This is a genomic window from Campylobacter sp. BCW_6877, from assembly GCF_001762445.1.
Classification (GTDB): domain Bacteria; phylum Campylobacterota; class Campylobacteria; order Campylobacterales; family Campylobacteraceae; genus Campylobacter_D; species Campylobacter_D jejuni.
Window position 1 is genome coordinate 1 of the sequence record NZ_MJWW01000036.1, and the last position, 57671, is coordinate 57671.

The 57671-nt window shown below is 30.5% G+C and carries 64 protein-coding genes and 4 pseudogenes (1 of these 68 running past the window's edge); 18 read left to right on the forward strand and 50 right to left on the reverse strand.

Annotated features, from left to right (window positions below; all coding sequences use genetic code 11):
- A partial coding sequence (locus AJ936_RS04555; protein WP_214283848.1) for a cache domain-containing protein occupies nt 1-1098 on the reverse strand: 1098 nt, incomplete at its 3' end.
- Between the two features lie 236 nt (nt 1099-1334).
- On the opposite strand from AJ936_RS04555, the gene AJ936_RS04560 reads away from it, so the two are divergent.
- Genes AJ936_RS04560 through AJ936_RS04570 form a run of 3 tightly spaced genes read left to right on the forward strand, consistent with a single transcriptional unit; the run spans nt 1335 to nt 3873 of the window.
- Nucleotides 1335-2210: a metal ABC transporter solute-binding protein, Zn/Mn family gene (locus AJ936_RS04560; protein WP_070274122.1), complete on the forward strand. Its 876-nt coding sequence runs from the start codon at nt 1335-1337 to the stop codon at nt 2208-2210.
- Between the two features lie 12 nt (nt 2211-2222).
- The gene (locus AJ936_RS04565) at nt 2223-3077 is read left to right on the forward strand and encodes an ABC transporter ATP-binding protein (RefSeq protein WP_070261563.1); all 855 of its coding nucleotides are present in this window, start codon (nt 2223-2225) and stop codon (nt 3075-3077) included.
- Nucleotides 3070-3873 (forward strand): metal ABC transporter permease, encoded by an 804-nt coding sequence (locus AJ936_RS04570; RefSeq protein WP_002870414.1) that lies wholly within the window; start codon nt 3070-3072, stop codon nt 3871-3873. The genes AJ936_RS04565 and AJ936_RS04570 overlap by 8 nt, the downstream gene beginning before the upstream one ends.
- Here the strand turns inward: AJ936_RS04570 and AJ936_RS04575 are convergent.
- Nucleotides 3862-4314: pseudogene (locus AJ936_RS04575) on the reverse strand (5-methylcytosine restriction system specificity protein McrC); the annotation flags it as partial. The gene AJ936_RS04570 and the pseudogene AJ936_RS04575 sit on opposite strands and share 12 nt — an antisense overlap.
- Before the next feature lie 78 nt (nt 4315-4392).
- On the opposite strand from AJ936_RS04575, the gene AJ936_RS04580 reads away from it, so the two are divergent.
- Nucleotides 4393-5358, forward strand: coding sequence for a DNA cytosine methyltransferase (locus tag AJ936_RS04580; protein ID WP_002860962.1), 966 nt, complete (start codon nt 4393-4395; stop codon nt 5356-5358).
- On the forward strand, nt 5345-6331 hold the full coding sequence (locus AJ936_RS04585) for a hypothetical protein (protein WP_002860961.1): 987 nt from the start codon (nt 5345-5347) through the stop codon (nt 6329-6331). Before AJ936_RS04580 ends, AJ936_RS04585 begins: the two co-directional genes overlap by 14 nt.
- A gap of 9 nt (nt 6332-6340) precedes the next feature.
- Here the strand turns inward: AJ936_RS04585 and rimP are convergent, their stop codons facing one another.
- From rimP to AJ936_RS04630, 9 genes are all read right to left on the reverse strand, one after another.
- A complete protein-coding gene (gene rimP, locus AJ936_RS04590; RefSeq protein ID WP_002860960.1) occupies nt 6341-6763 on the reverse strand; it encodes a ribosome maturation factor RimP in 423 nt (140 codons plus the stop codon).
- Nucleotides 6753-7115, reverse strand: a complete 363-nt coding sequence (rbfA, locus tag AJ936_RS04595; protein WP_002860959.1) for a 30S ribosome-binding factor RbfA — start codon at nt 7113-7115, stop codon at nt 6753-6755. Before rbfA ends, rimP begins: the two co-directional genes overlap by 11 nt.
- Nucleotides 7112-9724: a translation initiation factor IF-2 gene (gene infB / locus AJ936_RS04600; RefSeq protein WP_002860958.1), complete on the reverse strand. Its 2613-nt coding sequence runs from the start codon at nt 9722-9724 to the stop codon at nt 7112-7114. The genes rbfA and infB overlap by 4 nt, the downstream gene beginning before the upstream one ends.
- On the reverse strand, nt 9711-9968 hold the full coding sequence (locus tag AJ936_RS04605; protein ID WP_002870410.1) for a DUF448 domain-containing protein: 258 nt from the start codon (nt 9966-9968) through the stop codon (nt 9711-9713). The genes infB and AJ936_RS04605 overlap by 14 nt, the downstream gene beginning before the upstream one ends.
- A gap of 24 nt (nt 9969-9992) precedes the next feature.
- Nucleotides 9993-10871: a homoserine kinase gene (gene thrB / locus AJ936_RS04610; protein ID WP_002857455.1), complete on the reverse strand. Its 879-nt coding sequence runs from the start codon at nt 10869-10871 to the stop codon at nt 9993-9995.
- Nucleotides 10872-10879: 8 nt separating this feature from the next.
- Entirely contained in the window at nt 10880-11281 is a 402-nt protein-coding gene (locus AJ936_RS04615; protein WP_002851789.1) for a tRNA (adenosine(37)-N6)-threonylcarbamoyltransferase complex dimerization subunit type 1 TsaB, read from the reverse strand.
- Nucleotides 11282-11319: 38 nt separating this feature from the next.
- Nucleotides 11320-12204, reverse strand: coding sequence for a UDP-3-O-acyl-N-acetylglucosamine deacetylase (gene lpxC, locus AJ936_RS04620; protein ID WP_070274123.1), 885 nt, complete (start codon nt 12202-12204; stop codon nt 11320-11322).
- The gene (locus AJ936_RS04625; RefSeq protein WP_070274124.1) at nt 12204-13577 is read right to left on the reverse strand and encodes a M23 family metallopeptidase; all 1374 of its coding nucleotides are present in this window, start codon (nt 13575-13577) and stop codon (nt 12204-12206) included. The genes lpxC and AJ936_RS04625 overlap by 1 nt, the downstream gene beginning before the upstream one ends.
- 79 nt (nt 13578-13656) lie before the next feature.
- A complete protein-coding gene (locus AJ936_RS04630) occupies nt 13657-14484 on the reverse strand; it encodes a prephenate dehydrogenase (protein WP_002860956.1) in 828 nt (275 codons plus the stop codon).
- A gap of 83 nt (nt 14485-14567) precedes the next feature.
- On the opposite strand from AJ936_RS04630, the gene bamA reads away from it, so the two are divergent.
- From bamA to AJ936_RS04665, 7 genes are read left to right on the forward strand one after another with little or no spacing between them, the layout of a single operon-like run.
- On the forward strand, nt 14568-16787 hold the full coding sequence (gene bamA, locus AJ936_RS04635) for an outer membrane protein assembly factor BamA (protein WP_032603272.1): 2220 nt from the start codon (nt 14568-14570) through the stop codon (nt 16785-16787).
- Complete coding sequence (locus tag AJ936_RS04640; protein ID WP_070274125.1) at nt 16787-17509, forward strand: inositol monophosphatase family protein; 723 nt, start codon at nt 16787-16789, stop codon at nt 17507-17509. The genes bamA and AJ936_RS04640 overlap by 1 nt, the downstream gene beginning before the upstream one ends.
- 8 nt (nt 17510-17517) lie before the next feature.
- Nucleotides 17518-18360, forward strand: coding sequence for an acetyl-CoA carboxylase, carboxyltransferase subunit beta (gene accD, locus AJ936_RS04645; protein ID WP_053872325.1), 843 nt, complete (start codon nt 17518-17520; stop codon nt 18358-18360).
- Nucleotide 18361: 1 nt separating this feature from the next.
- A complete protein-coding gene (locus AJ936_RS04650; protein WP_002870404.1) occupies nt 18362-18811 on the forward strand; it encodes a 23S rRNA (pseudouridine(1915)-N(3))-methyltransferase RlmH in 450 nt (149 codons plus the stop codon).
- A gap of 11 nt (nt 18812-18822) precedes the next feature.
- Complete coding sequence (dksA, locus tag AJ936_RS04655) at nt 18823-19185, forward strand: molecular chaperone DnaK suppressor DksA (RefSeq protein WP_002857406.1); 363 nt, start codon at nt 18823-18825, stop codon at nt 19183-19185.
- Nucleotides 19175-20161, forward strand: coding sequence for a hypothetical protein (locus tag AJ936_RS04660; protein ID WP_002870402.1), 987 nt, complete (start codon nt 19175-19177; stop codon nt 20159-20161). The genes dksA and AJ936_RS04660 overlap by 11 nt, the downstream gene beginning before the upstream one ends.
- Nucleotides 20158-21084 (forward strand): tRNA-dihydrouridine synthase, encoded by a 927-nt coding sequence (locus tag AJ936_RS04665; RefSeq protein ID WP_070243412.1) that lies wholly within the window; start codon nt 20158-20160, stop codon nt 21082-21084. Before AJ936_RS04660 ends, AJ936_RS04665 begins: the two co-directional genes overlap by 4 nt.
- Before the next feature lie 24 nt (nt 21085-21108).
- Here the strand turns inward: AJ936_RS04665 and AJ936_RS10760 are convergent.
- The 36 genes and pseudogenes from AJ936_RS10760 to aspA form a co-directional block, all read right to left on the reverse strand.
- Nucleotides 21109-22313 (reverse strand): annotated as a pseudogene (locus AJ936_RS10760) (Cj0814 family flagellar-dependent secreted protein).
- Nucleotides 22314-22440: 127 nt separating this feature from the next.
- Nucleotides 22441-22848 carry an rRNA maturation RNase YbeY gene (ybeY, locus tag AJ936_RS04675; RefSeq protein ID WP_002871111.1) on the reverse strand — a complete coding sequence of 136 codons (408 nt, stop codon included), beginning with the start codon at nt 22846-22848 and terminating at the stop codon, nt 22441-22443.
- Nucleotides 22845-23459 carry a recombination protein RecO gene (gene recO / locus AJ936_RS04680; RefSeq protein WP_002851895.1) on the reverse strand — a complete coding sequence of 205 codons (615 nt, stop codon included), beginning with the start codon at nt 23457-23459 and terminating at the stop codon, nt 22845-22847. The genes ybeY and recO overlap by 4 nt, the downstream gene beginning before the upstream one ends.
- Nucleotides 23459-23980, reverse strand: coding sequence for an isochorismatase family cysteine hydrolase (locus AJ936_RS04685; protein ID WP_002785057.1), 522 nt, complete (start codon nt 23978-23980; stop codon nt 23459-23461). The genes recO and AJ936_RS04685 overlap by 1 nt, the downstream gene beginning before the upstream one ends.
- Before the next feature lie 4 nt (nt 23981-23984).
- Nucleotides 23985-24740 carry an ATP-binding protein gene (locus AJ936_RS04690; RefSeq protein WP_002871110.1) on the reverse strand — a complete coding sequence of 252 codons (756 nt, stop codon included), beginning with the start codon at nt 24738-24740 and terminating at the stop codon, nt 23985-23987.
- A complete protein-coding gene (pfs, locus tag AJ936_RS04695; RefSeq protein WP_002859787.1) occupies nt 24737-25426 on the reverse strand; it encodes an aminodeoxyfutalosine nucleosidase in 690 nt (229 codons plus the stop codon). Before pfs ends, AJ936_RS04690 begins: the two co-directional genes overlap by 4 nt.
- Nucleotides 25423-26295: an ACP S-malonyltransferase gene (locus AJ936_RS04700; protein WP_250606958.1), complete on the reverse strand. Its 873-nt coding sequence runs from the start codon at nt 26293-26295 to the stop codon at nt 25423-25425. Before AJ936_RS04700 ends, pfs begins: the two co-directional genes overlap by 4 nt.
- Nucleotides 26296-26342: 47 nt before the next feature.
- Nucleotides 26343-26906, reverse strand: a complete 564-nt coding sequence (locus AJ936_RS04705) for a peptidylprolyl isomerase (RefSeq protein ID WP_070274127.1) — start codon at nt 26904-26906, stop codon at nt 26343-26345.
- 14 nt (nt 26907-26920) lie between these two features.
- Nucleotides 26921-27868, reverse strand: a complete 948-nt coding sequence (locus AJ936_RS04710; RefSeq protein ID WP_002860944.1) for a tol-pal system YbgF family protein — start codon at nt 27866-27868, stop codon at nt 26921-26923.
- Between the two features lie 3 nt (nt 27869-27871).
- Nucleotides 27872-28369 (reverse strand): peptidoglycan-associated lipoprotein Pal, encoded by a 498-nt coding sequence (gene pal / locus AJ936_RS04715; RefSeq protein ID WP_070274128.1) that lies wholly within the window; start codon nt 28367-28369, stop codon nt 27872-27874.
- A gap of 76 nt (nt 28370-28445) precedes the next feature.
- A complete protein-coding gene (gene tolB, locus AJ936_RS04720; protein ID WP_002851829.1) occupies nt 28446-29654 on the reverse strand; it encodes a Tol-Pal system protein TolB in 1209 nt (402 codons plus the stop codon).
- 9 nt (nt 29655-29663) lie between these two features.
- Nucleotides 29664-30443, reverse strand: coding sequence for a TonB C-terminal domain-containing protein (locus tag AJ936_RS04725; RefSeq protein ID WP_002876984.1), 780 nt, complete (start codon nt 30441-30443; stop codon nt 29664-29666).
- A 2-nt stretch (nt 30444-30445) separates the two neighbouring features.
- Nucleotides 30446-30835 (reverse strand): ExbD/TolR family protein, encoded by a 390-nt coding sequence (locus tag AJ936_RS04730; protein ID WP_002851908.1) that lies wholly within the window; start codon nt 30833-30835, stop codon nt 30446-30448.
- Between the two features lie 8 nt (nt 30836-30843).
- Nucleotides 30844-31398: a MotA/TolQ/ExbB proton channel family protein gene (locus AJ936_RS04735; protein WP_002899766.1), complete on the reverse strand. Its 555-nt coding sequence runs from the start codon at nt 31396-31398 to the stop codon at nt 30844-30846.
- Entirely contained in the window at nt 31398-31787 is a 390-nt protein-coding gene (gene atpC / locus AJ936_RS04740; RefSeq protein WP_002899764.1) for an ATP synthase F1 subunit epsilon, read from the reverse strand. The genes AJ936_RS04735 and atpC overlap by 1 nt, the downstream gene beginning before the upstream one ends.
- Nucleotides 31788-31790: 3 nt before the next feature.
- Entirely contained in the window at nt 31791-33188 is a 1398-nt protein-coding gene (gene atpD, locus AJ936_RS04745) for a F0F1 ATP synthase subunit beta (RefSeq protein WP_002852005.1), read from the reverse strand.
- Between the two features lie 24 nt (nt 33189-33212).
- Nucleotides 33213-34097: an ATP synthase F1 subunit gamma gene (gene atpG / locus AJ936_RS04750; protein ID WP_002860587.1), complete on the reverse strand. Its 885-nt coding sequence runs from the start codon at nt 34095-34097 to the stop codon at nt 33213-33215.
- An 8-nt stretch (nt 34098-34105) separates the two neighbouring features.
- Nucleotides 34106-35611, reverse strand: coding sequence for a F0F1 ATP synthase subunit alpha (gene atpA, locus AJ936_RS04755; RefSeq protein WP_002881387.1), 1506 nt, complete (start codon nt 35609-35611; stop codon nt 34106-34108).
- A 13-nt stretch (nt 35612-35624) separates the two neighbouring features.
- Complete coding sequence (locus tag AJ936_RS04760) at nt 35625-36146, reverse strand: F0F1 ATP synthase subunit delta (RefSeq protein ID WP_002871100.1); 522 nt, start codon at nt 36144-36146, stop codon at nt 35625-35627.
- Nucleotides 36147-36148: 2 nt separating this feature from the next.
- Nucleotides 36149-36661, reverse strand: a complete 513-nt coding sequence (locus AJ936_RS04765; protein ID WP_002881385.1) for a F0F1 ATP synthase subunit B — start codon at nt 36659-36661, stop codon at nt 36149-36151.
- Between the two features lie 10 nt (nt 36662-36671).
- Entirely contained in the window at nt 36672-37097 is a 426-nt protein-coding gene (locus AJ936_RS04770) for a FoF1 ATP synthase subunit B' (protein ID WP_002873443.1), read from the reverse strand.
- Nucleotides 37098-37157: 60 nt separating this feature from the next.
- Nucleotides 37158-37994, reverse strand: a complete 837-nt coding sequence (locus tag AJ936_RS04775; protein ID WP_070274129.1) for a ParB/RepB/Spo0J family partition protein — start codon at nt 37992-37994, stop codon at nt 37158-37160.
- 5 nt (nt 37995-37999) lie between these two features.
- Complete coding sequence (locus AJ936_RS04780) at nt 38000-38785, reverse strand: ParA family protein (protein ID WP_002851697.1); 786 nt, start codon at nt 38783-38785, stop codon at nt 38000-38002.
- Nucleotides 38782-39435 carry a biotin--[acetyl-CoA-carboxylase] ligase gene (locus AJ936_RS04785; protein ID WP_002860934.1) on the reverse strand — a complete coding sequence of 218 codons (654 nt, stop codon included), beginning with the start codon at nt 39433-39435 and terminating at the stop codon, nt 38782-38784. Before AJ936_RS04785 ends, AJ936_RS04780 begins: the two co-directional genes overlap by 4 nt.
- Nucleotides 39398-40315, reverse strand: coding sequence for a methionyl-tRNA formyltransferase (gene fmt, locus AJ936_RS04790; RefSeq protein ID WP_070274130.1), 918 nt, complete (start codon nt 40313-40315; stop codon nt 39398-39400). The genes AJ936_RS04785 and fmt overlap by 38 nt, the downstream gene beginning before the upstream one ends.
- A 73-nt stretch (nt 40316-40388) precedes the next feature.
- Nucleotides 40389-41144, reverse strand: coding sequence for a glutamate 5-kinase (gene proB / locus AJ936_RS04795; protein ID WP_002871097.1), 756 nt, complete (start codon nt 41142-41144; stop codon nt 40389-40391).
- Nucleotides 41145-41266: 122 nt separating this feature from the next.
- The gene (gene obgE / locus AJ936_RS04800; RefSeq protein ID WP_002860931.1) at nt 41267-42304 is read right to left on the reverse strand and encodes a GTPase ObgE; all 1038 of its coding nucleotides are present in this window, start codon (nt 42302-42304) and stop codon (nt 41267-41269) included.
- 106 nt (nt 42305-42410) lie between these two features.
- On the reverse strand, nt 42411-42665 hold the full coding sequence (gene rpmA, locus AJ936_RS04805) for a 50S ribosomal protein L27 (protein WP_002800974.1): 255 nt from the start codon (nt 42663-42665) through the stop codon (nt 42411-42413).
- 10 nt (nt 42666-42675) lie between these two features.
- Nucleotides 42676-42984 carry a 50S ribosomal protein L21 gene (gene rplU / locus AJ936_RS04810; protein ID WP_002778820.1) on the reverse strand — a complete coding sequence of 103 codons (309 nt, stop codon included), beginning with the start codon at nt 42982-42984 and terminating at the stop codon, nt 42676-42678.
- A 158-nt stretch (nt 42985-43142) separates the two neighbouring features.
- Nucleotides 43143-44345 carry a CsgG/HfaB family protein gene (locus AJ936_RS04815; protein WP_002881377.1) on the reverse strand — a complete coding sequence of 401 codons (1203 nt, stop codon included), beginning with the start codon at nt 44343-44345 and terminating at the stop codon, nt 43143-43145.
- A 9-nt stretch (nt 44346-44354) separates the two neighbouring features.
- The gene (locus AJ936_RS04820; RefSeq protein ID WP_002881375.1) at nt 44355-45692 is read right to left on the reverse strand and encodes a DUF6844 domain-containing protein; all 1338 of its coding nucleotides are present in this window, start codon (nt 45690-45692) and stop codon (nt 44355-44357) included.
- 81 nt (nt 45693-45773) lie between these two features.
- A complete protein-coding gene (gene lpoB, locus AJ936_RS04825) occupies nt 45774-46397 on the reverse strand; it encodes a penicillin-binding protein activator LpoB (RefSeq protein ID WP_002851945.1) in 624 nt (207 codons plus the stop codon).
- A gap of 23 nt (nt 46398-46420) precedes the next feature.
- The gene (locus tag AJ936_RS04830; protein WP_002881373.1) at nt 46421-46789 is read right to left on the reverse strand and encodes a YcfL family protein; all 369 of its coding nucleotides are present in this window, start codon (nt 46787-46789) and stop codon (nt 46421-46423) included.
- A 9-nt stretch (nt 46790-46798) separates the two neighbouring features.
- Nucleotides 46799-48160, reverse strand: a complete 1362-nt coding sequence (locus AJ936_RS04835) for a COG3014 family protein (RefSeq protein WP_070233964.1) — start codon at nt 48158-48160, stop codon at nt 46799-46801.
- Nucleotides 48161-48265: 105 nt separating this feature from the next.
- Nucleotides 48266-49603, reverse strand: coding sequence for an anaerobic C4-dicarboxylate transporter (locus AJ936_RS04840; protein WP_070274131.1), 1338 nt, complete (start codon nt 49601-49603; stop codon nt 48266-48268).
- A 16-nt stretch (nt 49604-49619) separates the two neighbouring features.
- On the reverse strand, nt 49620-51026 hold the full coding sequence (gene aspA / locus AJ936_RS04845; protein ID WP_070274132.1) for an aspartate ammonia-lyase: 1407 nt from the start codon (nt 51024-51026) through the stop codon (nt 49620-49622).
- A gap of 272 nt (nt 51027-51298) precedes the next feature.
- Between aspA and ung the strand changes: the two genes are divergently transcribed.
- On the forward strand, nt 51299-51994 hold the full coding sequence (gene ung / locus AJ936_RS04850; RefSeq protein ID WP_070274133.1) for a uracil-DNA glycosylase: 696 nt from the start codon (nt 51299-51301) through the stop codon (nt 51992-51994).
- Between the two features lie 119 nt (nt 51995-52113).
- A complete protein-coding gene (locus AJ936_RS04855; RefSeq protein ID WP_044779849.1) occupies nt 52114-52809 on the forward strand; it encodes an aspartate/glutamate racemase family protein in 696 nt (231 codons plus the stop codon).
- A 193-nt stretch (nt 52810-53002) separates the two neighbouring features.
- Here the strand turns inward: AJ936_RS04855 and cydB are convergent, their stop codons facing one another.
- Genes cydB through AJ936_RS04875 form a run of 3 tightly spaced genes read right to left on the reverse strand, consistent with a single transcriptional unit; the run spans nt 53003 to nt 55923 of the window.
- The gene (gene cydB, locus AJ936_RS04865; RefSeq protein ID WP_002881266.1) at nt 53003-54127 is read right to left on the reverse strand and encodes a cytochrome d ubiquinol oxidase subunit II; all 1125 of its coding nucleotides are present in this window, start codon (nt 54125-54127) and stop codon (nt 53003-53005) included.
- Nucleotides 54127-55689 (reverse strand): cytochrome ubiquinol oxidase subunit I, encoded by a 1563-nt coding sequence (locus AJ936_RS04870; protein WP_070274134.1) that lies wholly within the window; start codon nt 55687-55689, stop codon nt 54127-54129. The genes cydB and AJ936_RS04870 overlap by 1 nt, the downstream gene beginning before the upstream one ends.
- Nucleotides 55690-55923 carry a DUF4492 domain-containing protein gene (locus AJ936_RS04875; RefSeq protein ID WP_002860921.1) on the reverse strand — a complete coding sequence of 78 codons (234 nt, stop codon included), beginning with the start codon at nt 55921-55923 and terminating at the stop codon, nt 55690-55692.
- Nucleotides 55924-56083: 160 nt separating this feature from the next.
- Between AJ936_RS04875 and AJ936_RS04880 the strand changes: the two genes are divergently transcribed.
- From AJ936_RS04880 to AJ936_RS04895, 4 genes and pseudogenes are all read left to right on the forward strand, one after another.
- Nucleotides 56084-56272 carry a hypothetical protein gene (locus AJ936_RS04880; RefSeq protein WP_002932941.1) on the forward strand — a complete coding sequence of 63 codons (189 nt, stop codon included), beginning with the start codon at nt 56084-56086 and terminating at the stop codon, nt 56270-56272.
- A 16-nt stretch (nt 56273-56288) separates the two neighbouring features.
- A pseudogene (locus tag AJ936_RS10345) lies at nt 56289-56914 on the forward strand (cytolethal distending toxin subunit B family protein); the annotation flags it as partial.
- Nucleotides 56915-56924: 10 nt separating this feature from the next.
- A pseudogene (locus AJ936_RS04890) lies at nt 56925-57490 on the forward strand (cytolethal distending toxin subunit A/C).
- A gap of 171 nt (nt 57491-57661) precedes the next feature.
- On the forward strand, nt 57662-57671 hold the 5' end (the start) of the coding sequence (locus tag AJ936_RS04895; RefSeq protein WP_070210398.1) for an L-lactate permease. It continues 1673 nt past the right edge of the window; 10 of the gene's 1683 nt are visible here — the first part of the coding sequence; its start codon is at nt 57662-57664; its stop codon lies beyond the right edge, outside the window.

Genomic DNA, 57671 nt, shown 5'->3' on the forward strand with positions numbered 1-57671 from the left:
ACCTTTTTTAGTAGCAAGGATGTTTTCGTTGATAGCACTTGAGATTTGTCCAAATTCATCATTACTTTTTACTTCTATAGTAGAAACATTTTTTGTTTTATGATTGATGAAGTCAAAGAATGAAGTTAAACCTGTTTGGATAGCTGCAAGTGGAGAGAGGTATTTTGATACGATGAAATAAAGGAGGATGACGCTAATAATACTTGTAAAAATAACAATCGCAGTTTGTATAAATGCAATTTTATAAACTGGAGCTTCTATTTGTTCTATTGGCTCTCCAACGCAAGCAGTATAAATTCCAGAAACTTTTGCACACACAGCAAATCTTTCACTATTATCTTTTGGTCTAGTATACTCAAAAGGTTCAAAATCTTTCTTGGTTTTTGCAAGATTTGCAATTGCACTAATATCATAACCTTGTTGTAAAAGAGCTTTGTCTGTAGAAACAAATACTTTATTTTCTTCATCAAATACAAAAGTTCTACCTGGTAAATTTTCAAATTCAGCTTGCAAATCTGCTGCAAGAACATCTACGGCCAAAACTCCTATAAATTTACCATCTTTATAAAGTGGAATAGAATATGTAAAGCAAGGTAAATTTGTAGTTACATCAATATAAGATGGGGTAATATAAAGTTTATTTGTTTTAACTGCTTCTATATAATATTCTCTTGTTCTAGCATCATAATTATCAGCTTTTCCATAAGTTCCAAAATCTAAATTTTTAGCATCAGAGTCTGGATCGCTTACAACAAGTTCGCCATTTGGTTGAGCAATATAAACTGCTAAGAATCTTCCAGCATCTCTAAAATTCTTTAAATCTTTTCCAACATAATGCATTAAAGCATCTTGACTATCTAACTGTTCTACAGGATGCTTTAAAATACTTTTAGCCAAACTTTCAAGAGTTAAAGAATTTCTTGCCTTAAAAGACTCCATAGAATTTTTAGCCGTTTTAACATAATTTATTTCAGCATTCACAACTTCATGAAAAATTGCTTGCTTTACAAATATAAATGTTACAACACCTAAAATTATCAAACACACTACTGCGATTAAATTTGCAATCAGTGAAACCTTCAATTTTACGCTTTTCATAATTTAAGCGCTCCTTTCTAATATTATTTTATAGGGATATCTACATAAAGTTTTATAATTATAAATTAAAAAATTTAAATTTTTACTTAAATTTAAAAGTTATAAAAAATTAATTTAATAAATATTAAATTAATTTATATTTATTATTTTTATTTAAAGTAATATCGCTTCGAAAATTCTATGTATTAAGCTTAATATCGTTATAATTTAGAAAAATTTATATCGAAGGAAATATTTTGAAAAAAATTATATTATTTATCTTATCTTTAGGGATATTTTATACTTTCACACAAGCTAAAAACTTCGAACAAGATCAAAATAACAACAGCAATTTAGTTAGTGTCAGTATAGCACCTCAAGCATTTTTTGTTAAAAAAATAGCTGCAAATACTCTAGATGTCAATGTTATTTTGCCCTCAAATAGCAATGAGCATAATTTTGAATTTAAACCAAGCACTATGAAAAAACTTGAAAAAAGTGATATTTATTTCACCATAGGCTTAGAATTTGAAAAAGTTTTTACGGATAAATTTAAACAAAATTTTCCAAAACTTCAAGTTGTAAATATGCAAAAAAACATAGCTTTAATTCAAACTCATGACACTCACGAACACTCTCATGAACATGAGCATTTTGATCCTCATACTTGGTTAGATCCTATTTTAGTCCAAACTATGGCTTTAAATATTTATGACGCCTTGATTCAAAAATATCCACAAAATAAAAATTTATATAAACAAAATTTAGATAAATTTTTAGCAGAATTAGATAGTTTAAATTTACAAATTGCCTCAAAATTAGAAAAATTAAAAAATAGAGAATTTGTAGTTTATCATCCTTCTTGGACATACTTTGCAAAACGCTATCATCTTACGCAAATTCCTGTAGAAATTTTAGGCAAAGAACCAAAAAGCAAAGATTTGCAAAAACTTATCACTCTAATGAAAGATAAAAATTTAAAAGTCATTTTTGTTCAAAATGGTTTCCCTGAAAATGCAGCAAAAACACTTGCTAAAGAATGTGATGCAAAAATTTACAAAATAGATCATTTATCTTATGATTGGGAAAATGAGCTTTTAAAAACTGCTGATGCTTTTTCTCATAATTTATAATCAGGCTTTTTGATGCTTTTTTTTGAAATTTCTAATCTAAACTACGCTTATGATAATGAAATCATCTTAAAAAACATCAATCTTAGCTACGACAATAAAGATTTTCTCTCTATCATAGGTCCAAATGGTGCAGGAAAATCAACACTCGTAAAACTTATCTTAGGACTTTTAAAATCCAAAAATAAAATCCATTTCAAAGCTCTTCAAAGAAAAGAAATAGGCTATGTTCCTCAACACACTCTAGCCAATCCTAATTTTTGTCCAAGAGTACTTGAAATCGTTCTTATGGGACTTGTAAGTAAAAAAATTTTTGGTTTTTATGGGAAAAAAGATAAAGAAAAAGCTATGCAAGCTTTAAGAAGCGTAGGAATGGAAAAATTTTGGAACAAAACCATTGATTCTCTAAGCGGAGGACAAAGACAACGTGTTTTTATCGCAAGAGCCTTAGCTAGTGAATGCAAAATGCTTATTTTAGATGAACCTACCGCAAGCGTTGATAACAAGTCTGCTATACAAATTTTTGAACTTCTAAGCTCTTTGCACCAAAAAGGCATGGGAATTTTACTCATTTGTCACGATATCAACCTTGTATTAGCTTATAGCGATAAAATTGCACATTTAAACAAAGAACTTTTCTTGCATACCAACACTAAAGAAAAAGAAAAAAGTTCATTTTTAAAACATTTATACGAAAACCACTCTCATTTTTGTGATGTAGAAATGAGTTTAAATACTTGTTTTTGCGATGAAGAAAATTGCGATAGTAAAAAACTATGCGAACAAGAATTTACAAGAAGAAATTTGAAAAAAACAGAATTTAAAAAAGAAAATTTTTGTTTAAAATTTTCAAAGGAAAATAATGCTTGAAATTTTAAATTTCACCTTTTTTCAAAACGCTTTACTAGGAGCGATTTTAGTTAGTATAGCTTGTGGGATCATAGGTACTTTGGTGATGATAAATCGCCTTTTTTCTATGGCTGGAGGTATAACACATGGGGCTTTTGGTGGTATAGGTATAGCTTTTTATTTCTCTTTACCTATTTTATTAAGCACGGGAATATTTACTTTATTTTTGGCTTTTTTAGTAGCTTTTTTAGCTAAACACTATGAACACAGAAGCGATAGTATTATCGCTGTAATCTGGGCTTTTGGAATGGCTGTTGGGATTATTTTAATCGATTTAAGCCCTAGTTATAACACAGATTTAATGGCTTATCTTTTTGGGAGCATTTTGGCTGTAGGAACGCAAGATTTATGGCTTATGGCTTTGGTTGATAGCGTGGTGGTACTTTTGATCTTTTTATTTTATAGACAATTTGAAGCATTAAGCTTTGATGCGGAATTTGCAAAAGTTCGTGGTATCAATACAAGTTTTTTTCATTATCTTTTAATCGCCCTTATGGCTTTTTGTATAGTTATTTCTATACGCCTTGTAGGGCTTATTTTGGTTATGGCTTTACTTAGTATCCCAAGCTTTATTGCTGAAAATTTCACTAAAAGACTTGGCTTTATCATGATTTTGGCAAGTTTTTTAAGTATGATTTTTTGTGTTTTAGGACTTATACTTAGCTATTATCTTAATCTCTCAAGCGGTGCTTGCATCATAGCTGTAGCTTGTTTTAGTTTTTTAGTGCATTTGATAGGCAAATTTTTAAAAAGGTAAAGGTGCAAAACACACTTGCACTTTTATATCTTTTTGCCCTTGTTCTTTAAAATACAAATGTTCACTTGCCTTAAAAACAAAAAATTTTTCTGCGATTTTTCTTTGTAAATCTTGAGTTTTTTCACATAAAGGATACACAAGTTTAATATCATAAATTTTAAATTTGCAAGCATAAGCAAACATTTGATACAAATCGCTTTGTTCTATACCCTGTTTTTTATCATCTTCACTATCATTTGGAATTTTCCATTTGGTATCTAGGATCGTTTTATTTTCTATATATAAATCAGGCTTTAACATGAAACAATTTTCATCATTTTTTGAGATTAAATACTTTCCATTGTTTTGAACTTTAATATCTTGAGTTGGATTTACTTTTTTTAGCATATAAGCTACATAATCTTCAAAAATTTTCTCCATAGGAAAAAGCAAAGCAATTGATATCTTAATTAATCTTTTTTTAGTTTTAACATAGTATAATATACACCTTAATTATTATTGTAAACATACAAGGATAATATGGTTAATAACACAAAAAAATTAAAAGCTATTGATTTATTTGCCGGAATTGGCGGAATACGTATAGGCTTTAAAAATATATTTCAAGAAAAATTAGAATTTGTTTTTTCTTCAGAGATAGATAAATTTGCTTGTCAAACATATTTTTGCAATTTTAATGAGCTACCACATGGAGATATAACACAAATAAATGAAAATAATATTCCAAAACACAATATATTATTAGCAGGATTTCCATGTCAAGCTTTTTCTATTGCTGGGCATAGGAAAGGCTTTAATGATATTAGAGGAACATTATTTTTTGATGTTGCACGCATAGTCAAAAAACACAAGCCAGAAATTGTTTTTTTGGAAAATGTTAAAGGCTTCAAAAATCATGACAAAGGAAAGACTTTTTCTGTTGTAAAAAATACTTTAGAAGATATGGGCTATGATGTTTTTTCAGAAGTATTAAATGCTAGAAATTTTGGAATACCACAAAATAGAGAAAGAATATATATTGTAGCTTTTTTAAAAAATAAATTTAAAAATATATCATTTAACTTTAATGAGTTAAAAAATATCGAAATAAAATCCAAGCTAGGAGACATTTTAGAAAAAAATGTAGATGAAAAATATACTATCTCAGATAAATTATGGGCTGGTCATCAACGTAGAAAATTAGAACACAAAAAAAAAGGTAATGGATTTGGTTATTCTCTATTTAATCATAATTCAGATTATACTAGCACTATTAGCGCTAGATATTATAAAGATGGTTCTGAAATATTAATTGAACAAAAAAATAAAAATCCAAGAAAGCTTACTCCAAGAGAAGCTGCTAGATTACAAGGCTTTCCTAATAGTTTTAAAATAACAACAAGCGATAATCAAAGCTATAAACAATTTGGTAATAGTGTAGCTATTCCTGTAATTGAAAATATTGCTAAATTAATTCACAGGGAGTTATATAATGTCAATAAATGATGAAAAATTTGATATTAATTTAAAATTTTACTTTTTTATGAAATATCTAGTTAAAATTAATTTTTCAGATATACAGATAATAAACATTTTATCTCACATATCAAAAAATAAAAATTCTTTATATGAACTAAAACAATATATTAATTTAAATACTAAAAACGGTATAAACCAGTGGAGTTATTTAGAACAAATTATTTACGAAATTAGAAATATTATAGATTTTAATGTATTTATATTTGCTTTAAAAATTTACTCAATTAAAAATTTCTTACTAGAATTAGCTAAAATAAAACAAATGAGCAATATTGAGTTATTATCAAAATTAGATCCATTATCTTTAGAATATGATAAAATAACAATATATAATCCATATTCAACTAGAGTTAATGGAGCTTTATTGGCATTAACATTTTTTAATCATATAGACAATAATCAATTCTTTCATGATAATATAAATAAAGAATATTTTTTAAGCATTTGTCAACTTTCTCAAGAATTAAGAAAACATGGTTTAGAACCAAATCAAATTTTTATGCTTATTTTCAATGAAAGTATTAATCAATCTATCATAAGTTATAGTGGTAATAATTATGAAAATAGAATACTACAAAAATTACAATCTATAGGAATAAATCAGGAAACAATAACCAAAAAGCATGATGAAAACGATAGCTCTACAGAATTTGATTTCTTCTTTAATTTTAATGGAAAATCATATGGAATAGGAGCAAAAAGAACTTTAAGAGAAAGATATAAACAATTTATAAAAACAAGCCAAATGAGCAAGATAAATGTTATGATTGAAATAACTTTAGGACTAGATTTAGGAGAAGAAAAAGCTAAAACTATTCGTAATTATGGAGTATATTTAATTGTATCAGATGAAATATATGAACAAAACAAATTTCTACAAAATATAGATGGGGTATTTGGTTCATCGCAACTTACATTAGAATTGCTAGAAACATTATAATTTTTAACTTTACCACTCCACAAAGGTTCTAGCTTTTTTTATATCATTAAAATTTATAGTAGTTTTTTCTTTATTTTCTAAATTTTCTAAAGTGATATTTTCATCATCTACAGCAATGATTTTTGCTTCGAATTTTTCTTTTTCATTGGCTGTGATCTTCACAAGTTCACCTATACTTTTAGCAAAATGTTCTATCTTACTAAGCTTTCTTTCAAGTCCTGGTGAAGATACTTCTAAAAAATATTCTCCATTTACAGGTGGTTCTACATCAAAAATAGGCGATAAAATTTCACTAAGCCTTGCACAATCATCAAGATTTACCCCGCCTTCTTTTTGCACATAAATTCTATAAATTTTTCTGCCATTTTCACTTACTAGCTCATCATCATAAAAACTAAGTCCTGCTTCTTTGCAAAGGGCTTCAAGATTCATTTTTATCCTTTTTTATTTTTTCAAAAAGTCCATCCATATGGTTTTGATACTCAAGCCTATCATCAAATTTAAAGTGAAAATTCGGACACCTATACCAGCCCTGCTCACTCATGCAGTAATTTTGCAAAGCTCTACTTGCCTTTTTTAAAGAAGATAAAATTTTTTCTTGCTCATGAACATTAAAAAACATTTTATCAAGATACACAAAAGCATCGTATCTACCCTTTTTACATTCCACATCAACCACACAAAGATTTTTCAAATTTTCATCATCCAAATTTGCTAAAGCTTCAGGGATCAGCTCTTTTAAGATGCTTTCAGTGCGTAGCTTTTTAATCTCACTTGGGTTCATAGACTTGCTTGTTCCTCTACTTCTTTATAGCTTTCTATATAATCACCCACTCTCATATCATCACACCCTTCTATACCTACGCCACACTCATAGCCTTTTGCCACTTCTTTAGCATCATCTTTAAAGCGTTTGAGTGAACTTACATTGCCTTCATAAACCACAACTCCATCACGGATAAGACGAATTTTAGCTCCACGGTTAATCACCCCTTCGGTTACCATACAGCCTGCGATTTGTCCGATTTTTGGTACATTGATCACTTGTCTAATCTCTGCTTGTCCTAATTGCTCTTCAGAAATAATCGGACTCATCATACCACCAAGCAAGGCTTTTACATCATCTAAAAGATTATAAATCACATTATAAGTTTTAATTTCTACACCTTTATCTTTAGCGCGCTCTTTAACTTCTCCTGTTGGGCGTATGTTAAAACCTAGCACTATAGAGTTTTCACTCGCACTTGCAAGCTCTATATCACTTTGTGTGATTCCACCTACTCCGCTATGGATGATATTCACTTTAATCTCATCATTTCTAAGTTTTTCTAAACTTGCTTTTAAGGCTTCTAAAGATCCTTGTACATCAGCTTTTAAAATAACAGGCAAGGCTTTTAGATTACCTTCTTTGATCTTAGCTCCAAGCTCATCAATGCTAACTTTAGTAGATTTACTAAGTTCTTTTTGGCGATTGTATTCGTGGCGTTTATTAGCGTATTCTCTTGCTTCTTTATCGGTTTTTACTGCGATTAAAATTTCACCCGCATCTGCTACTTCGCTAAGCCCTACGATAACCCCACATTCGCCTGGTTTGATTTCTTTTAAGGCTTTACCTTGATCATCACTCATCGCACGCACTTTTCCATAAGCCTCGCCTGCAACCACAGTACTTCCTACAGTAAGTGTTCCATTTTGCACGATGATAGTAGCTACCGCACCACGCCCTTTTTGCACAGAACTTTCTATAATACTTGCTTTAGCAAAACTTTTTGGATTGGCTTTAAGTTCTAAAATATCAGCTTGTAAAAGCACGATCTCAAGCAAATCTTCAATCCCCATTCCTGTTTTAGCCGAAACCCCTACAAATTCATAAGATCCACCCCATTCTACTGGCATGATTTCCATTTCTGCGAGTTGAGTTTTTACCATATCAGGATTTGCTGCTTCTTTATCCATTTTGTTAATAGCAATAATAATAGGCACACCTGCTGCCTTAGCATGATTTATCGCTTCTTTGGTTTGTGGTTTTACCCCATCATCTGCGGCTACAACGATGATTACAATATCAGTGATACTTGCACCCCTTGCACGCATAGCAGTAAAAGCTTCGTGACCTGGAGTATCAATAAAAGTAATTTTACGCCCATTTTTTTCTACCATATAAGCACCCACATGCTGAGTAATACCCCCTGCTTCACCACTTGCAACGCGTGATTTTCTAATATAATCTAGCAAAGAAGTTTTACCATGATCAACATGCCCCATGATAGTGATCACAGGTGCTCTAGTCACTAAATCTTTTTCATCAGTCTCTTCTTCATAGTCTTTTACATAATCAAACTCATCAGCCTCGTTAATGATATTGATCTCTATACCAAATTCAGCAGCCAAAATTTCAATCGCATCTTCATCTAAGAAATCATTTTTTGTTGTCATCATTCCAAGCATGAAAAGTTTTGAAATCACTTCACTAGTGCTTCTTCCTATCTTATCAGCGAATTCATACACACGAATTTCTTTAGAAATAGCAACGCTACTTACTTCTTCTACTTCCTTTTTTTCAATCTTTTTGGGTGGTTTTTTACGACTTCTTCTTTGAATTCCACCTTCAAGTCCAAAACCCGCAGAATTTCCAACAGCTTGTCTTATAAAATTAGGTTGTTTTTTATTGATATTTTGTGGTTTTTCTTGTTCTTTTACACTAAAATCAGGTAACACTACCTCATCTTCATCATCTAAAGAAATATCACCAAAATCATGTTCATCTAAAAAATTCATTTTTTCGGTACTTTCTTTTTTACTCGCGACAAAAGATTTTTTTTCTTTTTTCTTTTTCTTCAAACTCTCATCAGCATTTGAAAACATGGTTTTTAAACTTAAGCGCTCTTCATTATTGATAGATATATCATTTGAATTTTTTACTTCTTCTTTTTTAACTTGAATTTCTTCTTCGTCTTTTTTCTTTTTAACAATAACAAGTCCGCGTCTTTTGGCTAAAGTTGCACTAGCAAGGCTTTGTGGCTTATGAGCATCAATAATTTCTTGTTTTTCTTCTTTTGCATTTTCTTTTTCAACTTTTAATTCTTCTTTTTTAACTTCTTGTTTAAGCTTTTCTTCTTTTTTAGGTTCTTTTTTTTCAGATTCATTTAGCTTTTCTTGTTCTTTTATATTTTCTTTTTTAGGCTTTTTTGCCGTAGAAGTTTTGATATTTTTCTTAAAAGCTTCTGGAATTTCTCTTGTTTGTATATACTCATAAATAGCTGCTGCGATCTCAGGTTCTACAGCATTTGATGCTGTTTTAATTCCAAGTCCTAATTCATTTGCCTTTTCAATAATTTCCTTACTATCATAACCTAATTCTTTTGCGATTTCATGAATTCTAATCTTTGCCATTTAAAAATATCTCCTTAAGTCCTTGCTGAGTAATTTTAGTATTTAAATTTTTACATATTTTAGAAAATGCTTTTTGTAAGATTTTATCTTCTTTCTCAATACAATTTTGACATAAATATCCGCTTCTTCCATGTTCTGCTTTAGGCACAATATCTCCTAAAACAACTTTAAATCTAAATAACATATTTTGCTCAAAGCGGTTTTTACACACTATGCACATTCTAATTGGTATATGTTTTTTCAAAATTATATCTTTTTTTTATATTTTTTAGCAAATTTCAAAGCCATTATCATCAAATTCTAAATATTGCACACGAAAATCTTTAAATTTTGTTTGCATTTTCTTTGCCAAAGCTAAAGCATCATCTTTAAAAGCTAAAGAAAAAAAGCTCGATCCCGAACCTGAAAGCGTACTCATTAAAGCTTTATTTTCTAAGGCAAATTTTTGCACTTCAAAAAGCTCGGGTAAGTTTTTCATACGATTGATTTCATGGAGCTTATCTTGACTTGCAAATTTTAAAAATTCATATTTTTTCTCCAAAAAACAAGCGGTTAAAAATGAAGCATGAGAAAGATTGAAAACCGCATCATTAAAACTTAAATTTTTGGCCAAAGCTTGGCGTGATTGTTCCGTGCTCATTGCCAAATTTGGGATCACAACCACAGCAGCTAAATCTTTATCAATCTCTTTTTTGATGCTATAAACTTTATTTTTTTCAACCAAAGAACACACAAAACCACCAAGAGTAGCTGGAGCGATATTATCTGGATGGTTTTCATAAATTAAAGCTTCATCTAAAATACGTTCTTTTTCTACCTTAAATCCACTCATATAATAAGCACTGGCAATAGCTCCAACAATCACAGCTGAAGAGCTTCCTAACCCTCTTGAAAGAGGAATGTTATTTTGAAAAATAAAACGAAAATTATCTTTTTTTCCGCTTAGTTTTTCATAAATTTCATAAAAAATATTTACAAATATATTGTTTTTTTTAAGAAAAATATTATCACTGCCCTCACCTCCAATACTAATGCTAAAAACACCTGATTTTTGGATTTGAGTTTCATTAAAAAGCTTTAAACTAAGTCCTAAACAATCAAAACCTGGCCCTAAATTCGCACTCGTAGCGGGAACTAAAATTTTCAAATTTCATCCTAAATTGCATCTAAAAAATAAAAGGGAAGATTATCATTATTTAGTTTAAGCTCTTGTAAATTTTTTGGTAAAAAAAACTCTGCTGGGATATTTTGCTCTAAACAAATTTCACCTTCTTTATATACAAAACAAAAATTTTTATTTGCACTTATGGGTTTATAGCCATTTAATTCAAAAGCACTCACCGCAAATAAAGGAATATTTTTTACTATACTTAAAGTACTCAAACTTACATAAGAAATTTTAATCCCCATATAAGAACCTGGACCATTAGCATAGATTAAACTTGTAAAATCATATTCTTTAAGCAATTCATCTAAAATTTTTGGTAAAAATTCGCTTGCTTTTTCTTCACTTTTATAAGTTTTTATAAGTTTATCATCTTGATAAATTCCGATCATCAAAGGCTTAGATAAAGCATTAAGCAAAAGAGAGGTTTTTATGCAAATACCTTTTCATAAGCTTTTTGGGTTGTTTTTTCAAGGCTTACAATTTCATAAGCATCTTTATCTTTTAAAACTTCTTTAGTGAGCAAATGATTTAAATGATGACTCCCAGCATATGAAGTATAATCTCCAAAAACACGATATCCAAGTAAGGTTAAATCTCCAATTGCATCTAAAATTTTATGTCTTACAAACTCATCTTTGAAACGCAAACCCTCAGGATTTAAAATACGATTTTCATCTACCACTATAGTATTTTCTAAACTTCCACCTAGTGCTAAATTCATACTCCTAAGGGCTTGAACATCTTTTAAAAAACCAAAAGTTCTAGCTCTTGCTATGTTTTCTATATAATTTTTTTTGCTGAATTCAAAATTGTAACTTTGTTCACCTATAACAGCATTGTCAAATTTAATCGTATAGTTAATACGGGGTTCTTTAGTAGGAGTTAAACGCACAAATTTATTACCATCTCTTACTTCTATAGGCTTTTTAATTACCATAATTTTTTTAGGCGCATTAAGTTCTTTTACCCCTGCTTCATCAAGCATCATACAAAAACTAATACTTGATCCATCCATAACAGGAGCTTCATTTGCATTTAAAACTATGCGTACATTATCGATTCCATAAGCATTAATCGCACTCATTAAATGCTCTATTGTAGAAATAAATCCACGATCATCTCCTAAAACAGTTGCCATTTGAGTATTTATCACATTTTCAGGACTTGCCTTATAACTTGCATTAAGATCGCTTCTAAAAAATACTATACCACTATTTGCTTCTAAAGGCTCTAAAGTAATTTCTACGGGTTCACCCTTATGAAGTCCTATACCTAAGCCTTTGACAGTTTTTGCTAAAGTTAATTGTTTCATTAATTTTTTCCTAAAATTATCTTTTTACCATCATTTAAAACATTATAAATATTATTTTCTATCCATTTTCTATCTTGCCATTGTTCAGGACGCGTTTCAACTCCTTGAACCAAAACTCCAAAATGCAAATGATCGCCTAAGGCCAAACCACTTGTTCCTGTTTTGCCTATAATACTTTGTTTATTAATCATTTCATCTAAATCAACATTTTTAGAAGAACAGTGCCCGTAAAGACTATAAACACCAAAACCATGATAAACAATTAAATTTAAACCGTAAATCCCATTTTCAGCAGCAAAAACAACCTTGCCCGCGTTATTACTTATGATAGGAGCTTGTGCTACGCTTGCTAGATCAAGCCCCATATGATAAGAATCACTCACAAATTGCTCATTATAAGAATAATACCTATGATCAGCAAAATCCGCTACTTTCATACCATTTTTAAGAGGTAAAAATAAATTCAAATCAAAATTATCAATTTTTTCCTCAGGTACTTTTGAAGTGATTTCATGGATAAGTTCTTCATTGCTATTTCTTAAAGTTTCATTGACAAACTTAAATTTTTCATAACGATTGAGATTATTATCTTTTGGAGCGTATTGATTGGCTAAATTCTCAATCTTTCCATCTAAAAATTTATCCGTTAGATTGATATTTGAAACACGATATTTACGATTAACAAAATAATACCTTATACGTTCTTTTGAAATATTTCCCGCTTTATCCGTAGCGATAACAAATGCGCGAAATTCCTCATCCCTTGCATCCCAAGCAATCAAAGCCGCATAATACCCTTCTTTTACATAAGGTGTAACTTTAAAGATTTTACCTTTATTTGTTTCTATATACACCTTATCTAAATTAGCATCATCGGCCTTAAAAACAACTGCCCCAGCACCGCCTTGCTCGATTTGGTAAGAATTGCTTATGATATTGATTTTTGGAGCCGTATTATCTACTAATACCGCAATTTGTTTTCTTGCTTCATTGCCACTAAAAAAATTCCAAAAACTAGAATCTTTAGCTATCACCTCCAAAACAAAAGATTTTACATTTTCTTTGTAACCAAATTTTGGCAAAGCAACTTGTAAGGTAATATCTTTTAAATTAGAAATCTTTTCATCTGCTATAACCATTGCACTAGTATTGTCGTCTTTATGCAATATAATTTGTACATTTTTGATAGAACTTTCATCATCTTTAATATGCACTAAAATAGGTTTTTTAAGATCAGTATATACAACATCTGGCATTAAAATTTGAGGAGGATTTTTTTCAAAAATACTTAATCTTGAAATAAAAAAAATCAAAATTGCTATTAAAACTAAAATTAAAACAGATAAATAAGTTTTGCCTTTTCTTTTTGCCATAACCTTCCTTAAAAATTTTCAATGTTTTTGTTGTTTTTAGTATAAATTCTATTATATTTTCAGTAAATATCTAGCAAATTTATAAAATTTCTCTTAGAGTATTAGCCTGTTTCATCCATTCTCTTAATTCATCGTTTTTATCTAATTGTATCATTTGTTTACATCTCTCTAATTCTTGTTGAAAAAAATCAATAGAACTTAATAAGTTATCTTTATTTTGTAAAAAAATACTTTCCCACATTTGTGGTGATGATTTGGCAATTCTGCTCATACCTTTAAAAGATCCTCCAGCCAAATGAACAATATTTCTTTTATCCTCTTCTTTCATTACAAAATTAGCCAAAGAAAAACTTATAACATGAGGCAAATGAGAAATAATAGCAGCATGATGATCATGGGCTTTACTATCCATAAAAACAATTTTCATCCCTAAATGAGAAAAAATTTCTACTGCTCTTTTTTGATGCAAATCATCAGCTATTTCACTATCGCAAAGAACACAAACTGCATCTTTATAAAGCTCTTTAAAAGCCGCTTTTGGACCTGAATTTTCAGTTCCTGTCATAGGATGAGCAAAAAGAGTTTGTTTGATTAAATTCTTAGGCAAACTTTCTATAATTTTTCTTTTTGTACTTCCAAGCTCTATAATTGTTACATTAGAAGGCAAATCAACTAACTTTTGCAAAATTTCTATAATAGCATTAACAGGAGTTGCGACAAAAATCATATCACATAAAGCTAAATCTTTAAATTCTATAAGCTCATGAATAAGACCTAATCGCAGGGCATCTTTTTCATTTTCTTTACTTAAATCCATACCATAAACACAAGAAATAAGCTTATTTTCTTTCAAACAAAGCCCTAAAGATCCACCCATAAGTCCAAGCCCTATAATTGCTATTTTCATACTTTCTACCTTAGTTTTTTTGTTAAATTTTTTTTGCTATTATACAGCTTTTAATTTTTAATAAAGCTTTAGGTAAAAAATCAATGAAAAAACATCTTATTAGTATTTGTGCTTTAGTTGCTATAGCCAATGCAGCAACCATTAAGGATATTAAATTTATCGGATTAAACCACTTATCAAATACAAGTGCCATAAATATTACAGGGCTTAAAATAGGAGAAGAAATAGATCCTGCAAAAATCAACACTGCTATTCTTAATCTTTATAAACAAAATTATTTCGAAAATATTTCAGTTGAAAACAACAATGGAATTTTGGAAATTATAGTTACTGAAAAACCAACTATAGCAAAGGTTAGTATAACAGGTATAGCTTCAAATGATAGAAAACAAGTTGAAAGTATTTTAGGGATTAAAAGAGGTACGCTACTTGATGAAGGAAGTATAAAAGAAGCTATTGAACGCATTAAAGCTTATTATGAAGCAAAAAGTTATTTTGATACTATTGTAGAATACAAAAAAAAGACTTTAGAAAATACCGATGGATTAGAGCTTGAATTTATAGTAAATCGTGGTGAAAATATCATTATTGATAATGTTCATTTAAGTGGAGCCAAGAAATTTTCATATTCTGATATAGAACCTTCAATTGTCAATAAAGAAAAAGAATTTATGGGTTGGATGTGGGGACGCAATGATGGAAAATTAAAAGTTTTTGAGCTTAGCAATGATAGTTCAAGAATTGCTGATGAGTACATGAAAAAAGGATATTTAGATGTTCAAGTATCTCCTCCTTATCTTAAAACCTACACAGATACTTATCAAGCAAATTTGACTTATTTTATCAAAGAAGGAAAGCCTTATAAAATTAAAAGTATAAACATAGAAAATCCTTTATTTGATGATAAACAAAATGCACAAACCGTAAAAGATTTAAGATCAAGCGCTGGCAAAACTATCAATATTGAAGACATTAGAAAAGATGTTAAAACCATAGAAACACAAAGTGCTGATTTAGGTTATGCGTTTGTAGAAGTCTATCCTGATATTCAAAAAAATGATCAAACTCAAGAAGCTACTGTTGTATTTAAAGTAATCCCTCACGATAAAGTTTATATAAGAAATGTTATTATTTCAGGAAATTCACGCACTGTAGATCGCGTCATACGCCGAGAATTATATATAACAGAAGGTAATTTATACAATAGAACAGACTTAAGCGAGTCAAAAAATGCTTTAAAAAGAACTTCTTATTTTGACGATGTGAATATCAAAGAAGAAAAAGTTGACGATACACATATTGATTTGATTGTTGATGTTAAAGAAGCTTCTACAGGAGCTATTTCTGGAGGCATTGGCTATGGATCAAGCGATGGTATTTTACTTAATGCTTCTTTATCAGATACAAATATCTTTGGTTCAGGGATAAAAAGCTCTGTAAGCGTAGATAAAAGCGATGATACCTTATCAGGAAGGATTAGTCTCATAAATCCACGCGTTCTTGATAGTCAATATAGCCTAGGTGGAACACTTTATTCAAATGACTATGAATGGGATAATTATTCAGAAAAAAATTACGGCTTTGATATAACAGTTGGACGCCAATTTGCAAGATACTATAATGTAAGCTTAACTTATAATCTTGAACAAAGCGATATTTATCACTTAAGTCCAACTCTTTTAAGAACAGGATATGAACTTGGCAAAAGTATTAAAAGCTCTATAACTCCAGCAATTACCTTTAACAATACAGATGATTATTATCTGCCACGATCAGGTATCATTGCTTCAACTAGTTTAGAATACGCTGGACTTGGCGGAGATCAAGAATTTATTTCATCAAGCTCTAAATTTAACTTTTATCAAGGTTTGCAAGACTATATAGGATATGATCTTATTTATCGCTACAAAGCAAGCTTTTATAAAGTATGGAATGAAGGTTATTTACCAATTAACCAAAGAATTTATTTAGGTGGTATTAGATCGATACGCGGTTTTGAAAGCAGAACAGTAAGCCCTAAAAACCAATGGGGAGATGAAGTGGGAGGAACCATAGCTTTTGCCAATTCCGTAGAACTTAGTTTTCCTTTGATTGATAGAATTAAACTTCGTGGTAGCGTGTTTTTTGATTATGGTATGATAGGACGCAAAAATTTAGATGAAATAAAAAGAATGAGTACAGGTATAGGCATTGAATGGATTACACCAATTGGACCTTTACAACTTGTATTTGCCAAACCTCTTAATGATAAAAAAGGTGATGATACTAACAGTTTTGAATTTAATCTTGGAACACGCTTTTAATGAAAGAATTTTTAGATGCTTGCTTGAATGCAAATTTGCAAATACGCAAGTATCTAAACAATATCCCACAAAATGATCTTAAACTTTGCTCTAAATTAGGCTATGATGAAAATCAAGGCTATGAGCTTGACTTAAAATGTGAACAAATTTTCATAAAATATCTTAGTTGTTTTGGACAAATTTTTTCTGAAGAAAGTGGCTTGATCGGAAAAGCTAACCCAAAACAAATGATTCTTGATCCTTTGGATGGAAGTTCAAATTTTGTTTCTAAAATACCATTTTATGGAACTTCTGTAGCTCTCATGGAAAAAGATCAGACAAAAAGCGCTTTTGTTTGCAATCTTGTTAGTCAAGAAATTTTTGCTTTTAATAACAATCAAGCTTTTAAATCTAATCTTTCCGATCCAAAATACTCACCTTTAACACCTAATCTATTTCCTAAAATAGGTATAGTTGAAAAAATTTCACTTCATCCAGAACTTCTCGATTTTTTAACAAAAAATCAATTAAAATTTCGCTCTTTGGGTGCAACAGCCTTAAGTCTTGCTTATGCTTCGTATTTTAGTTTTGTATTAATTCTTGGAAAAACACGAATTTTTGATACAGTAGCTGCTTTAACAATTCATCAAAATTTATATATAGAAAAAAATGAAAATTTCCTTCTCCTAAGCCAAGACAAGAAAATTTTTGATATAATCTTAGAATTTTTAAAAAATAATTAGGTGAATATATGAATTTTGCAGATATTTTTTCAAAAATAAGAAGACAACAACCTAGCGTTAAAGAAGCTCCAAATCACTGGATAAAATGCCAAAGTTGTCATGCTTTGATGTATTATAAAGAAATAGAATCTTGTTTTAATGTTTGCCCTAAATGTAATTATCACATGAGAATTTCAGCTGATGAACGTATTAAACTTTTAAGCGATGAAGGCAGTTTTATTGAGTATGATGCAAATTTAGAGGCTATAGATCCTTTAAAATTTGTTGATAGCAAATCCTATAAAAAACGCCTTAGCGAAGGTGAAAGTAAAACAGGTAGAAAAAGTTCTGTTATTAGTGGAGAATGTGAAATCAATGGTTTAAAAACCCAACTTGTTGTATTTGATTTTTCTTTTATGGGTGGATCTTTAGGTTCTGTTGAAGGAGAAAAAATCGTTAGAGCTGTACAAAGAGCCATCACAAGCAAAACTCCTCTTGTCATCGTAAGCGCAAGCGGTGGAGCTAGAATGCAAGAAAGTACTTATTCTTTGATGCAAATGAGTAAAACTAGCGCCGCACTTAAACTTCTTAGCAAAGAAAAACTTCCTTATATTAGCATTTTAACTGATCCTACTATGGGCGGAGTAAGTGCTTCTTTTGCTTGGCTTGGAGATTTAATCATCGCTGAACCTGAAGCTTTAGTAGGTTTTGCTGGTGCAAGAGTTATTAAACAAACTATAGGAACAGATTTACCTGAAGGTTTTCAAAAAGCAGAGTTCTTGTTAGAACATGGACTTATAGATGCCATAGTTGAAAGAGGAGAACAAAAACAATATCTTAGCGATGTACTAAAATTTTTTAGTGGAAAATAATTTGCAAGTTAATATCTTTTGTATTCAAAAAAGTGATGAATTTAAAACTTGGAGTGAGAAATACTCTAAACTTATTTCTAAATACGCCACTTTAAAAGAAATAAATGTTTTTAATAAAAAAATAGCCTTAGCTCAAAATTTAAATGCCATAGAAGCAAAAAAAAGCTATGAAGAAGCTTTTATGCCTTATAAAAAAGGCTATTGTATCGCTCTTGATGAAAAAGGGAAAGAACTTACAAGTATAGAATTTGCAAAACTCATCCAAGATAAAAATGAATTAAGTTTTTTTATAGGCGGTGCTTATGGTTTAAGAGAAGAATTTAATCAAAGTTTGGATTTTAGACTATCATTAAGCAAACTTACTTTAGCACATCAATTTGTTAAAACCTTACTTTTAGAACAAATTTATCGTGCATTTTGCATCAACAACAATCACCCTTATCACAAATAGAAAGTTTTAAAATGAAAAAAAATGAAATACAAAATTTCAAAAATATTTTAGAAGAAAGAAAAAAAACCATCTTAGAAAATTTGCAAAGCAATTCAAATGAAATCGAAGCTCTTCACAATAGCGTCCCAAGCGATAGTGTAGATTTTTCTGTCATAGAAACAGGCTCTCAAATTGACTTTACTATCAGCACCAATCTCAAAGAAGAACTTATAGAAATCGAAAATTCTTTAGATAAAATCAAAAACGGCACTTATGGAATTTGCGAATCTTGTGATGATGAAATCGACTCTCAAAGACTAAAAGTCAAACCTCACGCAAGATATTGTATCACTTGCCGTCAAATTGCAGAACAAGGAAAAAAACATGAAAATTAAACTCTTTTTACTTGCAAGTTTTATTTATATAGCACTTATTTTTGCCTTTGCTTGGCATCTAGAACTAGGAAGCTATACTCTAAATATCAGTACTTATACCTTTGAACTACCTATTATGATATGGCTTGTTATTCCTTTATTTGTTTATATGATTTTAGCCGTTTTGCACATAGCATTTTATGGATTTTTGCGTTATTTAAAATTTAAGCATTTTTTTAAAGATGCAACTAAATTTGAAGCTTATACTCAAGATTTGCTCCTTGAAAAAGATCTTAAAACCACTTTTCAAACAAAAGAATTTAGAGCTGTGGCACAGCTTTTTAAAACCCTAAAAACACATGAAAAAATTCCACACTCAAATAAAATCAATGAAATTTTAGATCTTATTGATGGTTTAAATAAAAACGAATTTTTTAACCTTAGTAAATTTAAACTCGAAAATAACAATGTTTTATATTTGCAAAATGAAAAAAATCATCTCAAAAACGATGCAAATTATGCCTATAGCAAACTTAAAAACCTTAATGAAATCAAAGATGAATTTGAAGAAATTGCTTTTAATACTCTTATAGAAAAAGCTAGTTATGAACAAATTAAAAATGTAAAAATCCCTAAAAAGCCTTCTGAAGTTCTCACACTTATCAAGCGTTTTAAAGAAGGAAATTTAGAACTTAGTGCAGCAGAATACGAAGTTTTACTTTCACACAATATACTAAGCGAAAAAGACTATCTTAACGCAGCAAAACTAAGTACTAAACTTTTAAATCCTGATGCTATTTTAGGAATTTTTAACAAAATTAAAAATGAAAAAAGCGAAGCTTTAAGAGCACATTTATATCTTTTAGCTGAATTTGGACTTTTAGATGAGTTAAGAGAGCAAATTCACAATGATGATAAGAAATTTAATGATTTTAAGGCCTTTTTAGCCTTGCGTGAAAAAAATATCAAAATCAATCTAAACCAACTCATACAATGATAGATTTTAGCAAAAAACCTTTATTTTTAGCTCCTATGGCAGGTTTTTCAGATCTGCCTTTTCGTAATGTAGTAAAAAAATTTGGTGCTGATATCACCATAAGCGAAATGATAAGTTCTAATGCCTTAGTTTATGAAAGTTCTAAAACTCTACATATGCTAGAAAGAGCTGAATTAGAAAATCCTTATATAGTCCAAATTGCAGGTGGAGATAAAGAAGTGCTAAAAAAAGCAGTGCAAATGCTAAATGAAATGGATTTTGTAGATGGGATTGATTTTAATTGCGGTTGCCCTGTAAATAAAGTTGTTAAACAATGCGCTGGTAGTGCTTTGCTAGAAAAATTAGAGCTTTTTAAAAATCTTGTAGGAGTAATTAAAGAAAACAATAAAAAAAGCCTTACAAGTGTGAAATTTCGACTAGGATTTAATGAAAAATATCCTGAAAAAATGGCTAAAATTTGTGAAAGCTTGGGGGTGGATTTTGTAAGCATCCACGGACGCACAAGAAAACAGCTTTATAGCGGAAAAGCCGATTATGAATCCATTGCCAGTGCTAAAGCGAGCGTGAAAATTCCTGTGATTGCAAATGGTGATATTAACGCACAAAACGCTAAAGAAGTTTATGAAATCACAAAATGCGATGGACTCATGATAGGGCGTGCAAGCGTGGGAAATCCTTGGATATTTTATGAAATCAAAAGCGGTAAAAGCGTAGATGAAAAACTCAAAAAAGAAATCATACTCACTCATTTTGATGAAATGATAAAACACTACAAAGATCAAGGCGTAAGTATATTTCGCAAACATTTACACGAGTATTCTAAAGGCTATAAAGACGCTTCAGCCTTTAGAGATAGCGTTAATCGTATCGACAATGTCGAAGAAATGCGAAAAAAAATAGAAGAATTTTTTAGTTTAACTTGATCGATTTTTATAATTTAAAAAACCTTAAGCCTTAATATCTATACTTTTTGGTGCAGAATTTAAAGAAAGAATTTTATTAAATTCTCCTGCATCATCATCACTAAATTTCACACCAAAAAGAATTTCTAATTCTTTACTAGTGCTAAATTTACCTTCTAATAGTTTTTTTACAAGTTGGTTTCTTATATTTTATCATCTTTGTAAGTTTCTTTGTTTTTACTTTCTGCTTGTATAGGTTTAAAAGGCTTTTCTTTGCCTTCTTCTGAAGTTTCTTTGTTATTTGTATTTTTTAAAGGATTACTATAATCTACACCTTTTGCCTTTTCTGCTTCTTCTAGTGATTTTACAAACTCATCGTGTTTTTGTTTAAAATCAAGATATTTGGTTTTAAATTCTTCTAGGCTCATATTAGAATTAATAAGCTTATTGTATTCATCTCCTAAATTCTCAATAGTTTTTATTAGTTTATCATCTCCTAAATTTTTAGCTCTATTTATATAATTCCATATTGATAAACTATCTCCCATAGGATTGCCCCAGCCATCTTGCTCGTAGGAATATTTTAAAGGATTTTTATTCATAAAGGACAAAAATTCTTTTATTTCATTGTTGTCCGTATCGCTATTAAGTCCAGCTAATTTACCCAGTAAGGTTGTTTGTCCTTTAATTGTGCTAAGATTATTTATAAAAAACGCAATTAAAGCACCACCTTTAGATATTTTGTTATCATGTATTTGATATTTATTAGAACCCAAATCTGCTATATTTTCATCAGTAAGCTTCCAAATGAAAGCATTATCGCTTTGTAATTCTTGCCAATAATTTACCCCATCTTTTTGGGATAGATTTTTTAAATCCTGTTCTTGAAAGCTTTCTCCTAATCCCTTATCTTTAACAAAAGAAGAAAAAGAGTTATAAGCATTTCCTATTGTTTTAGCAATGTCTATTTGAGAGTAAAAAGGTTGTCTTTTAATAAAGTTATTTACAAAATTATTTAAACCATCTGCATAAATCTTATAATCTTTTGGCAAGCCTGCTGCTTCGTTGAAATCACTTGTAAAAAAGCCCTCTTTATCTACGCCATAGCCTAAAATTTTATCTACCGCTTGTGATTTATCACTTACAAGGTTATTATTTGCTATGGCATTAGATGATTTTGTATTTGAAGTAGTATTACTAAAAGTATTTGTGTAATTGTAGTTTGAATAAGAATTTATACCATTAATCATTTTTGCCTTCCTTGTAAATGAAATTTATTAAGATAAATCGGCAAAAATGATTTTTTCTTAAAATATCTACTCATAATTTAAAATATATAATATAAAACCTTCTAACACTCGAAGAAAAAATTCTTACTTAATCTTTTAAAGTCCTTATAATCAAACTTTTAGGCAAATTAAAATGCTCTATAAGTTCTTTCTCTTTTTCTCTCATTTCTCCATTATCATTTTCATGATCAAAACCTAACAAATGAAGCATAGCGTGGATAAAAAGCAAGCTTATTTCTTCTTCATAGCTATGCCCTAACTCTTTAGCCTTCTCTTTTGCCAAATCCACATTGATCACAACAGAACCCAAAGGCAAACTTTCATCGATATTTTCAAGCGGAAAAGAAAGTACATCAGTGGTTTTATCTTGTTTTCTTTGCTCTAAGTTAATTTCTTGCATTTCTTTACTATCCACAAAGACAAGCTCCACATCTTTAGGGCTTAAAAAACTTGCTATAGATTCTAAAAAATCACATTTTTCATCACTTAATATCATAAACCTTCCTTAATCAAATGATATAAATTTTCTATTTCTTCATCATCAAAAATCGCACAATTTTTACTGCTATAAAATTGTTTTAGTTTTTTCTCTTCAAACTCAAATCCTAAAGCACATTGAGAATGCGAAGGTAAAAAAGCCCTTAGTAATGTAATGGAATTTTGAATTTTCTCATCACAGGCGAAACAAAAAAAATCTTTATGCAATCTTCCTTCAAATTCCAAAATTTTTAAATAAGCATCAACAATAACACGCTTTGGATTTTGTTTTTCAAACCTTTTCACACACTCATCAAGTAAATCAAAATAAAAACTATCAAGCTCTTCCACATCTTTTAAGTGTCTATATAAAAGACGGATAAATTCTTGCCAAATAAGCATTTTATCCCTTTGCATAATCCATAAAAATCCCAAATGCAATACATCTTTAAGTCTTGGTAAAAAACTAGGATTTTCTTCTAAAGCAAAGTCGATTTTATAGCCGCTTAAAATACTAGAATGTCTAAGTCCATAAAAACGATAAGCCTTAATAAGCATTTTAGGACTTAAAATATAAACGATCAAATCCTCGTCTTTAACTTTTTGAGTATGAAGTATAAAGCCTTGCATTAAACAATTTCAATACCATAAGCTCTAAGTATATCAAAAGCGGATTTTTCTAAATTTTCATCAAAACTTGCACTTAAATTTTGGTGTAAAATTATCCTTGCATTAGGCTTAGCACCAAAAGCTAAAATGATATTACAAAACACACAAATATGAGAAACAAGCCCTGCAAAATGAAGTTCTTCATAATCGCTTTTTTGTATGAAATTAGCTAGTTCTAAGCTACCAAAAGTATTTTTATAAAAAATTTTATGAGCTTTTTGTAAAAAAGGTTCAAATTCCTTTGGCATTTGCCAACCCAAACTCTCTTTAATACAATGTTTTACAGGTAAATTTAAACCTTCTTTACTTTGTAGATAATGCTCATCATGCGTATCATAGGTTAAAAGCAAATGCGTGTTATTAAAATCGATTTGATTTAAGGCTTTAAGAATATTTTCTTTGATTTTTAAAGCCTTATCAAAACCTAAACTTCCATCAATAAAATCATTTTGATAATCCACTAAAACAAAAGCTTTTTTCATGCTTTTATGCCTTTTGAAGCCAAAAACTCTCCGTGTGTAAATTGGCAAAAGCGGTTTTTAAACTTGTAAAAAGCTTAGGATGATCTTTTTCTAAATTTGCTAAAAGCTGTTTAGCTTCTTCTCTAGCGTGGGGGAATTTTACATTTTTTTCGCTGAGTTTCATACCAGGACAAAATTCATTTCCTATCACGCTAAGTTCATTTTGCGTAGCATTATCCCTAAGCTGTCTTTCTCGCACAAAAATCAAAGGGCGTATCACAATTACACCGCGTTTGCTTTGATAAATAGGCGCTAAGGTTCTTAAAGCTCCATTATGAATAAAATTCATAAAAAAGCTTTCTGCTGCATCATCTAAATGATGGGCTATAGCAAGCTTGTTAAAACCTTTTTCAAGAGCGTAAGTATATAAAGCTCCACGACGCATTCTCGAAAAATAACTACAAAAACTTGAATTTTCTCTTATGGTATCACCTGAAACTTCATAAATATTTGAATCAAGCACGCTATGTCTAATGCCGTGTTCTTCACAATGTGCATGAAGATGAGAATAATCCTCGCCCATGCCATAACTCAAAGTTACCGCTTCAAGTTCAAATTTAAAAGGAGCATGAGCTTGCATACGATTTAAAAGATGGGCTAAAGCCAAAGAATCTTTCCCGCCGCTAAGCCCTAAAAGAACCCTATCTCCATCTTTAATAAGTCCAAATTTAGCATTAGCTTGTGCAACTTGGCGTATAAGTTTTTTGCTAAGATTTATCATAATTTCTCGCACATTTTAAGCACAAAATTGGCTGAAATTTTAGCTGAATTGATCACAAACTCATCAAAATCAAATTCAGCCTTTTCCCCTGCTTTATCACTCATAGCTCTTAAGATAAAACAAGGCACCTTTAAAGCATCGCAAACCAAAGCCACACTTGCGCCTTCCATTTCACAAGCATCCGCATTGAAAATTTCTCTAATTTTTGCTTTTTTTGCTTCATCGCAAATAAACTCATCACCCGTTGCAATAATACCTGCACGCAGTTTGATATTTAATTCCTTAGCAACTTCTAAAGCAAGATTGTTTAATTTCTCATCGGTTTTGATAAAAATTTCATTACCTGGAACAAAACCCAAAGGATGCCCAAAAGCGGTAATATCAAGATCGTATTGGGCTAATTTTGTTGCATAAAGCAAATCACCAATTTCAAGTTCAGGATTAAAAGCACCCGCAACTCCTGTAAAAAGCAAAGCTTGTGCGCCAAATTTTTCTATCATCACACTAGCACTAAGAGTAGAATTTACCTTGCCGATTTTAGAATACGCTAAAACAAGTTCATGATTTTTATACTTTGCAAAATAATAAGTATTATTAGCGTGTTCTATTTTTGTATAATCTTTAAGTGTTTCAAGTAAAGGAGTGATTTCTTCACTCATGGCTCCTAAAATTGCTATTTTCATCATATAACCTTTAAAAATTCATCAATATCATTCATATTTGTTAAAGCATAAGTTTCTTTTGAAGTGATTTTTTTATTCAAACCCTTAAGCACACTTGCGCCAAATTCTATGAAATAATCTACTTCATTTTCACATGCCTTAATGCTTTGTTTATAAAGCACAGGAGAGATAAGTTGTGCTTTTAAAAACTCAAGGGCTTCTTCTTTGCTTGTGTAAATTTTGGCATTTGCGTTAGAAATTACGGCTTTAAAATTTGGTTTTAACACCTTTTCAAGCTCCACACAAAGCTTAGCTGAAGCATTTTCCAAAAGAGGACAATGACTTGCCACGCTCATATTTAAAAGCATAGCTCTTTTAGCTCCTGCTTCTTTAAATACACTTTCATAACTTGCTAAATCAGGTTTTAAACCTGCTACAACGATTTGTCCATCGCAGTTATAATTTGCAGCAAAAATTTGCTTATTTTCTTTTTGTGCTTTTTGGCAAAGCTCTTCAACTCTTTCATCACCAAGCCCTAAAACAACCATCATACCCGCTTCAACTTTTACACAATCTTCTTGCATAAAAAGCCCTCTTTTATTGACCAAAGAAAGAGCCTCTAAAAAATCAAAAGCACCATTAACAGCTAAGGCTGAAAATTCACCTAAAGAATGCCCTAAGGCAAATTTCGAACTTAAATCAGGTTTTTTTTCAAGTAAAACACTATAAGCCATTAAGGAATTTAAAACGATGGCGGGTTGAGTAAATTCACTTTGATTGAGTTTTTCGTTTTCTTCAAAAAGCAAATGTTTAAAATCAATCTTACAAAAATCACTTGCGTTTTGAAGGAGTTCTTTGGCTTTTATAGAGTTTTCATAAAAATCTTTTCCCATGCCAAGACTTTGTGAGCCTTGACCTGGAAATATGAACGCAGTCTTCATTAATGACAACCGCAACCGCCGCCGCCACAGCAACCGCCGCCACCGTGTCCGTGATGATGATCGTGTTTATGTCCGCTTCCACAACCACAACTATGACTTCCTGCGATAATACCTGTAAGAATTTCATCTTCACTCGCAGCTCTAGCATCTACGATATTTAAAGAAAAAAGCAAATCACGACCTGCATAAGGATGATTATAATCAATTGTGACATCATTTTCGCCAATTTCTTTTACAGTTACACGAACGGTTTCACCATTTTCACCTTCGCCAAAAAGCTCCATACCTACCTTTAAATCAATACCTGCAAATTGCTCTTTTGGCAAAGTTTGAATTGCATTTTCATCGTATTCGCCTAAACCTTTTTCTTTTTGAATTACCACATCAGCATTGCTAGGGCAATCAAGCTTCATCACTTCTTCTTCTAAGCTTTCTAAAATCTGACCTTTGCCTAAAATAAAAGAAATAGGTTGAGAGTATAAATTTGATTCTAAAACTTCATTTGTATTTGCGTCTTTTAACTCATAAAACATTGAAACTACGCTATTTTTTTCTATAGCCATTTTATCTCCTTAATTTATTTTCTATTAGGTGAAGCTTTTGCTTCGGGTGAATTTGGATAATTAGTTTTTAAAGCTTTATAAAAACCATTTGCTGTTTTTGTATCACCTGTTTTATCCAATGAAATGGCAGTATGATATAAAAGTTTTGGGAAATAATCCCCTTTTGTACTCAAAGAAGAACTTTTTTTATAATAAACAATAGCATTGTTATAATTTTTTTGTTTATACTCGATCTCCCCTAACCAAAAATTTGCTCTTGCAGGTTTATACTGCTTTGTTATGAGAAAATTTAATTTTGCTTTGGAATCTTCAAAAGCATTTTTATCAACATCTTTTATCGCTAATTCTAAAATTTCATTATTTTTTTTCTTTTTCCAAGATTCATCAATTTGTTTTGCTTTATCATCCTGGGTATTTTGAGTATTATTGTTTTCAATGGTACTATTTGAATCTGCAGTTGAAACAACAACACTAGGTGTAATAGTTTTAACGCTTAAATTTGCATCATTTAATTCGTTTTTAGAAACATAATTTGCATTAATAGCATCTACTAAAGAACTAAGTTCGGCTAAAACTTTTTTTACTTGCTTATTATTAGCTTCTTGAATTTTTCTACTTTCTTCAACATAAGCCTTTAATTTTTGAATTTCACTAGTAAAATTATTTTCAATATTTTGATTATTCTCTTCAACTTGACTTAATCTAGAATTTGATTTAGCATATTGAGAATTTATACCTTCTAAAGTGCTTTGTAAACCCTCGATTCTTTCGTTAATTTCATTAATTCTAGCATTTGTTTGTATATTTTCATTATTTAAATTATCTAACTTTTCTTTAAATAATTTTTCATTTGAAGTTAAACCATAAGAAGAATTGCTTGTTATATCTCCTGCACCAAAAGCTGAGCTTTCTGCATAAAGTAAAGTAGCTCCAAGAAGAGCTACTGTGAATATTTTTTTCATTAATTATCTTGATAATTTAAATTCAGCACGTCTGTTTTGCGCATCACAAGCTTTAGTTTTTTCAGTGCACACAGGATTTGTTTCTCCATAGCTTTTAACAGCAATTCTATCAGCATTTACACCTTTAGCGATTAAAGCTTCTTTTACAGCTTTTGCTCTTTTTAAACCTAGAGCTTGGTTATATTCATCAGTTCCCCACTCATCGCAGTTTCCTTCAACAGTAATACTTACACCGCTTACTTCAGTGTTAAAGATATTAGCATTCGTGCTTACAACATTTTGCATATCAGGACGAATGTTGAATTTATCAAAATCAAAATATACTTTATTTAAAGTATCATTAAGTTGAGAAATTTTTGAATCAATATCCCAACCATCACTTCCACCTGAACCACGATTTGAATCAACACTACTATCACCGCTTACGCTAGTGCTTTTTGTGCTACAACCACTAATAACAACTACAAGAGCTGCGATTGAAGTAAAAAGAATTTTTTTCATTTATGACCTTTCAAAGTTAATAAATTCTTATTATTATATCTAATTTTTAATTAATTTTAACCTAAAATTGAAATTTTTACCAATCAATTGATTGAATTTTTCCAACCCTAAGAGGAAAATAAAAAGTCTTATTTGCATTTACACGAATAACACCCAAAGCACTTTGCGCACCTAAATATTTGATAAATACTATACTTCCACCATCACTAGAAAATCTTGGAAATAAATTTTTTCCATTTGCTGTAAGTTGACGAATATAATCACTATTAATTGACATCAAATAAATATTAAAAACACCTGCTTGATTTGGTTCACGACTTGAATAAACCAAAAAATCTTTATAAGTCGAAACAGCCGAATTGTTTCTACCATGAAAAACAACTTGTTCAGCACTATTGCTATTTAAATCTTGCATAAAAATATTAGGATATCCTAAACGATCGCTTACAAATACCACTTTACTATCATCTGAGCCAATAAAATTTCCATTAACATCAATACCAGAATAATTAGTTAATTGTGTTAGATTTTTGGTATTTAAGTCATATAAATAAACATCAGGCTGATCTTTTGGAGCCATGGTAACAAGTAGTTTACTTCCATCTACATTCACATCACTTGCTACAACCATACCGCCACTTGATAAAATTTTACTAGCTTTATTGGTATTTAAATCATAACGGTATAAAGTTGGCTTATCATGATCATAAGCTGTATAATAAAATAGAGTTTGTTCTTTATTTCCCCATTTTGGAAATAAATTAAGCCCACCATCAACAATAACTTTTTGATAAGTTAAAGTATAATCAGCCATAATAATTTGACTTTTTTTAGAGCTAGAATTTCTCGCGATCAAAATTTTATGATCCATCCAATCAACAGGTGCAAGTCCTAACGCATTTACAGAAGCTTTGACGCTTTTATGTGCCAAAAATGGATATTGCTCTAAACCATTTAAAGTATAAGTTTGCTCTGACTTATCAGAACCGCCAGCTTTTATTTTTACATTTAAACTCAAAGTGTTACCATTTTTATTTAAAGCGTATTCAAAAGTATAATTACTTGTTTCAGTTGCATTAGCAACAACTTCAAAGTTTGAACTTACTTTCAAATCGTTCACAATGATATTATAAAAGCTTTTCTTTAAATTCTCATCACTTAAATTTGAATTATCTTTAACGATAATCTTTGGTAAAACCACACCAGAATTAACAACATCAATCACTGGATCTTCTGCCCAAAGACTTCCTAAAAAGACTAAAAAAATTGCTACAATTTTTTTCATTTTTTTCTCCTAATCATTTTTAACTTTTGCTTCATCTCTTAAATTCATGGTAATGCTTATATTTTTATTTTGCGGAGGATAAGTAATAAATTTACCTTTTTGACTTTCTAAAAATTCAGCCACTTTAGCATCATATAAAGGATTCCCACTTTTTTCAACTGAAGTATAGCCAAATTTTCCATTTTCATCAATAAAAATTTTTACCTTAACAGAAATTTTTTCACTATTTGGATAATACTGAGTCCATCTTTGAGTGATAATACGCACAACTTTCCCTAAAAATTCATCATAAATTCCAATCTTTTGCGCCTTTGTGCTTTCGCCTTGCGTTGAACTTTCTTCTTGAAGTAAACTATCATTAAGTTGCTTTACAAGTTCGGAAGCTTGAGGTTTTGGGGCACTAGAAGCTCCTGATTTAGCACTTGATTGAATTTTTGTAGTCTTTTCTTCTTGTATTTCTTTGATATTTCCAAAAAGCTCATTAAAATTACTTGCCTTTTGGTCAATATCTTCGGTTTTAACTGTTTTATTTGTAGTCTGAGCAAAAAGCTTTTCTATATCAATTTGCTCTGTTGGTTTTTGTATTTCTTTAGGAGTGTTGCTTTGAGTAATAACTTGTTTTGATGGTTCAGCAAGTTCAATATCTACAAAACTATCTTTTATATCAGTATATTGTATAGCAGGTTCAACCTCGCTTACAAGTCTAAAAAAAACAAGAATTACTATACTAATATATATTGCTAAAGCAAGTAAAAACGAATTTAAATTACTCAAACCATAATTTTTCATGATTATTCAGTCTGTAAAGCAACTTTATTAAATCCTAAATTTTTTACACTTCTTAAGACTGAAATAACATCGTCATATTTTAAGCTTTTATCAGCGCGTATAAAAACCGGATCTTCGGTATTAAATTGTGCTTTTCTTTGAGCAATATTGTCAGCAAAACTTATAAAATCGTATTTTTCTTGATTTAAAAAAATTTCTTTTTTTGCATTAATACTAATAATTAAACTCTTAATAGTTGGAGCGCTAGTATTTTTTTGACTACCTTGTGGAAGATTAATTTTTTCTTCATAAGTAATGCTTGGAGCTGTTACCATTAAAATCGCAAGCAATACAAGCATAATATCTACTAAAGGTGTGATATTAAGCTCAGGTTTTTCATCATCAAATGGCATTTTTAACCTTATTTACTCGAACTTATAACTTTAATCTCGCTATCAATAATGCTTAAAAGTTCGAAAGCTTTTCTTTTAATGATGAGATGAAATGTATAAGCAGGAATTGCTACTAAAATACCACAACCTGTAGCAACTAAAGCCTCGCTGATTTTAGGAGCTATGATACTTAAAGAATTTTGAGTTCCAAGCCCACCAAAAGTTTCAAGTATAGAAATAACTGTCCCAAAAAGACCTATAAAAGGTGAAGTTGAAGCAATAATACTAAGCCAAGTAAGTCCAGCAGAAGCGCGGCGACTTGCTAAATTTTTATAGATTTCTAAATGATTTGAAGTTGTATCATTGCATTTTCTTAAAATCGAATCAGTACGACTTAAATCCTTCTCACCCAAGAGCAAAGTTTCTAAACTTTCTTTTTCTTTATTTCTCCATGTAGCCAAATAAGTCAATCTAGCAAACAAAATACTAAATGCTAAAATAAAATATAAAGAAAGCCATAATAAAACTATATAAGTAATAATACTTGAACTATTGAAAAAATAAAATATAGCTTCAAAATTCATTAATGCATCCTTACATTATCAAGTTTTGAAAAAGTTGCTGCTAAAGCTGCATTATCAGAACTCATAGATTTAATCAAATCTTTTGCTTGAGCAAGATTTTTTTCAATCTCACTTTCATCACTTCCACAAACCCAAACCGCACCCTTTGCTAACACGCAAATCTTATCTTCATCTACCTTTGCATGTCCAGCATCAATAGCAATTAATTCATGGTTTAAATCAGCTTTTTCAATATCAATTACTCCAGATTTTAAAGAAGAAACCAAAGCAGCATGTCCTTTAAGCACGCCAAATTCCCCTTCACTACCCGGTAAAGTAACAGATTTTACTTCTCCTTGATAGATTACACCCAAAGGCGTAACTATCTCGAAATTAATCAAATCGTTCATAAATTAACCTTTTAATTTATCCGCTTTTGCAATAGCTTCATCTATATTTCCAACCATATAGAAAGCATTTTCTGGTAAATGATCATATTTACCTTCTAAAATTCCCTTAAATCCTGCTATTGTATCTTCAAGGCTTATATATTTTCCTGGGCTACCTGTGAAAACTTCTGCAACGAAAAATGGTTGTGATAAGAATTTTTCAATCTTTCTTGCTCTTTCAACTACAAGTTTATCCTCTTCGCTAAGCTCATCCATACCTAAAATGGCGATGATATCTTGTAAATCTTTGTATTTTTGAAGCACTGATTGAACACCACGAGCAACTTTATAATGTTCTTCTCCAATGATATTTGGGTCAAGCATTCTTGAAGTTGAGTCAAGTGGGTCAACTGCAGGATAAATACCCTTTTCAGCAATAGCTCTATTTAAAACCGTTGTAGCATCTAAGTGAGCAAAAACAGTTGCTGGAGCTGGGTCGGTTAAGTCATCAGCTGGAACGTAAACAGCTTGAACTGAAGTGATTGAGCCTTTTTTAGTTGAAGTAATTCTTTCTTGGAATTTACCCATTTCACTTGCTAAGGTTGGTTGATAACCCACAGCTGATGGAATTCTTCCTAAAAGTGCTGACATTTCAGAACCTGATTGTGAAAATCTAAAGATATTATCAATAAACATAAGCACATCAAGACCCATTTCATCTCTAAAATACTCAGCCATTGTTAAACCTGTTAAAGCAATACGATTTCTTGCCCCTGGTGGTTCATTCATTTGTCCATAACATAGAGCAACTTTGTCTAAAACATTGCTTTCTTTCATTTCATTATAAAGGTCATTTCCTTCACGAGTTCTCTCACCCACACCTGCAAATACAGAATAGCCACTATGCTTAAATGCAACATTGTGAATAAGCTCCATAATAATAACAGTCTTACCAACACCTGCACCACCAAAAAGACCTACTTTACCACCTTTTGCATAAGGAGCAAGTAAATCCACAACTTTAATCCCTGTTTCAAAAATCTCACTTTTTGTGCTTTGATCTTCAAAAGCTGGTGGATCTCTATGAATCGCCCATTTTTTATCAAAAGAAATTTCTTCACCTTCATCGATCAAATCTCCAGTAACATTGAAAATTCTTCCTAAAACTTTCTCACCAACAGGAACACTAATAGGAGCACCTAAAGCCTCAGCTTTTAAGCCCCTTACCAAACCATCTGTCATATCCATAGCAATAGTTCTAACTCTATTATCTCCTAAATGAGCTGCTACTTCTAAAACAAGTTTATGTTTTTTTCCTTCGCTTTCAAAATTTACAACAATTGCTTCATTAATTTGAGGTAAATAGTCGTTAAAATCTACATCAACAACCGGACCTAATACCTGTGAAATAAATCCTTGCATTATTTATCTTCTCCTTAAAATTTACTATTTCATTGATTCAACACCACTGATAATTTCTATAAGCTCAGTAGTAATAGATTCTTGTCTTGCTTTGTTATAAGCTAAATTTAGTTGTTTCACTCTTGCCTTTGCGTTATTAGTTGCATTATCCATAGCTTGCATTCTTGCGCTATGCTCTGCCGCCAAAGAATCGATTAACGCATAATACATATTATACTCAAAATACGTTTTCATTAAATCTTCTAAAAGCTCAGTTCCTTCCGGTTCAAGCTCTAAAAGAGAATTATGAGTCTGTTCAATACTCTTTGGTTCAACTGGAATAAGATGATTAATTTTAAGTTCTTGGGTAATCATATTTTTATAACCATTATGAACTAAAATCACTTCATCTGTATTTCCATTTAAAAAATCATCTACAGCAGCATGAATTACTTCACATGCTTTCTCATAGTCAGGACTAGAACTAAGATGGAAATATTTCTCTAACAATTCTATTTTTTGAAAATTAAAATATTCAATCCCAGTTTTACCTATAGCTCTAAGACGAATATTAATATTTTTTGCTTCATATTCTTTTAGCATTTCACTTACTGTTTTTAAAGTCTTAATATTAAAACCACCGCATAAGCCTTTATCTGCAGTGATAAATATTAAATCTACGGTTTTAATTTGTTCTTTTTTATGAAACAAAGATAAACGCACATCATCTTCATTGTGAACAATTTTATTGATCTGAAATGAAATTTCACTCAAAATTTCATCGATTTTTTGTGCATAAATTTTTGATCTTTTAGCTGCTTCTTCTGCTTTTTTTAACTTAGCAGTAGAAACTAGCTTCATAGCATTTGTAGTCTTTTGAGTGTTATGAACACTTTTAATTTTTCTTTTAATTTCTTTTAAATTAGACATAAAAGACCTTATAAATGATTTGCTTTAAACTCATTAATGGCTTTAGCTAGTTTTTCTTCCAAATCAGAATCTAAAGCTTTTTTAGAGCGAATTTGCTCAAAAATATCTGGATGTTTTGCCTCAATAAAAGGATAAATTCCATCTTCAAATTCCTTAATTCTAGAAACAGCAATATCATCTAAGAAACCTTTGGTTCCTGCAAAAATTAAAACTACTTGTTTTTCAACGCTAAGCGGAGAATAAGGTGGTTGTTTTAAGAGTTCAACCATTCTTTGTCCACGTTCAAGTTGTTTTCTACTTGCCTCATCTAAATCACTAGCAAATTGTGCAAAAGCTTGAAGCTCTCTATATTGAGCAAGGTCAAGTCTTAATGTGCCTGAAACTTGTTTTGTAGCTTTAATTTGAGCAGCCCCACCTACACGAGATACTGATAAACCAACATTAATTGCAGGACGAATTCCTGAGTTAAATAAATCAGTTTCTAAGAAAATTTGTCCATCTGTAATTGAAATAACATTAGTTGGAATATAAGCAGAAACATCTCCTGCTTGTGTTTCAATTATCGGCAATGCCGTCAAAGAACCAGCACCTAATTCATCATTTAGCTTGCTTGCTCTTTCAAGCAATCTTGAATGAAGGTAAAAAACATCGCCTGGATAAGCTTCACGACCTGGAGGACGACGTAAAATCAAAGACATTTCGCGATAAGCTACAGCATGCTTGCTCAAATCATCATAAACAATTAAAGCATGTTTTGCGTTGTCTCTAAAAAATTCACCCATGGTTACGCCAGTATATGGAGCTAAGTACTGTAAAGCCGCAGGATCTGAAGCGCCGGCATTTACAACAATGGTATATTCCATAGCACCATGTTCTTCTAGTCTTTTAACCACTTGTGCCACTGTACTTTGCTTTTGACCAATTGCAACATATATACAGATAACTCCTTGACCTCTTTGAGATATAATAGTATCAACAGCAACAGTAGTTTTACCTGTTTGTCTATCACCTATGATAAGCTCTCTTTGACCACGACCAATTGGCACAAGCGCATCAATAGCTTTAATTCCTGTATGTAAAGGCTCATGAACACTTTTTCTCGCCATAATACCTTTTGCTTTTTCTTCAACAAAACGATATTCATTAGCATTGATCACACCTTTAGCATCAATTGGCTCACCTAAAGCATTTACAACACGGCCAATCAAAGCCTCACCTACTGGAACTTTAAGTAATTTCTTAAGTCTTTTTACAGAAGCACCTTCTTTTAAACCTTCTCCTTTTCCAAGTATAACAATACCTACACTCGACTCTTCAAGGTTTAAGGCCATTCCTTTATCACCATTTTCAAACTCTACCATTTCTCCAGCCATAATATTCTTAAGTCCATATACCTTAGCAACACCATCAGCTATAGAAATAATCTTTCCTGTTTCTTCAATTTCAAGATTTAAATCAAAATTTTCAATTCTTTCTTTGATTATTGAACTGATCTCATCAGCTTTAAATTTCATTTACTTTTTCTCCTTAGATAATTTTCAATATATATTCATTTAGCTTATTTTGAAGAGCTTTCATAGAAAAAGAAAGTTCATAACCTAATTCTTCCAATTCTATTTTAATGCTATCATCTTGACTGATTTTATTATTTAATTTAATATTTGCATTAAATTTTTTGTTAAGTTTTACTTCAAGATCTTTAAGATTTTCTTGATTTAATTTTTCTTTAGAATATACAATACCAACAAAAATATTTTCTTTAAAAGCTTTTTGTCTTTCAAGTTCTTTAACTATTTGAGGAATGCATTCTAATCTTGAATTTTCAATCAAAAGTCTTAAAAAATTTTGAAAACTAGAATTTTTAATATCAAAAAAAGAATCAAGAAATTCCATTTTTCTTTCTTTTTTAATCTCATTAGATTCTATAATATTTTTAAATTTTGGCAAAACAAAAGCAGAATTTAAAATACACAAATTCTGATAAAAATCATTTATATCAGCTCTTGAAGCTATCGCTTTTGCATATCTTCTTGCAATTATATTCTCCATATTTAAGATACCTTCTTCATCATAAGTTCTATTATTTCACTCTGTTTTAATGTCATATTTGGATCAGAAAAAATTTCGTTTAAAGTATTTGATACTAATTCTTTTTCCATTTTTCTAAATTCATAATCTTTCTGTTCCTCGAAATGTTTTTGAAGTAAATCCAACTCATCTTGAGTTTCTTTCTTAATATTTTGAACTAAGATTTCAGCTTCTTTTTTTGCTGTAACTAAAGCAGCAGCAGCATTTGCTTTCGCTTCTTCAAGTTTTTTCATCGTATCTAATTTCTTAGCTTTACTTTCTAAAAGTTTTTTTTGAATTTCATCAAGCTTAGAAGAAATTTTTACAATACGGTTTTTGTAAAAATTTTTAAATGGAGTTGCAACAAAATAATACAATATAGCCACAAAAATTAGAAAATTAATAGTCCTTGGAATAATATCATATTCTCCACTACCATTTGATGCACCAAAAGCATACAAAGGTAGCAAAAATATAATAAATAATAACTTACTCATTTCTCTCCTCTTAAATTTTCTTTATGTTATTTTGCAAAGCTTGCTTAAGCTCAGGTAAATGTATGTTTAAATGTTCTTGTAACTCTTTTTTTTGAATAGCTAAATCTGCATAAAAGCTGGCCATTTTTCTTTCTAATTCTTCTTTCTTGCTTCTAAGAATTTGCTCTGCCTCTTCTTTAGCAGCAGCTATAGCACTTTGTTTGATTTTTTGAATTTCTTCTCTAGTGTTAATATGAATAACTTCTAATTCATCATTCACACATAAAACTTCTTGAGAATTTTCTTTTACTTTATTCTCATCATTTTTTATAGAATCATTTCTTTCATCCATAAATTTTAAAAGCGGCTTATACAGCATACTATTTAAAATAACTATCATAGCTAAAAAAATAGCCATAGTAGCAAGCATTATGGAAGGATGCATATCTTCAAACATAATTCTCCTTGGTTAGAATTTTTGAAAGACTATTCTACCATAAAAAAGCTAAGATTTTGGTTAAAACTTTTCAAGCATTTTGATTAATTTTTTAATTTTATCAATATTTTCTAAATGAATTACAAAATCATTATTTTTATTTTTGCAGTCAAATCCAAAGCGATTTAGTATGTGTTTTAATTTCTTTATTTCATCTTCAAATTCTTGATTAGGTAAGCTTTCATTATTTTTTATTTTTTTAACTATTTTTTCGGTATCTCTAACATTAAGTTTTTGACCTATTATACTATCAACCAACATTTTTTCATCTTTTTGATCTAAACCAACCAAAACTTTAGCATGACCCTGAGAAATTTTTCCAGAAGCAATCAACTCTTGAGTTCTAATGTCTAAATTCAGAAGTCTTAAAGTATTTGTTATTTGAGTACGAGACTTATGAATAAGTTCTGCTAAATTCTCTTGAGTAATTTTATGAACTTGCATCAAATCCTTATAAGAATTAGCAAGCTCAATAGGGTTTAAATTCTCTCTTTGTATATTTTCAATAAGAGCCAATTCTCTAAGCTTATTCTCATCAATATCAGCAATAAAAGCTAGAATTTCTTTTTTTCCTAATGCTTTCACCGCTCTTAAGCGACGTTCTCCAGCAATTAAAATAAATTTACTATTTTTTTTAAATACAATAATAGGCTGAATAAGTCCAAATTCTTTGATAGAATTAGCAAGCTCATCTAAAGCTTCTTGATCAAAATTCTTTCTTGGCTGAAATGGATTGGGTAAAATTTGATCAATTTCTATCATAGTGCTTTGATTTTTATCAAAACCCAATTCTTTACTATAAACAGTATCCATATCACTAATTAAACTGCTTAAACCCCTATCTTTATTTAACCCCATTATAATTATCCTAATATAGAATACGCCAAATTTTGATAAGCAACAGAACCTGGTGATTTAATATCATAAAGAATTATAGGCTTTCCAAAACTTGGACTTTCTGCAAGTTTTACATTGCGAGGGATCACAATAAAGTCATCTTCGTTTCCATTAATAGTAAAAAGTTGTTTTTTAAAATTTTGTTTCAAATCATCTACAACATCTTTAGAAAGATTATTTTGAGAGCTATACATTGTCGGTAAAAATCCACGAACCCTGAGTTTAGAATTAATAGTTTTTTTGATAATTTTAATTGTATTTAAAACCATAGCTACACCCTCAAGCGCATAAAATTCACACTGTATAGGGATAATTACACTATCGCTTGCTGCAAAAGCATTTATAGTAATACTTCCAAGAGCAGGTGGAGAATCAATAATAATAAAATCATACTCATCAATCACTTCTTGAATTTGATTTTTAAGCAGCATTTTTTTCTCATTATTTTCACCTTTAGCAAGCTCTTGTTCTATACCTACAAGACCTATATTTGAAGGAGCTAAATGAAGTTGTGGCAATTCTGTTTTTAAAATAATATCTGAAAGCTTTTTTCTTCCTATAAAAACATGGTAAATATTATACTCATAATTATTACGATTAAAACCAAGTCCTGTAGTCGCATTAGCTTGCGGATCAACATCAATCAAAAGTACTTTTTTCTCAGCCACAGCTAAAGAAGCGGCTAAATTTACTGCTGTTGTAGTCTTTCCTACTCCACCTTTTTGGTTTGCTATTGTAATAATTTCGCTCATCTTAAACTATACACCCTTTTATCACCTAGTAAAATTGAACCATCTTCATACAAAAAAGAATTTTCAAGTGAAAAAACTTTACCTTCATGATGGACGCTAAATTTTCTTGATTTTTCGAATTCTAACATATACTTGCTAAAAATATTCTTCCATAAAAATTTTTTTTCTACTTTTTGCAAAAACTCACTCACTAAATCTTTAAGCGAAATTTCTATATCGCATAAAGCTGTATTTTGAGGTGAAAATTTCAGATTTAAACCCATACCGCCTATGATAAAATTTGAAATTTTAGCACTTATAACCCCTCCAGCTTTTTTATCATCTAAATATAGATCGTTAGGCCATTTAAGCCAAATTTTAGAACCTTTTTCTTGTAAAACTTCTTTAAGTAAATAAGCAAAATAAATGCTCACAGAGGCCAAAGGTAAATCTTTTGGTAAATCTTCTTCTTTAATACAAAAAGAAAGATGTAAATTTCCTTTAGAGCTTTGCCAAGAATTTTCCCTGCTTCCAACTCCATTTGTTTGTTCTAAAGCATAAATAGCAAAATTTCCATCAATCTTTCCATTGCGTATTTGCTCGCATAAAAAAAGATGAGTTGAGTCTATACTTTCAACACAAACTATCTTCACTTTTAAGCCTTTTTCCATTTAAATAAGTCCTACCATCAAGAACTTTTTTTCCACTTTCTTGAAGTTTTTTAATACGCAAAACTCCTTGTTTGCAAGCAAGCAAAAAACTTTCTTTTTCTAATTCTAAAATTTCACCCATCCTAGCATTTTGTTTTAATTCATCCACAAGTTCAACTTCTAAGAATTTAAGTCCATTTTCCAAAAAAACTCCAGGCCAAGGAGTAAAAGCTAGATATTTTTGATAAAGTTCTCTTGCATTTTGCAAATTTATAAGTCCATCTTCTTTTTTGATTTTTCTACAAAGTGTTGCTAGACTTTCCTCTTGTTTTTTAGGGGTGATTTTATCGAAATTTAAAAGAGTAGAGAGGATGAGCTTAGCGGCCAAATTTGCTAAAAGTTCAAAAACTTCACTTGAATTTTTATCTTTTATATCACATTCTAAGCTTTCAAGTATAGCACCTGTGTCAAGCCCTTCTTCCATCAGCATGGTGCAAACTCCACTTTTTTCATCTTTGTTTAAAATTGCACTTTGGATCGGACTGGCACCACGGTATTTTGGAAGTAAAGAAGCGTGCAAATTCACACAAGATGCTAAATCCAAAATGGCTTTAGGTAAAATTTTTCCATAGGCAGCAACCACGATAAAATCAGGATTTAAATCCTTAATCTCTCTTATAATATTTTCATCTTTTAAAGAACTTGGAGTAAAAATAGGAATACTAGGATAATTTTGACTTAAAAAAGCCTTAGTATCACTTGGAGTTAAAATTTGCTTTCTACCTACAGCTTTATCAGGCTGGGTAAAAAGTGCTACGAGTTTAAAATTTTCATTTTCTACTAGTGCTTTTAAAATACAAGTTGCGTAAGATGGAGTACCCATAAAAATAATTTTTTTCATTTTTTCGCTTTGTGTGAAATTAAAAGTTTTAATTATAACTTATTTGATTTTAAAAGAGAATTTAATAAATTAATCACTCAAACAAAGTTCCACCTATTTGTTTATCTTCTAATAAAAATGTCTTTGCCGCACTTAAATCAAATCCACTTGCTAAAAACATTTTTTTATTGTGTTCAAGTAAAAATTTAGCTGCTTTAAGTTTGGTTACTATACCGCCTGTTCCGTGTTCACTGCCTGTTTTTATGGTTGCTTGTAGCCATTCTTCTTTAATATGAGTGATTTTTTCTAAACGCTTTGCATCACTAAATTCACTAGGATTTTTATCATAAAATCCATCAATATCGCTTAAAATCACAAGCAAATCCGCATCAAAAAAATGCGTAGCATAAGCACTTAAGCTATCATTATCACCAAAGACAATTTCTTCTATAGCTGTAGCGTCATTTTCATTGATAATAGGCAAAATTCCTAAATTTATCATCATATCGATAGCATTTTTTGCGTGTTTGGTAGCTTTTCTAGAGTCAAAATCCTTACCTGTAAGTAAAATTTGTCCACCTAGTTTATTAAATTTGGCTAAAAGCTCGTTATAAACACTGATTAAAAAAGGTTGTCCAATAGCGGCTAAAACTTGTTTATTAATGAGGTTTTTTCTATCGATATCTAGTTTGGTGTGTCCTGCTGAAATAGCCGCTGAAGTTACTAAAATCACTTCATATTTTTCCATGAGTTTAGCTAAAAATGCGACTAAATTTTTAAGACGCTCAAAACTTAAAGTGTTTTCTTCGCTAATCACATGAGAACCCACTTTAACAACTATTCTTTTCATGCTTATTCCTTGAAAAATTTTTATAATTTTAGCCAAAATTTCATATAAACTAGTTATTTTTTGAAAAAATAGGGAGTGTTTGAAATTTTTAATATAAAACACTTCCTAGATTGTTAAAATTTTTATTTGTTATTTCTTAAAGTTTTAATTTCTTCTAAAAGCATGAATTTAAGTTCTTTAAGTCCTGTTTTTTCAAGGCTTGAGACTTTGATTAAAAAGCTTTGCGGATTATTTATTTCTTTGAGATAATTTTCTAACTCATTAATGTTTAAAGCAATTTGCTCGGCAAATTCTTCTCCTAAATTAACACTATCACTTTTTGAAATCATGATGCCAAATTTACGCCCAAAAAGTTCATTGGAAAATTTTTCAAGTTCTTTTCTTAGTACTATAAATTGTTCTTTTAAAGGCATTTCTCTCATAGGATCAAGCACGAAAAGTAAAAAGCTCGTTCTTTCTATGTGCTTTAAAAAGGCAAGTCCTAAGCCTTTACCCCCACTTGCTCCTTCGATAATCCCTGGAATATCAGCCATAACAAAGGAATTATACTCATCTACATCTACGAGTCCAAGTTTTGGAGTAAGGGTGGTAAATTCATAATTTGCAATTTCAGGTTTTGCATTTGAAACAACGCTTATAAGAGTAGATTTTCCCACATTTGGAAAGCCCACAAGCCCTACATCGGCAATAAGTTTAAGTTCAAGTCTAACTAAGCGACTTTCTCCTTTTATACCAGGTTGTGCGTAATCGGGGCGTTGATTAGTGGCGTGTTTAAAATGAGTGTTGCCAAGTCCACCTTTTCCACCTTTTAAAAAAAGCTCTTTTTGTCCTTCTTTGGTAAGATCGAGTAAAATTTCATTAGTTTGTGCATCGATAACTTGCGTTCCTTCGGGCACTATAAGTTCTAAATTTTCACCCTTTTTGCCATTTTTATTGCGTCCCATTCCACCAGCACCATTTTGTGCGCGTAATTCTCTTTTGCCTTTGAAATTTACAAGAGTGTGGGTATTATTATCACATACGAAAATAATATCGCCACCATTTCCACCATCGCCTCCATCAGGGCCACCAAGTGGAACATGTTTTTCACGGCGAAAACTTACAGCACCTTTACCACCATCGCCTGAAGCTAAAGTAATTTTAACACTATCAATAAACATTTAAATTGCCTTTGACTTTAAATTTATAAAGCTAAATTTGAGTAAATAAAAGAAGTTAAATTTATAAATTTAAAGTTTTCGAGACGCTAAAAAGCGTCCTAAAAACTTATGCAGGATATACAGAAACTTTTTTTCTGTCTTTGTCTTTTCTTTCGAATTTTACAAAACCATCAATCAAAGCAAAGATAGTATGATCTTTTCCCATACCTACATTGTTACCTGCATGAGTTGCAGTTCCTCTTTGGCGGATGATGATATTTCCAGCTCTAACAAACTCGCCACCAAATTTTTTAACACCTAAACGACGACCTATAGAATCGCGGTTATTTTGAGTTGAACCTTGACCTTTCTTGTGTGCCATTCTTTACTCCTTAAGCTTTGATATCTTTTACTACAACGCGAGTAAATTGTCTTCTAAAACCGCGTTTGAGTTTAGAATCTTTTCTGCGTCTTTTTTTGTAAATCACAACTTTTTTATCTTTTCCGTGATTGATCACTTCCAAAACAACTTTTGCACCTGCTACGAAAGGCGCACCTACCTTTAATTCTTTATCATTGATAGCAAGAACTTCGCTTACTTCAATACTTGCTTTGCTTTCAGCTTCAAAGTGATCTAGTTTTAGCTCATCGCCAACACTTACTTTGTATTGCTTTCCGCTGTGTTTGATAATAGCATACATTGCTTTTCCTTATAAATTGGTAGTACCATAAAGCACCGCAATAACGGATTTAAAAGCTTTAGTGGTTTAATAAAATTTTGATTTTACAAAATTTTTCTTTAATTTTTGATGAATTTAAGAAAGGATTTAGAGTTTGAGAAAAATCAAACTCTAAAAATTTAAAAGCCTAGATTTACTCCGCCACCTTCTTGGGTTTCATAATTTGCATCACGACCTATAGTATAACCATTTCCACTATTGCTACCAATTAAAGGTCTACAAATATCGCCTACTTTTACACTACCTTCTGTGATTTTTGCATAAGAAAGTTTAGGGCTTGTGCGAGTGATTTCAATACTTCCTGTTTTGCTTTCTACTCTTCCTGTATTTTCTTTTGTATAAGCATCTTTTATAACCTTCCCAAGAGCAAAACATTCATAAATATCACCTTGATTTAAGCTTTGAGAAAATACTACTTCATTGTTTTCAACGCTTGCAACTTTCAAAGGATAAATTGCATTTAAAATATCTCCTGCAATACGATTTGCAATTTGTTTGAGTGCAGCTTCATTGGCGCTAAGGCTATCGTCTTTAATGTTAACTTTCATACTTAAAGTATTAGAAAATTTAATTTGTCTTGTAGCAAATAAAAACACACGATAATCTACGATAACTTCAATTTCAGTTTTGCTTTTTCCTGTTAAATTGCTTGTTTTTTGCTTACCTTCAAGTCCTGAAATAGAAAACAATAAAATATAATCTGTTGCTAACACATTTTTAAGTTTATAAACTTCATCACTAGCTGCGTCGCCACTTTTGATTAAAGCTTTTTCCATTTCATAATAGCCACTAGAATCACGGTCTAAAACATTAAATTTACGACTTTGCAATAAATCAGAAATGATTTTTTGTTGCAAAGCTGAGCCTATGCCTCTTTTTGCAGCATCTGGAGTAGAATCAAAAACAGTAATACTTCTTCTATTATCTGCACTTAAACCTGGAACTTGATACTTTTTTGTTGTTGTGGTTTTAAAAATCGTTACATTGGCTGTATATTTACCATTTGCATCTTGTTCAACACTATTGATTTCATAAGTATCGGCTCTACCTTTGGTGGCTTTTGAAATTTGCTCGCTGTAATTATCTTGTATGTTTGAACCTGAATTATCAGTTGAAACGCTAGTGTTAGATTTCTTAAGAGAATTGATGCTTACTCCGCTCATTTTTCCTATAGCTTCTATAATGGCATTGTTTATCGCATCTTCCCTAGTCAAACCTGTGCCTTCGCCTGTGCTTGATTTTGTTGAAGTTGTGGTTATAACTTTAGCATTAAGACTTAGGCTTAAAAATAAGCCTAAAAAAAGAATTTTAGTTATTTTCATCTTTTACCTTTAAAAATCATCCATGCTATTTACAACATTAGAACTTCTTTGTATGCTAGAAGATTTTTTAGCTTCATTTTTTGTTGCATTTGACTTTGAATTTAAAGCCTCATTTGTGTTGGCTAAATTTTCATAAGAATAAAATCTCACAGCTCCTACATGTTCAATACCATTTTCACTTGTATAGCTCCATTTTTTAAGAGTACGAATACCACGAATTTTACCGCTTGCGCTTGCTTTTATTTTACTATTTACTTTGTCAATAATATTTGTTATGTTTTGAGTTTGTTCTTGAGTGGAACTATCATTAACATTAATACTTTGTTTGATAATTTCCTCGTAAGTATCACCAGTTGTTCTTTCATCTTTAAGACTTAAATTTGTATTAATAAACTCTATAATAGCAGCATCAGCCATAGTAAGTGCTGTTTCTTTGGCTCTATCTTCTAAAATATTTGTTTTTTTAGCATTGCTAGAATCTGCTACATAACCCCAGTTTCCATAACTTAAAATAATAGGTGCACCATTTTCATCATAAACTAAGCGAATTCCATATTCATTTAAAAAGCCTTTTGTATCTTTTGGCAGATACTCACTTATTGCCTTGCCTTTACCCTTAATAGCACTCTGTCTTGCTAGTGCCATATCTTTTGCTAATTGGCGAGTTTTATTGGAAATAACAGCAATAACACCTACATCATACTCACCTCTTCTTTGTGTAACTATAGTTTGCACAGGAACAAGTCCACTCATAGAACCTATGGCATTTGTCATAGTTTTATTAAGAAATTCTTGCTTTAATAAAGTCTTTTTTCTGTCTTCGCTTAAAGAATTTGTATCTATACCTAAATCTTTTAATGCCTTATCAAGCTGAGCACCAGCTAATTGTGTAAGTTTATTTAAAATTTGATCAACCTTATCACCTTTTGGCAATTCATCAAATTCTTTAGCATTAGTAGAATTATCTGCTTCATAATTTTGAATCCTGCTTGTAGCAATTCTTCCAAAAACATCTCTTATAAATTCGCTTTGTAAATTTAACATTGCTTTTTGGTAAGCATTTTGTAAAGCTTGTGCAAATTGTGGATCAGTATCATTTACAGCAACAGTACTTTTTCCCGTATAAAAAGTTTTTCCATCTTTGGTTATACCATATTCTATACCGAAATTATCGGCAAATTCTTCAAAAAAATCTTCAATTGATTTTGGGGTAATATCCTTAGTACTTGCATCAGACATTTCATTTTGAGTATTTATATCTTGTTGTGTAATTTCTACAGGCTGGGAACCTTGTGCATAAAGTAAACTTGCCATAACTAAAGAGCCAATAAATAATATTTTTTTCATTTCATATCCTTTTAAAAATCATAAAAAAAGCTCAAGCTAAACACTTGAGCTAAAAATTTTATTCATAAATTAATTTTTATTTTACCAAGTAACTGATTTACTAGAACCAGTTTTATCAATAGTTTGCTCATCTTCCCAATAAACTAAACCTGATGTTAAATCAGTAAGTCTTAGTAAGAAAAAGTATTCTACTTGAGTTTTACCATTGCTAAGTTTTACATTATCTTGTCTAATTTTACCCGCAAGAGAAAAATCAGGCGATACCAATGTCCCTTTTTTTGCTATGGTTTTTTGATTAAACTCATCATTATCTCTTAATTCTCTTACATCTTCACTCATGCTATCAAGCGCTCCGCCTGCAGCAACTGCCGAAGTTAGAACAAATTTACCTGATTTTCTTAATGCAGAAGTGATTTTTGCGGTGAGTTTTTCAGTATCGATTCTTTGCGGGGTATCATTCACAACCCTACCAATAGCAATAACCTTTCTTGTACCTGGTTTAATATTTGCAAAAGCAGGATCGCTTAACATACTATTTATCATAGTTTCAGCTGCACTTTCAAAATCTTGTCTATCAAGACCCAAGGTTAAAGCATCGCCTTTTTTTACCTGACTTGCCTTTCCATCTGTATAAGCTGTTTGCGCACAACCACTAAAAAGCAAAGCTCCAATAAGAGCTGTTCCTAAAATTTTTGTTTTTTTCATGATTTATCCTTCCTAAAATGAGATTAATTTTTTGCTTTAATTTCTAATCTAAAATCCTTCGCTCTTGTATCAGATGCAAGTTTACGAAGAATTACCTCTTGTCCTGCTGGAATTCTAAGGGCTTGATAATCCTCATTTAAAACATCTCTTAGCACAAAACCATCTTTATCTAACCAATCTACTTTATAAATTACATCTTTAGCAAAAGTACTGCGTAAAATCACTTCAAATTCTAAATAACCATTGCTATTTATACGCTTTTGAAATTGTTTTACTAAACTTTTTGGTAAATTTGAACCTAAAATTACAGTATTTTGATTTGAATTTATTTGATAACTTGGTGCACAAGCACTAAGTAAAAACATTAAAATAAATAAAATAATTTTTTTCATCTTTTAGCCTTATTTTTCCATGATAGCAACACTTGCAGGTAAATACGGAGCAAAAGAACGCACTACAACAAGAGCATTTTTATTTTTATCCAATGATTTTTGAAACAAAATATTGCCTTGTGGATCTTTGATTTCTAAATTTCCGTCGTTTTCTATTGTTGCTATGGCAATACTTTTTGGTAAACCTCTCCAAGAACGCACATCAGCTTTGTTGGTTGCAGCAGTTGCTACTGCTGTTGCAAGACTTAGCCATCCACCTGTAGAGTCATTATTTGCAACAGCTACATTTAAAGTGGTTTTAATTATAGTTTGAGCTAAGGCTTTAGCAATCATTGCAGGCATATTTATTTTAAATTCAGTAGCGACAATATTGTCTAAATCTACAAAATCATTTGTATTTTGACCATTTATATTTAAATTTGCAAAAGAAGCTTCCCTTTTTTTCAAGGTTTGTAAAGCAATATTTGTGCTAATAATTTTTTTATCCACTATAAAAGGTAAGGTTAAAGCAAATTCATCCTTAACTACACCAAATCCATTTTCATAAACTACAAAAACATATTTTTTAGCTTTTTTGACTTTTATTTTTGTGGCATATTCTTTAAAAATTTTAGCCTCTTTTTTGATAGTTTTATTTTTTGGATAAATAATAGCTACTTCTCTAAATAAATCTGCAGCTTTTCTATAATCTTTATCCATAAAGAAAAATATTGAAGCAAGATAAGTCGCATAAGGATTTATGAAATTTTTTGTTGTATCAAACTCTTTAAATAAGTTATCGTATTGTGCTTCTATAACTTTTGAGTTTTCATTCATATTTTTATCATAATTTTTATCTTCTTTTGCCTTATCTAAATCAGCACGATTTTTCTCAATTTCTTTAGCAAAATATTCTTTTGCCTTATCTTGACGCATTAAAGCACGATTAAACTCAACTCTTGCATTTTCATAATCATCTTCTTCCATATAGTTTAGAGCTTTATATATATTAACCATAATTCTTTCATATAAAGAACCATCATAATCAACTATAGTATCATTAAGCAAGGTTGTACCAACAAATTTAGCTGCTTTAGAGCCTACATTTTCTAAATCCACATCATATTTATAAGATTCTTCCACAGCATCAAAAAATACATTACTTTTGTTAAAATCACCACAATTTCTAGCAATCAAACCTGCATTTAATCCTGTATAAATGACATCATCATTTTTTTTAATTTTTTCTAAATTTTGATTGAAAAAATCATCACCACAATATTTTTGTGTTAAAGCATTTTCAAATGTTGTATTTTGTTTAACCTGATTAACACAAGCTGTTAAAAAAAGGCAAACAATACCTGAAAAAATCAACCCAACTTTTATCTTCATTAAATTCCTTTCTTAAAGAAAATTAAAAATGAATATTATAGCGTAGTATATACTTAAAAACTAATGAAAAAATTTTCACCCTAGGAGAAAAACCTAGGGTTTGATTTAAATAAGCATAGGAGCTAATACAAAGCCTAATGCTACAGCAATTGCAATAGCTAAAACTCCTGGTATAAAGAAAGAGTGATTAAATATAAATTTACCAATTCTAGTCGTTCCTGTATCATCCATTTGCACAGCGCCAAGTAAGGTTGGATAAGTTGGAAGCACAAAAAGTGCTGAAACTGCTGCAAAACAAGCTACAAGCATATAAGAATCATGCGGATTTGTTGCTGAAATTCCTAAAGCGGTGATAATTACAGGTACAATAGCCTTTGCGGTTGCTGCTTGAGAATATAAAAGCATACTTGCAAAGAAAAATGCAACTGCTAACATAGCAGGGGTTTGTTTAACCCAGTCGCCTGCTACTTCTTTAATAGAAGCTTCGTGTCCTGCAACAAAAGTATTTCCAAGCCATGCTACACCAAAAACACAAACACAAGCAGTCATACCACTTTTAAATACACTAGTGTCAAGAATTTTACCTGGTTCAACTTTACAAAGCCAAGTGATCAAAGTTGCTGCAGTAAGTAAAAAGCTCATAATAGCTGCATCTCTTGGAACCACAACAGGATCGATCCATTTAATATTGCTCGAAATTGCGGTTGCATAAAGTACAACTGCCAAAACAGTGATCAAGAAAATTCCTACTGAAAGTTTAGCACCTGGTTTATCTTCACCATGTAAAATAGCTCCTGCATCTTTAACAAGTCCTGCTTTTAAGCGTTCTTGATAAACGCTATCTTTGCTTAAATCCATAGGAGTGATTAAACTCACTATAAAAGCTGTAAGCATACAAGCTATAAAAGTTGTACTGATCCAAATTCCAATTAAAGTTGGATAATTCCATCCAAGTGGCTCTAAAACGCCACTCATATAAACCACAGCTGCACTCACAGGAGAAGCAGTGATTCCAATTTGTGAAGAAACAACCATTAATGAAAGTGGAGCACTAGGTTTTATGTTTTGAGATTTTGCAACATCAACTACAACAGGCATTAAAGAAAATACTGCATTTCCTGTTCCTGCTAAGATTGTAAGCAACCATCCACAAGCTGGAGCTAAATAATTTATAAATTTAGGGCTTGATCTTAAAATTTTTTCTGTCACCCTTACCATATAATCAAGTCCACCTGCTTGTTGCATAGCAGAAATTGCTGCAATAGCTGCAGCAATAATTAAAATAACATCCCAAGGAATATTACCAGGTTTCATACCTAAAACAAGTCCTAGTATAACTACACCTAATCCTCCAGCATAACCTATAGCAATACCGCCTAGGCGAATACCGATAAAAATTGCCCCAAGAAGGACGATTACTTGCAAAATTATCATTATATCCATATTAAATCCTAAAATGCTATTTTTTAGCTTCCATGTGAGGATTTAGCATATTTGATGGTGTTAAAATTTCATCAATTTGTTCTTTACTTAAAAGCCCTCTTTCAAGCGCAATATCAGCCACTCTTTTTCCAGTGTTCATTGCCTCTTTAGCTATAGAAGCTGAATTTTCATAACCAATATAAGGATTTAAAGCTGTTACTATACCTACTGAATTATAGACAAAGTCTGAACAAATTTTTTCATTTGCAGTAATACCATCTATACATTTATCAGCTAAAGTATACATTGCTTTTTCTAGCATTACAATAGAATTAAATAAGCTATATGCTGCAACTGGTTCAAAAACATTAAGTTGTAATTGTCCACCCTCGCAAGCAAAAGTTACAGTTACATCTGCTCCAATAACAAAATAACAAACTTGATTAACTACTTCAGGAATAACAGGATTTACCTTACCTGGCATGATAGAACTACCTGGTTGCATTTTTGGAAGATTAATCTCATTAAGACCACATTTTGGACCACTACTTAAAAGTCTTAAGTCATTACATACTTTAGAAAGTTTTGTTGCAACACGTTTTAAAACACCTGAAATTTGTACATAAGCTCCCGTATCTTGAGTCGCCTCGATCAAATCCTCAGCCACAGTATATTCAAAACCTGTCACTTCTCTTATTTTTCTTTCTACAACCTTCGGATAATCAGGATGAGAATTAATTCCCGTTCCAATAGCAGTTCCGCCCAAATTGATCTCTAAAATCAATTTTCTAGCTTCTAATACTCTTTGTATATCTTCACCTATCATTACGGCAAAAGTTTTAAATTCACGACCTAAAGTCATAGGTACAGCATCTTGCAGTTGGGTTCTACCCATTTTAAGAACATCTTTAAATTCTTCAGCTTTTCTCTCATAAGCTTTTTTTAGATATTCCATAGCTTTTGCCAAATCACTTAAATAATCATGCAAAGCAAGGTGTAAAGCTGTAGGATAAGCATCGTTAGTACTTTGGCTTAAATTAACATGATCATTTGGATGAAGATATTGGTATTCACCTTTTTTATGACCCATAAGTTCAAGTCCTATGTTTGCTATAACTTCATTAGCATTCATATTTGTACTTGTTCCAGCACCTCCTTGGATCATATCTACTACAAATTGATCATAATACCCGCCTTCTAAAATTTTATCACACGCTTTAATAATCGCATCTTGGATATTTTTATCCAAAAGACCTAATTCATGATTTGCCATAGCTGCAGCTTTTTTTACTCTAGCCAAAGCTCTAACAAAGCGAGGAAAATCTTTTAATCTATCATGAGAAATATCAAAATTTTCAACAGCTCTAAAAGTTTGCACTCCATAATAAACCTCATCAGAGATTTCCAATTCCCCAATAAAATCATGTTCTTTTCTTGTTCCCATTTTGAACCTTTCATAAAAGTATTTTAATTTAAAATCAAAAATTTTTGATTTAAATCATAAAATAATGATATTGCATTTTTAGTTAATAATTGGTTAATAATTAAAATACTTTCAAAATATAATAAATTAAGTATTTTTATATCCTATTATGTCTTTATATTTAATTTTTATTAATATAAAAAATTTTATTTACTTCAAAAAAAATTAATATATTTTTGCAAGCTTTTTTTGCTAGAATAAAATTTTTAATAATTTAAATAATTAAGGATAACATGGAAGAAATTACAATAAATATAGATAAGATTAAAATAAATGATGACTGGAAAGAATTTTTAAGAGACGAATTTCAAAAAAAATATTTTCTAGAAATCAAAAAACAATACCTAAATGCGATTGATCAAAATATAATTATTTATCCGCCTGCAAATTTAATTTTTAATGCTTTTAATTTATGTCCCTTAAAAGAAATTAAAATTATTATCCTAGGACAAGATCCCTATCATCAACCAAACCAAGCAATGGGGCTTAGTTTTTCGGTTCCAAAAAATGTAAAAATCCCACCAAGTCTTAATAATATTTTTAAAGAATTGCAAAATGATTTAAACATCGCTCCAGCAAAAAGCGGAGATTTAAGCTCTTGGGCAAAACAAGGAGTTTTGCTCTTAAATTCTATTCTTAGCGTTGAAGCAAATAAAGCAGCTAGTCATAGTTCGTGGGGTTGGCAAGAATTTAGTGATGCTATAATACATAAATTAAGCGATGAAAAATCAGGGCTTGTTTTTATGCTTTGGGGAAATTACGCAAAAAGCAAGGAGATTTTGATTGATAATACTAAGCATTTGATTTTAAAAGCAGCTCACCCAAGCCCTTTAGCTAGAACAGGATTTTTAGGTTGTAAACATTTTTCAAAGGCTAATAAATTTTTAAAAAAAGTTGGTAAAATTCCTGTAGATTGGAAAATAGTTTAAAAAATTATTTTAAATTTTAATAAAAATATTAAAATACATTTATTTATTTAAAAATAAATCGTATTTCTATGAAATATATTATAATAAAACAACTCAAAAATTAATTTTTAAGGAGAAAAATGAAAACCATTGGTATTATAGGCGGAATGAGTTTTGAAAGTACTATTACTTATTATAAAACAATAAATCAAGCTATAAATGATAAATTAAAATCTTTAAATTCTGCAAAAATTTTACTTTACAGTGTTAATTTTGAAGAAATAGAAAATTTACAAAGCCAAGATAAATGGCAAGAAGCTGCGCAAATTTTAACTCAGTGTGCTAAAAAATTAGAACTTGCAGGGGCTAGTTTTATAATAATTGCAACTAATACTATGCATAAGGTTTTTGATGAAATTCAACAAAACATAAATATCCCTATTTTGCATATTGCAAAAAGCTCTGCTAAGGCTTTAAAACAAGAAAACATACAAAAAATTGGTTTATTGGGTACTAAATACACAATGACTCAGGATTTTTATAAAAAAATGCTTATTGAAGAAAATATTAGCGTTATTATTCCTAGCGATGAAGATATAAAAATCGTTAATGATATTATTTTTAATGAGCTTTGCAAGGGTAAAATCAAGCAAGAATCTAAAGAAAAATATTTAAATATTATAAAAAAACTACAAGAAAAAGGTGCAAAGGGAGTGCTTTTAGCTTGCACTGAAATTGGTTTATTAATATCCAAAAATGATACAAATATCAAAATTTTTGACACAAGCCTTATTCACGCCCTTGATGCCGCTAATGAAGCTTTAAAAGATTTATGATTAAAAGATGCCCAAAAATGGGCAAATTGCAATATTTTGAAAAGATTTATACTTATATCGGTTTAAATCTTATCTTGCTTTATAGTTTGCTATCTTTTTCTAATTGATTGATATTTAGCATTATAAATTTATAGCTTAGATAAATTACTAAAGGCCAAGTCAATAAAAACAAAGCATGTAACATTTTTTCTCCTTAATATGCGTGATCATCGTTTGCGATTTCTTCGCGTGTGATTTTTACCTTATCCATTGCATTCCAAACATAGATAATATAAGCTAAAACAAAAGGTACAAGCAAAGACACATAAGCCATGACGCTTAGAGTATAATAGCTTGAACTTGCATTTTTTAAAGTTAAAGAACTTTGTAAATCACTTAAAGATGGGTAAAAAGCACTTTGACCTAAACCAATACTTGATAATAAAGCAAAAACTATTAAAACCGTTCCAAGTCCTAGAGTAAAAATAGCCTTAGAGCAACCTTTTACTCCTTGAACCATACCTAAAAGCACTAAAATCACACCAATAACAAGCAAAACAGCAAAAATCATTTGATTTAAGAAATTATATAAATATAAATTCGCACTCATGCTTACAGTTCCATTTGCATCTACACTAAAACCATCTTTTAAGAAAATCCACGCTAAAAAACCTAAGAAAAAAGGTAAAAATAAAATGCTATTGATCATAAGTTTTTTCATAGCTCTTATTTTGATATTCTCATCATTGATATTGTTCATAAAATACGCTGCGCCTAAAAGCCTTGCTAAAAATACCAAAGCTAAGCCTAAGAGATAATTAAAAGGATTGAGTAAAAGCTCTAAGCCGTGCAAAGGATTTTGCCAAGAAACAAAATTATGCTCATTTAAGATAAATTCGGAACCGCTAAAAAAGCTACTTACTGCAACTCCGATTAAAAACACACCTAAATAGCCATTAATTTTAAGAAAAATTTCATAGGTTTTAGAGCCATAAACATTATTTTCTTTTTTACGATACTCATAAGCCACAGCTTGTAAAATAAAACAAAATAAAATACAAAGCCAAGCCCAATAAGCTCCGCCAAAACTTGTACTATAAAAAAGTGGAAAAGCTGCAAAAGCAGCTCCGCCAAAAAGTACGAGAGTTGTAAAACCAAGCTCCCATTTACGCCCTAAAGAATTGACTAGCATGGTTTTTTCAAGCTCATCCTTGCTAAGCTCATCGATTAAAGTTTGTCCACCTTGGACAAAAAACATAAAAACTAAAAGTCCGCCGAGCAAACTTAAAATCAACCACCAATAAATTTGCAAACCTTCGAGTTCTAAACCAAAAAACATCATTTTTCTCCTTTGCCCATAAGTGGAGTATGCCCTGCATGTGCGTCAAAACCTTTTTTAATCTGAGTAAGTATGATTTTAACTTCTGCAATCAATAAGGCTGTAAAAAGTACTGCAAAAATCCAAAATGAAATTTGAACATTGACTTTTCCAAGTTGCGTTGCTGCGATATGTACAGGAAGTAAGTCTTGAATTGCCCAAGGTTGTCTGCCTACTTCAGCAACAATCCAGCCTGCTTCAGCGGCGATATAACCCAATGGAATGGATAATAAACACACCCAAAGTACTTTTCTAAATTTCTCAATATCATTTGCCATAGTAAGATAAAGAGTAACGATGAAAAGTAAAAAGAAAAAACTTCCTAAAGCAACCATGATATGAAAGCTATAAAAAGTTAAAGCCACAGGCGGAATAGTATCGCTTGGTTTTTCTAGATATCCATAGCCAAAATCTTTAAAATGAGTTTCTAAAATAGATTTGTGATTTGCCATAGCTATTGTATCATTGTTTTCTTTAGCAAGTTTATAGTCTTTTAGAGCTTGTATAGCGATTTTTCCTCTATCGATACGATTTTGCATAGGTTCTATACCTTTGCTTTCATTTCCATAGATTAAATCTTCAATTCCTGGAACAAAAGAATTTGGATCACGGTTTCCTAATATAGAAAGAGCGTAAGGTATAGTAATGTCAAATAAAAACACACTTTCGTTATTATCTATGGTTTTTTTAGGGTTTAAGATTCCAAAAGGTACAAGTCCTGCACGATGTTCACCTTGATAAACCCCTTCCATAGCTGCAAGTTTCATAGGTTGAGTTTGAGTTACACGATAAGCACTTTCATCTCCGCTGAAAAACAAAAAGATTGAACAAACCAAACCAAAACTAGCTCCTACAACTAAGCTTTTTTTAGCCTCGATAGTATGGCGTCCCTTTAACATAAACCAAGCTGAAATTCCTATTACAAATAAAGCTGAAATCACATAACCGCTGCCTATGGTATGTAAAAATTTTGAAATAGCCACAGGAGAAAGTGCTACTTCAAAAAAGCTTTGCATTTCATTTCTTGCTGTATCAGGGTTAAAGCTCATTCCTACAGGATATTGCATCCAACCATTTGCCACTAAAATCCAAAAAGCAGAAAGATTACTTCCTATAGCCACACACCAAGTTGAAAGTAAGTGAAAACCCTTACTTACTTTATCCCAGCCAAAAAACATAACTGCAAAAAAAGTAGCCTCTAAAAAAAATGCCATAATACCTTCAATCGCCAAAGGTGCACCAAAAATATCTCCCACAAACCAGCTATAATTTGCCCAGTTTGTTCCAAATTCAAATTCCATTATAATACCTGTAGCTACACCGATAGCAAAATTTATAGCAAATAATGAAAGCCAAAATTTGGTGATTTTTTTCCATCTTTCATTTTTAGTTTTTACATAGATAGTCTCCATGATAGCAATGATAAAAGATAAGCCTAAGGTTAAAGGCACAAACAAAAAATGATAAAGTGCAGTTAAAGCAAACTGCGCTCTTGACCAATCAACGCTATTAAGTTCGTTCATTTATTTTCCTTCGAGTGTAAGATTTTTGAGTACAAAAGTGCTTTTTTCTTTGTCGCTTTTAAAAATAGAATTAAAATTTACATCAAAAACAAAAAGTTTTAAAATCACAAACATAACAAAAAGTTTGATAAAGATAATTTTCCAAAGGGTCTTTCCAAGAGTTAAATTTTTAAAACCTTCTTTGTAAAAATTAAAAATTTGAGAAATACTAAAATATAAGTGTTTAAGATGCATGTAAATTCTACCTTTAAAAACAACAAAATAAAACATTTTAAGAAGCGGAAAATTATAATGAAAATTATGTTATTATTTTCTTAAAAAATTTAAATACATAATCAAGGTTTTTAATGCAAAAAATTAAAGTTTTTATTTTTTTTATGATTTTTTTTCTTTAATGCATGTTCTTCTAAATTTTGAAAATGTAAATCCTTTGGGGCGTTCATTTGGAGAATTTGAAGATACTAATTCTTTTTCTTTAAAATTAGGACTTGAACCTATTTTTCCTACCAATCAAGAAATTCCAAGTTTAATTAGCAATGCTGATTTAGTACTTATTACTCCTATTTACCCCACCTTTAACTAGTAGCATCAACAATAATGCAATAAAACAACTTGCAAGTGGAGCAAACCCCTTAGATATCTTAATGATACAAGAAATAGGAACTTTACTAAGAATAGCCACTCCAATAGGACGCCATGTGCAACAAGGTGGAACGCCTATTGACGAATATGAGTAGAATTTGAGGACTCTTTCAAGACCTGATAGGGTTTTTAATTTATTATTCTCGCGTTGATGTAGGAGCTAATCGTGTAAATTTAGCTATAGTTTCAAGACCCATTATAGGAATTCGCGATGGAAGTGATGCTTTTTTCAATATCTATGTTTTAGCCAATGAAGGAACAGATGTAGGAGCAATTATCACAGCCCGTAAATACACATTTTGTAAATATACCTCAAGCTAACTGGATGATAGCAGGGGATTTTAACCGTGATCCTTCTACTATAACAAATACAGTGGATAGAGGATTAGCAAATAAAATTAGAGTGGTTTTTCCAACTAGTGCAACTCAAGCAAACGGAGGGACTCTTGATTATGCAATTACAGGAAATTCAAATAGACAACAAACCTATACTCCACCGCTTTTAGCTGCGATTTTAATGCTTGCAAGTTTAAGATCTCATATAGTTTCGGATCATTTTCCAGTAAATTTTAGAAAATTTTAGGACATTTAATATGAAAAAAATTATTACTTTGTTTTTTATGTTTATAACTTTAGCCTTTGCAACTCCTACTGGAGATTTGAAAGATTTTACCGAAATGGTTTCTATAAGAAGCTTGGAAACGGGAATTTTTTTAAGTGCCTTTAGAGATATCTCAAAAGATCCTATTGATCAAAATTGGAATATTAAAGAAATTGTTTTAAGCAATGAGTTAAAACAAAAAGATAAATTAGCTAATGAACTTCCTTTTGGTTATGTGCAATTTACAAATCCAAAAGAAAGCGATCTTTGTTTGACCATCCTAGAAGATGGAACCTTTGGAGCAAAATCTTGTCAAGATAATCTAAAAGATAGTAAACTAGAAACTGTATTTTCTATAATGCCAACAACAACTTCAGCTGTGCAAATTTGTTCTTTAGTTTTGGAATCTGATGAATGTATGGTAACTTTTTAATCCAAATATTCCTACACAAAAATGCTTTAGAATAGCCCCTTGCACCTTAGATCCTAATTTTTTATGAAGTAAACGAACTAATGATTATAACTCCACCTTTAACAGCTTCTACCCCTTTAGAATAAGATTTTTTCTTATTCTATTTTTATATTTATTTAATATTTATGATATTACAAAAATACACAAAATAATCAATAATAACACAATGTAATTTACTTTACTCTATAATTTTTTTATTTTAATTTAATTTTTTGTTACAATAAATTTATACATAAATAATTATCAAGGAGGAAAAATTGGAGCAAA

Coding starts and splice junctions, on each gene's coding strand:
- AJ936_RS04780 (WP_002851697.1), bottom strand. CDS start 38,785: ATGAGCGAAATTATTACAATAGCAAACCAAAAAGGTGGAGTAGGAAAG.
- bamA (WP_032603272.1), top strand. CDS start 14,568: ATGAAAAAACATCTTATTAGTATTTGTGCTTTAGTTGCTATAGCCAAT.
- AJ936_RS04565 (WP_070261563.1), top strand. CDS start 2,223: ATGCTTTTTTTTGAAATTTCTAATCTAAACTACGCTTATGATAATGAA.
- dksA (WP_002857406.1), top strand. CDS start 18,823: ATGAAAAAAAATGAAATACAAAATTTCAAAAATATTTTAGAAGAAAGA.
- rimP (WP_002860960.1), bottom strand. CDS start 6,763: ATGAATCTTGAAGCCCTTTGCAAAGAAGCAGGACTTAGTTTTTATGAT.
- ung (WP_070274133.1), top strand. CDS start 51,299: ATGGAAGAAATTACAATAAATATAGATAAGATTAAAATAAATGATGAC.
- obgE (WP_002860931.1), bottom strand. CDS start 42,304: ATGTTTATTGATAGTGTTAAAATTACTTTAGCTTCAGGCGATGGTGGT.
- lpoB (WP_002851945.1), bottom strand. CDS start 46,397: ATGAAAAAAACAAAAATTTTAGGAACAGCTCTTATTGGAGCTTTGCTT.
- AJ936_RS04875 (WP_002860921.1), bottom strand. CDS start 55,923: ATGCATCTTAAACACTTATATTTTAGTATTTCTCAAATTTTTAATTTT.
- AJ936_RS04880 (WP_002932941.1), top strand. CDS start 56,084: ATGCATGTTCTTCTAAATTTTGAAAATGTAAATCCTTTGGGGCGTTCA.
- AJ936_RS04840 (WP_070274131.1), bottom strand. CDS start 49,603: ATGGATATAATGATAATTTTGCAAGTAATCGTCCTTCTTGGGGCAATT.
- AJ936_RS04815 (WP_002881377.1), bottom strand. CDS start 44,345: ATGAAAATAACTAAAATTCTTTTTTTAGGCTTATTTTTAAGCCTAAGT.
- AJ936_RS04630 (WP_002860956.1), bottom strand. CDS start 14,484: ATGAAAATAGCAATTATAGGGCTTGGACTTATGGGTGGATCTTTAGGG.
- atpA (WP_002881387.1), bottom strand. CDS start 35,611: ATGAAATTTAAAGCTGATGAGATCAGTTCAATAATCAAAGAAAGAATT.
- AJ936_RS04725 (WP_002876984.1), bottom strand. CDS start 30,443: ATGAAAAATTATGGTTTGAGTAATTTAAATTCGTTTTTACTTGCTTTA.
- atpC (WP_002899764.1), bottom strand. CDS start 31,787: ATGAACGATTTGATTAATTTCGAGATAGTTACGCCTTTGGGTGTAATC.
- AJ936_RS04765 (WP_002881385.1), bottom strand. CDS start 36,661: ATGAGTAAGTTATTATTTATTATATTTTTGCTACCTTTGTATGCTTTT.
- rpmA (WP_002800974.1), bottom strand. CDS start 42,665: ATGGCACACAAGAAAGGTCAAGGTTCAACTCAAAATAACCGCGATTCT.
- atpD (WP_002852005.1), bottom strand. CDS start 33,188: ATGCAAGGATTTATTTCACAGGTATTAGGTCCGGTTGTTGATGTAGAT.
- AJ936_RS04855 (WP_044779849.1), top strand. CDS start 52,114: ATGAAAACCATTGGTATTATAGGCGGAATGAGTTTTGAAAGTACTATT.
- AJ936_RS04665 (WP_070243412.1), top strand. CDS start 20,158: ATGATAGATTTTAGCAAAAAACCTTTATTTTTAGCTCCTATGGCAGGT.
- AJ936_RS04730 (WP_002851908.1), bottom strand. CDS start 30,835: ATGCCATTTGATGATGAAAAACCTGAGCTTAATATCACACCTTTAGTA.
- AJ936_RS04690 (WP_002871110.1), bottom strand. CDS start 24,740: ATGATAAATCTTAGCAAAAAACTTATACGCCAAGTTGCACAAGCTAAT.
- recO (WP_002851895.1), bottom strand. CDS start 23,459: ATGCAAGGCTTTATACTTCATACTCAAAAAGTTAAAGACGAGGATTTG.
- AJ936_RS04685 (WP_002785057.1), bottom strand. CDS start 23,980: ATGAAAAAAGCTTTTGTTTTAGTGGATTATCAAAATGATTTTATTGAT.
- AJ936_RS04835 (WP_070233964.1), bottom strand. CDS start 48,160: ATGAAGATAAAAGTTGGGTTGATTTTTTCAGGTATTGTTTGCCTTTTT.
- atpG (WP_002860587.1), bottom strand. CDS start 34,097: ATGTCTAATTTAAAAGAAATTAAAAGAAAAATTAAAAGTGTTCATAAC.
- AJ936_RS04775 (WP_070274129.1), bottom strand. CDS start 37,994: ATGGGGTTAAATAAAGATAGGGGTTTAAGCAGTTTAATTAGTGATATG.
- rplU (WP_002778820.1), bottom strand. CDS start 42,984: ATGTATGCTATTATCAAACACAGCGGAAAGCAATACAAAGTAAGTGTT.
- rbfA (WP_002860959.1), bottom strand. CDS start 7,115: ATGAACCCAAGTGAGATTAAAAAGCTACGCACTGAAAGCATCTTAAAA.
- AJ936_RS04785 (WP_002860934.1), bottom strand. CDS start 39,435: ATGGAAAAAGGCTTAAAAGTGAAGATAGTTTGTGTTGAAAGTATAGAC.
- AJ936_RS04660 (WP_002870402.1), top strand. CDS start 19,175: ATGAAAATTAAACTCTTTTTACTTGCAAGTTTTATTTATATAGCACTT.
- pfs (WP_002859787.1), bottom strand. CDS start 25,426: ATGATGAAAATAGCAATTTTAGGAGCCATGAGTGAAGAAATCACTCCT.
- cydB (WP_002881266.1), bottom strand. CDS start 54,127: ATGTTTTTTGGTTTAGAACTCGAAGGTTTGCAAATTTATTGGTGGTTG.
- infB (WP_002860958.1), bottom strand. CDS start 9,724: ATGGCAAAGATTAGAATTCATGAAATCGCAAAAGAATTAGGTTATGAT.
- AJ936_RS04640 (WP_070274125.1), top strand. CDS start 16,787: ATGAAAGAATTTTTAGATGCTTGCTTGAATGCAAATTTGCAAATACGC.
- ybeY (WP_002871111.1), bottom strand. CDS start 22,848: ATGATATTAAGTGATGAAAAATGTGATTTTTTAGAATCTATAGCAAGT.
- aspA (WP_070274132.1), bottom strand. CDS start 51,026: ATGGGAACAAGAAAAGAACATGATTTTATTGGGGAATTGGAAATCTCT.
- AJ936_RS04830 (WP_002881373.1), bottom strand. CDS start 46,789: ATGAAAAAAATTATTTTATTTATTTTAATGTTTTTACTTAGTGCTTGT.
- AJ936_RS04615 (WP_002851789.1), bottom strand. CDS start 11,281: ATGATCGGAATTTATCAAGATGATAAACTTATAAAAACTTATAAAAGT.
- fmt (WP_070274130.1), bottom strand. CDS start 40,315: ATGAAAAAAATTATTTTTATGGGTACTCCATCTTACGCAACTTGTATT.
- AJ936_RS04705 (WP_070274127.1), bottom strand. CDS start 26,906: ATGGCTATAGAAAAAAATAGCGTAGTTTCAATGTTTTATGAGTTAAAA.
- AJ936_RS04570 (WP_002870414.1), top strand. CDS start 3,070: ATGCTTGAAATTTTAAATTTCACCTTTTTTCAAAACGCTTTACTAGGA.
- AJ936_RS04580 (WP_002860962.1), top strand. CDS start 4,393: ATGGTTAATAACACAAAAAAATTAAAAGCTATTGATTTATTTGCCGGA.
- AJ936_RS04820 (WP_002881375.1), bottom strand. CDS start 45,692: ATGAAAAAAATATTATTTATTGGCTCTTTAGTTATGGCAAGTTTACTT.
- lpxC (WP_070274123.1), bottom strand. CDS start 12,204: ATGAAACAATTAACTTTAGCAAAAACTGTCAAAGGCTTAGGTATAGGA.
- AJ936_RS04710 (WP_002860944.1), bottom strand. CDS start 27,868: ATGAAAAAAATATTCACAGTAGCTCTTCTTGGAGCTACTTTACTTTAT.
- AJ936_RS04700 (WP_250606958.1), bottom strand. CDS start 26,295: ATGGGAAAAGATTTTTATGAAAACTCTATAAAAGCCAAAGAACTCCTT.
- AJ936_RS04625 (WP_070274124.1), bottom strand. CDS start 13,577: ATGGCAAAAAGAAAAGGCAAAACTTATTTATCTGTTTTAATTTTAGTT.
- AJ936_RS04735 (WP_002899766.1), bottom strand. CDS start 31,398: ATGAATTTTGAAGCTATATTTTATTTTTTCAATAGTTCAAGTATTATT.
- AJ936_RS04870 (WP_070274134.1), bottom strand. CDS start 55,689: ATGAACGAACTTAATAGCGTTGATTGGTCAAGAGCGCAGTTTGCTTTA.
- tolB (WP_002851829.1), bottom strand. CDS start 29,654: ATGAAAAAAATTGTAGCAATTTTTTTAGTCTTTTTAGGAAGTCTTTGG.
- AJ936_RS04770 (WP_002873443.1), bottom strand. CDS start 37,097: ATGTTTGAAGATATGCATCCTTCCATAATGCTTGCTACTATGGCTATT.
- accD (WP_053872325.1), top strand. CDS start 17,518: ATGAATTTTGCAGATATTTTTTCAAAAATAAGAAGACAACAACCTAGC.
- pal (WP_070274128.1), bottom strand. CDS start 28,369: ATGAAAAAAATTCTTTTTACTTCAATCGCAGCTCTTGTAGTTGTTATT.
- AJ936_RS04760 (WP_002871100.1), bottom strand. CDS start 36,146: ATGGAGAATATAATTGCAAGAAGATATGCAAAAGCGATAGCTTCAAGA.
- proB (WP_002871097.1), bottom strand. CDS start 41,144: ATGAAAAGAATAGTTGTTAAAGTGGGTTCTCATGTGATTAGCGAAGAA.
- AJ936_RS04585 (WP_002860961.1), top strand. CDS start 5,345: ATGTCAATAAATGATGAAAAATTTGATATTAATTTAAAATTTTACTTT.